Here is a 56,325-nt window from a genome sequence, read left to right on the forward strand (position 1 = left end):
CGTGAATTGGATGCGCGCGAAATCGCCATCGAAGCAGCGTGCCAATGCGCGTACCAGTAAGGTCTTGCCGAGGCCGGGTACGCCTTCGAGCAATACGTGGCCGCCGGCGATCAGGGCGGTGAGCACATCATCAATGACCTGATCCTGCCCAATAACGGCCTTGCGCAGTTCGACGCGCAAGGCCTGGGCCTGCTGGCTGGCGCGATGCAGGGTTTCGCTGGGCAAGGCGGTGGCGCTTGGAAGTTCGCTCATAGGGCATTCCTGAGGGTTTGCAGGCGTGCCACCTGCCGGCTGAAATCGGCGCTGGAAAGCCGCTTTTCCGGGAGTGGGCCGAGGGCCTGGCTGATGACATGAAAAGGTTGATGCGTCAGGTGTTCGAGCACCTGCCACTGTTGTGCATCATTGAGGTGTTCGAAGCCGGGATGGCGACGCCTGGCGGCGCGCAGGATATCCCGTTGCAAGGCCTGCACCAGCGTGCGTTGGCCATTGCGGCGCAGCAGGAAGTCGGCGCTGGCTTTCAGATGTTCCTGCAGTTGCCGACGAGCCTTGGGCGCGGGTGCCTGGATAGGTCCCTGGCGCATACCCGCGTGCCACAGGGCCAGGGCGATCAAGGCCGTCAGCGCTACCAGTGCTTGGGGGAAATAGCGCAGCAGCAGGCTGAACAGATCGTCCACATCACCGTTGGCCAACAGAGTCACGGCCGTGCCCTGTGTCAGGTACCACAGCAACCAGGCATTGTCGTGCTTACCGATATTTGCGGTTTTCCACAAGTCGCTGTCGGTGATCACGGTCACGCGACCCTGGCCGAGGTCGAGTTGCATCAGATGACTCGACTGGGCGCTGTTGGCGGAAAATTGCGCCAGATGCTTGGGGTCGGTGAGGTTGAAAGCGGTATCGAAACCGAAATAGGCCGGGGCGGTTTCATTATCGATATAGAGCCTGGTCAGGTCGGGTGTTTTCTCTTTGCGCGCTGGCGCGGGCTCTTCGGGCTCGTCGCTGAGCACTTGGCGTATCTGCAGGCGGTCGAGTAAGAGATCGCCACTTTTGCCGGTTTCTTCATCCCACAGGGCTTCTGCTACCACCAGCAGGTGGCCGCCGGAGCGGGTCCAGTCCAGCAACTGCTCAACCTGACGGGGAGACATATTGCTGCGCTCCGTCAGTAGCAGAAGACTATGGTGTTCAGACGGGAGGTCGGCCAGGCGATCAAGGCCAAAGGCATGGTCCACGGGCAGGCCCTGCTTACGCAGAAAGTGCTCGGCGGCCAGATAAGGGTTGGCTTGCGCTTCAGGGGAAGGCCCGCGGTCGATTACCTCGTCGTAGGGCGTGGCTTTGCTCCAGGCATAAAAACCAGCCGCTGCGAGTAAACACACCAGCAGTAGCCCTGCCCACATTAAAAGCCGGTTCATTGGGGCCCCCCCGAACTGAACAGGGCACGCCAATCGCTGCAGAGTTTTTGCTGGATCGTGGTGGGTGGAAGGCGGTGGCCGTAAGCGAGGTTCTGCCAGTGCCGGGTCAGTTCATCACTGAAGGCCAGCAATTGCGGCTGTTCCAGTTGGTGAACGCGTTCCAGCACTTGCCCTTCGGTGTCGGCACTTTTAAGGGGGAGATTGAAATCATGCAGTAAACGGCTCAATAGGCCGCGATAAAGCAGACCGAGAGCTTCCCTGGGCTGGGTGGCCCAAAGTTGCTCGGCGGTGCTGGCAATATCCGTGGGCAAGGTCTCGGCGCCCAGCGCCAGGCCGAACAGTTGCGTGGGGGCAGGCTTGACGACTTTGGGGCTGGCAGGCGCGCGCCGGCTGACAAAAGTGCGCAGCCAATCACGATAGCGCCACGCCACTAGGGCCAGGCCGCCAATCAGCAGGCTCCATAGCAGTACTTCCAAGGCCTGGGCAAAATGCTTGAAGGTATCGCTGTTAAGGTTGTCCAGAAGCGCCTGTAGCCACGCTGGAAGTTTGCTATCACCGCGGTCCTTGTTCTTTACGGTGGGTTTGTCATCGCCAAAGCGATAACGGGTGACGGTTTCCGGGTTCTTGAACGGGGGCTTGTCCAGCAGCGCCTTGACTGACTGGCTTGCACTCTGAGTGCTCAGCGGCTTCGATTCATCGGCCATGGCGGGCGGATTGATGGGCAGCAATGTCAGCCCGATCACCAGCAATAGCAGAGGGGCCGCTGTGCTCAGCCGTTGGCGCAGACGCCGGAATACCAGTTCCAGATCCCAAGCCTCCAGCACGGTGCGGCGGTTGAGATAGAGGCTGAAACCACAGGCCACATAGATCGGTTCCCAGAACACCAGTATCACGGCATAAAACGCGTTACTCAGATGCTCCAGCCACAGCCCTTCAGAGCTGGTGGCCAGTATCAGCCGCTGCCAATCCCAGCTCTGTTCGACGTTTTGCGGAATGAAGAGATAGAACAGGGCCATGCAACCGAACCAGAGCCCGATTTCCAGATGCACTCCAACGGTGGTCAGCCAGCGCGCGGCGCCGGCGTCACGCTGTTGCAAAACGCCCAGGCGCTTTTGACGCGCCTGGCCATCCAGACCTTCCAACTGGGTGACCGGCATGACGAAGCTGCGGCTGAGACTGAGGCGGCGCCAGGTCAGGCTGGCCAACAATTGCCCCTTGAGCAGACGCGGCCACTGGCGTACCGCCTGTTTAAGGCTGGGCGTGTCACCGAACAGCGCCTTTGACAGGATATAGAGCGGCAGGCGATCGAATGCCGGCTTGAACCACCAGAACAGGAATATGGCGGTGGAGGGGTATTTCCACAGCGCTGCGCTGAGCAGAATGAACACCGGCAAGGTCACCAGCGCCCAACTGGCCGTTAGTAATAAACGATGTTCCCTGGCCATCAGGACACCAAGGTCCATGGCTTCCCAGGCGGTACGCGGACGAATCGCCACGCTGACATCACTCAGGCGCATGTTGAGTCCGCCCTGCAAAGATCAGGTACGCCGCGACCAGCAGCCACAATACGGCGCCCACCAGGTATTTGACCCATGCCGCGATGACCGTGGTGGACGACCAGTAGGCTTCAATGAACGCGGCAATCAGCAGGAAGACCATGACACCACAGAGCAATTGCACGCTCTTATGTGCCGCGAGCCTCAAGGATTCGCCCCGCGTCAGTCGCCCCGGCGAGATCAGTGCCCAGCCCAGTTGCAAACCCGCTGCCCCGGCGAGGGCAATGGCTGTCAACTCGAATGCACCATGACCGACGACGAATGACCAGAAGGTCTGCCCGTAACCGATCTCGGTCAGGTGTCCGGACACCGCGCCGATGATCAGCCCGTTGAAGATCAGGAAGAACACGCTGCCCAGGCCAAACAGCAAGCCGGCGGCGAATGTCTGGAAGGCGATGCCAATGTTGTGCATCACGTAATAGCCGAACATCATCCAGTCCTCGCTCGATGCGCGCTCGGCGGCGCGGCCCAGGCGACTGGCATCGGGGTCGTACATGTCCTGCATCTCAGCCACCTGCTGGGGGCTGATGATGCTGTAGATCAGTTCGGGAAACAGGTAGACCAGCAGCGCTATGCCCAGCAGGCTGCCAAAGAACAGCACGCTGGCCACCGCTACAAAGCGCCACTGTTCGCGTACCAGCCGCGGAAAACCGGCCAGGACAAAACCCAGCACGCTGGCGCCCAGTTGGCTGCGATGACGATAAAGTTGCTGATGGCCGCGCAGGGCCAGTTGCTGCAGCGGGTCCACCAGATAGCTGCTGTAGCCGCGCTCCTGAGCCAGCGCCAAGTGCTGGCAAAGGCGCCGGTATTGATGAGGGAAGTCGGCAACATCGCTCGCTTTAGCCGTGCCTTGTTCCAACCGATTGAGTTGTTCGGCAAAAGCTTGCCATTGGGGCTGGTGACGGCTTTCGAACAGGCTCTGCTTCATGTTGGCCCCAGGAGGCCGCGGGCCACGCCGTTGAGTTGTTGGGCCGCGCGAGCTGGGGAAACCTGCAGGGACGGCGCGAGGATAGCGGCCAGTTCGTGTACCCGTTCAGCGGACAATTCACCCTGGCGTTCGGCAAAACCCAGAATGGCCCGTTGTTCATTCAGGTCCAGGGCAAAGGGCAGGCACAGGGCTGCCGCCTGAGGAATCTGAGGACGTGGTAGAGGGCGTTCGCGGTAGACCACCAGCGTGCCGGCGGCGAGGTCGCCGAGGCGTTTGAAATGGGGATGTTGCAGGCAGCTGATGGCGCCAAGAAAGTAGCCAAAAGGCAGCATGTCGACAAACCGCAGCAGGTTGCGGATCAGCGATGCCGACCAGCCGACGGGTGTACCGTCGTCCTGTACCACGCGCAATCCCATGACTTGCTTACCCGGCGAACAGCCTTGGTTGAGCACTTCGAACAGCACCATGTACCACCAACTGACCAGGAACAGCAGCAACGCGCCGAGGCCGAGACCTACATTGCCGAGCAACGCCAGCGGCACCATGAGCACGCCCATGATCACGCCGCGCGCCACCAGGTCGAAGGCAAAGGCCAAGACCCGGGGTACCAGGCCGGCCGGGCGCAACGGTAGGTCGATACCTTCCGGGGTTTCGATCTGGTAGCGCGTATCCAGTGGGGTTGATGGCATTGCGATCCTTGGCAGTGCAGAGCGGCTGGGAGAGACGGATGCTAGCAGTGTCGGCGATGGAAGCAACCATTCAAGATTTTGCTGGATGTTTATACAGTTAAATTGCTGCTGGCCGCGGATGTGGTTCCACGCCTAGACTTTGTCGATCTTCAGTACAGGAACAGCCCGTGACCTCCATTTTCTGGTACGACTATGAAACCACCGGCATCAATCCGCGCAGTGATCGACCTCTTCAGGTAGCCGGAATTCGTACGGACCTCGAACTCAACGAGATCGGCTCTGCGCTCAATATTTATTGTCAGCCCGCCGACGATATCCTGCCTCATCCCGCCGCCTGTGCGATCACCGGTATCACCCCGGCGATCCTGGCGCAAAAGGGCTTGGCCGAGGCCGACTTCATGACCCGTGTACACGCCGAGCTGGCCGCTCCTGGGACTTGCGGCGCAGGCTACAACACCTTGCGGTTCGATGATGAGATGACGCGCTACAGCTTGTATCGCAACTTTTTCGACCCTTACGCCCGCGAGTGGCAGGGCGGTAACAGCCGCTGGGACCTGATCGATGTGGTGCGCACCGCCTACGCTTTGCGCCCGGACGGTATCGAGTGGCCGCAGCAGGACGGGCGCGTGACGCTCAAGCTGGAACGCCTGACTGCAGCCAATGGAATCGATCATGGCCAGGCCCACGATGCGTTGTCCGATGTGCGCGCCACTATTGCTCTGGCACGGTTGGTCCGCGAGAAACAGCCCAAGCTCTATGATTGGCTCTTCCAATTGCGTAGCAAGCAACGGGTGATGGATCAGGTGCGCCTGTTGCAGCCGATGCTGCACATCTCCGGGCGGTTCTCCGCCGAGCGTCATTATTTGGGCGTGGTATTGCCTTTGGCCTGGCATCCGCGCAACCGCAATGCGTTGATCGTCTGCGACCTCGGGCTCGATCCGCAGGGGCTGCTGGACCTGGATGCAGAGACCTTGCGTCAACGCCTTTACACCCGCCGGGATGAGTTGCCCGAAGGTGAGCTGCCGGTGCCGCTCAAGCTGGTGCACATCAACCGCTGTCCAGTGGTTGCTCCGCTGAGCGTGCTGCGGGCCGAAGACCGTGAGCGCCTGCAACTGGACTTGGAGATCTGCCAGGCGCGGGCGCTGCGGCTATCTGACGCACAAGAAGTTTGGTGCGATAAGTTGGCGGCCATTTATGCGCAGGAAGAATTTTCTTCGACGACAGATCCGGAACAGCAGCTGTATGACGGTTTTATCGGTGATCGTGATCGGCGGTTATGTGAACAAGTCCGCCTGGCTGAGCCTGCTCAATTAGCGCGTCAGCAGTGGCCGTTCGATGATCAGCGGTTGCCTGAATTATTGTTCCGTTACCGTGCGCGTAACTTTCCCGACACCCTGAACAATGAGGAGCAACAGCGCTGGAAACTCTTCTGTCAGCAACGATTGTCCGACCCTCAATGGAGTGCGCCAATTACCTTGGATGCATTTAAGCAGGCCAGTCAGGAGTTGGCTGTAAATGCGACACCGTTTCAGCAGCAGGTGCTGGTGCAGTGGCAGGAATATGCTGATGCTTTAGCGACTCGTGTGAATCTGTAGTCGATTTCGCGCAATAGTGCGTGCAATAAAAAAACGCCAGCAAGCTGGCGTTTTTAATGTGTTGCTTATCTAGCATGGGCCCGGTGAGCTTAGCCCAGCAGGGTAGCCCAGCCTTCAACCACGTCACCGCCCCACTTGGCTTTCCACTCTTTCAGCGTTTTGTGGTTGCCACCTTTGGTTTCAATCACTTCGCCGTTGTGCGGGTTTTTGTATTGCTTGACCTTGCGCGCACGCTTGGTGCCGGTAGTTTTCACGGCGCCGCGAGGAGCTTTAACTTTCGAATCCGGATCCAGCAGCGCGATGATGTCACGCAGGGATTTGGAGTATTCGCCCATCAGGGTGCGCAGCTTGCTTTCGAATTCCATTTCACGTTTCAGGCTGCCATCTTTTTCCATTGCTGCCAATTGGGCTTGCAGCTCTTTGATGGCTTCTTCTTTAGCACGGTATTGGGTGATCAGAGACATATGGCTACCTTATGTAGAGCGCTGATTGACAGGGATAATGGCCCAATAATAGTCAGGCGGTTTGTCCAAGTAAACATTTAAGCATGCATTTATGTGAATTACTTTGAATGTTTGTAGTGATGCCCTGCAATCGACTTAATTACAAGGGCGCAATGCTACATATCAATCCCGCGAATTCTTGACGGCGCTCCAGATGTAGCCCTTGATTCATATAAGGGTGGTAAAACCATAGGGCATTAAGGGGCAAAGCCAGGCCGACCATCAGAATAAACGTTAACCAATACTGCAGTTTTTCTTCGCAATCGCTAGAATGGCGGCCTTTGCGAAGTTCTGGAGTTCCCCCCTAATGCGCACTTTTCGGCTGGTGATTGCTTGCCCGGACCGGGTCGGCATCGTTGCCAAAGTCAGTAACTTTCTGGCCTCCCATAACGGTTGGATCACCGAGGCGAGCCATCACTCGGATAACCTCAGCGGTTGGTTCTTCATGCGTCACGAAATCCGTGCCGACACGCTGCCCTTTGGTCTTGAAGCCTTCCGCGAGGCCTTTGCGCCGATCGCAGAAGAGTTTTCGATGACCTGGCAGATCACCGACACCGAGCAGAAGAAACGCGTGGTGCTGATGGCCAGCCGCGAATCCCACTGCCTGGCGGACCTGTTGCACCGCTGGCACAGCGACGAGCTGGACTGCGAGATCGCTTGTGTGATCTCCAACCATGACGACCTGCGCAGCATGGTCGAGTGGCATGGCATCCCTTATTACCATGTGCCGGTCAACCCGCAGGACAAGGAGCCGGCGTTCGCCGAAGTGTCGCGCTTGGTCAAGCATCATGACGCCGATGTCGTGGTACTGGCGCGTTACATGCAAATCCTGCCGCCGGAACTGTGCCGCGAATATGCCGGCAAAGTCATCAACATCCACCATAGCTTCCTGCCTTCGTTTGTCGGGGCCAAGCCTTACCATCAGGCGTCCCTGCGGGGGGTGAAGTTGATTGGCGCAACCTGCCACTACGTCACCGAAGAGTTGGACGCTGGTCCGATCATCGAGCAGGACGTGGTGCGCGTCAGCCATAGCGACAGCATTGAAGATATGGTGCGGTTTGGTCGCGATGTCGAGAAGATGGTTCTGGCCCGTGGCCTGCGCTACCACCTCGAAGACCGCGTATTGGTGCACGGCAACAAGACCGTTGTGTTCTGATTCAAGCGCGCGGATTGAATATCGAAGGGTCTGGGCGTTAAATCGTTCCAGGCCCTTTTTATTTATCCGCACGTCAGGACTGCACCATGACCGACCCACTCGATAAAGCCACCTCCAAAGCGCCTGCGACGTTGGGCGAGGGATGCTTGAGTCGGTACGATCCTGATGCGCTGGATGCCGAAGACGGTACCGAGTTTCCAGGGGCGGCTCAGTTGTGGGAACAGATGCAGGAGGCAGAGAAGCTGCCCGCTTCTGATCAGCAAGATTCTTGAGCACTCGTCCCGTCGCCATGGCGGGGCATTACGGCTGGGTTGCGAGCCAGTCCACTTTGGTCAATGGCGTACGCCCCGTCTGCAGTAGGTGTTGCAAGGTATCGAGCCAATAGCGACGAGCACCTTCGTAACGCAGGTCGACCGGATGCACGCCTAGGCGAATGACCGGTGCCGACCGCCAGCGCCGTTGCCTTTGATCGCTGAGATGTTTGGACAGGCTTCGGCGCCAAGCGCTGCGGGCGCTCCACACCAAACCTGGGGCGCCGACGCGGGTAAAGTCGGGCAGCCGATAAAGCTGTTGCGGGTCGCTGGTGTAGTTCAGCGGCAACTGCCGCAAGGCGTCCTTGGTACCCTGGCTCATCAGCCAGGCCGGAGCGACGAACCCATGCAGCGGCCAGTCGTTGCGTCGGAAGACCTCGATGCCGTCGCTTAACCGCTGCAGGGCCTGGGCCTCTGACAACTGGTAAAACTCTCCCTCATGGGTATAGATGCGGCGCATGAACCAATCTTTGGGCGTACGCGGTGGCGGCTGGTCGTCGCTATGGAAATAGCCGTGCAAGGCCAATTCATCGCCCTTGGCCACGCGGCGGTCCAACAGGCGGCGAAATTCGGCGTGGTCGGCCAAGGTGCCGCGATGATGGAAATCCGGAACCACCAACCAAGTGATGGGGATGTCGCCCAGAGCGTCCACCGCCTCCACAAAGGGGCGATAGTCGGACCAGGTTTGCGGGGCCACATCGTGCAATACCAGCACTACCGAACGCCTAACCATGGGCAAGCATCGGTTTGTGGCTATCGAGCACCGCGTAGTAATGGCCCAGCAGGCTCTCGACCACGGTGTCCCACGCATACTGCTGCTCCACATGGCGTCGAGCCTGTACGCCGAGACGCTGAGGATCGCGGCTGAACAACTCGCGCACCGCATCGGCCATCGCTCGTGGATTGTTGGGCGCGCAGAGCAAGCCGCAATGCTCGTCGACGATTTCAGTGAAGGCACCGGCGGCCACGGCGACCACTGGTATGGCGCAGGCCATGGCCTCAAGAATGACCAGGCCGAACGTTTCCTGATCGCCGCCATGCAGGAGGGCATCGGCACTGGCCATTAAACGCGCGACTTGCGATGCCGGCTGGAAGCCGTCAACCACGGTGACATTCTCCGGCACCTTAGCCGGCATGCCGGACCCCACCAGCAGCAGGTGATACCGATCTCCCAAGCGCTTCATGCACTTAAGCAGCACCGGCAGGTTCTTCTCCTTGGAACCGCGCCCGGCGAAGATCAGCAGTCGCGTATCCTCAGCGATTCCCAACTCAGCGCGTAAGCCGGGGTCGCGTACCTGCGGGGTGAACGTCTGCAGGTCCACACCCAGCGGCTGTACAAAGACGTTTCTGACGCCCAACCCCATGAGCTTGTCGGCCATAACCTGACTAGGCGCCAGTACTCGGTCAAAACTCCCATAGAGTTTGCTGATATAGGCTTCAACATTTGGCGTGAACCACGGCCCCATACGGTTGCTTACCAGCAACGGCAAGTCGGAGTGATAAAAGCCGATAACCGGAACATCAAGCTGGCGCCTGGCATCCAGAGCGGCCCAGGCCGTGAGATAGGGATCGCCGACCTCGATCAGATCGGGCTGTAAATCGTGCAGGACATTTCGCCATGGCGTCAGCCGCAGCGGGAATCGATAACCTTTGCCGAAGGGCAGGGCAGGTGCGGGTACCTTGAACACCCCATCCTGTTCGCTCAAGTGGGCGCCAGGGATCAACAGGCTGTGGCGAATGCCCGGCTTGAGCGTCAGGCGCCGGTGCTTGGCGTCCAGGTAAGTGCGTACGCCGCCACTGGCCGGGGCGTAGAACATGGTGATGTCGGCGATATGCACGATGAACATCCCTCCTATCCAGGCTCTCCTAACGTGGACATTAGGCAAGAATAGATGTTCGGTCGGGATGTCGGGTGCGGCGTTTTGCCTTGCTGCCGCCCTGGGAGGCGGTATGAGCCGCTGCCCAGGGCGAGAACTGTCAGATGCGGAAACTACCGACCAAATGCTTGAGCCGTGCGGCCTGTTGCTCCAAGTCGGCGCAGGCGCGCAAGGTCGATTGCAGGTTTTCCACGCCTTCCTGGTTGAGGGTGTTGATCTCGGTGATGTCCATATTGATCGACTCCACCACCGACGTCTGTTCCTCGGTAGCGGTGGCGACCGATTGGTTCATACCATCAATCTCGCCGATGCGCTGGGTCACGCTGTTGAGACGCTCGCCGGCCAGGTTGGCGATTTCCACGCTGTCATGGCTGTGGCGCTGGCTTTCGCTCATGGTGGTCACCGAATTCCGCGCGCCCACTTGCAACTCTTCGATCATGGTTTGCACCTGTTGCGCCGATTCCTGGGTGCGATGGGCCAGGTTGCGTACTTCATCGGCTACCACGGCGAACCCGCGCCCGGCCTCTCCGGCACGGGCGGCCTCAATCGCGGCGTTCAACGCCAGCAGGTTGGTTTGTTGAGAGATGCTGGTGATCACCTCAAGAATCTGACCAATATTCACGGTTTTGCTGTTAAGTGCTTCGATATTGCTGCTGGATGCGCTGATCATCGTAGAAAGGTCAGTCATGGCTTTGATGTTCCGTTCCACCACCTGCTGACCGTCTTCCGCCAACTGCCGCGCATCGCTGGCCTGGCTAGAGGCCTGCGCCGCATTGCGGGCGATTTCCTGGGCGGCTGCACCCAGCTGGTTGATGGCGGCCGCTACGCTATTGGTGCGGTTGGCCTGCTCGTCGGAGTTGACCATCGATGAGTTGGAGGCACTGACCACCCGTAGCGCCACTTCGTTGACATGTTCGGTGGCCGAGGACACTTCGCGAATCGATGTGTGAATCCGCTCCACGAAGCGGTTGAATGCATTACCCAGAGTGCCGAATTCATCGTGATTCTGGATGGTCAGACGTCGTGTCAGGTCACCCTCGCCGTCGGCGATATCCTGCATCGCGCGGGTCATCACATGCAGCGGTTGCAGCAGCACGCGGATCAGCATGCCAAGCAGAGCGATGATGATGGCCACCGCAATGAGGGTGGCGATCACCGCCGACGTGCGGAACTCGCTGAGCATGGCGAAGGATTTGTCTTTATCCACCGAGATACCCAAGTACCACTGCACTGACGGCAAGCCTTTGATCGGCGTGAAGGTCAAGATGTTGTCTTTGCCGTTGGCTTGGACTTCGCTGAAGTCGCGGCTGATCTTGGGTGTATTTTTCGGATACAGATCGGCCAGGGTTTTCATCACCAGGGTTTTGTCCGGGTGCACCAGCACTTTGCCGTCGGCGCTGACCAGGAAGGCATAGCCCATGCCGCCGAAGTCCAGTGCGCCAATGGTATCCACCAGGGTTTGCAGGCTCAGGTCGCCGCCGACCACGCCGATGCTTTGGCTGCCCTTGCTGCTGGGGGTGGCGATGGAAATGATCAATTGCCCGGTGGCCGCGTCGATATAAGGCTCAGTCAGGGTTGAACCGTTGCTGCTTTGCGCGCCTTTGTACCAGGGGCGCACACGTGGGTCGAAGCCATCTGGCATTTTGGTGTCGGGGCGGATGGTGAACGCGCCCTGGCTGTCGCCCACGTAGGTGGCCATGAAGGAGGACGTCAGGGCTTTCTGTTCCAGCAGGCTGGCGACGACACCCGGTTCCGGGTTGATCGCGATGTTCTGGGCGGCGTTTTCGACCAGGGCAATGCGCCCGGTCAGCCAGGTTTGGATGTTGCTGGCGGTGACATCGCCCATTTCATGCAGGTAATTGTTCAGATCGTCGCGAATGGCGTTGCGCTGCAAGTAGTCGTTGTACAGCGTGAATAATGCAAAAGCGGCGATGACGATAAGGGAGGCCGCAAGCAGGATTTTGTGGCTGAAACGCAGATTTTTATTCATGGCTTGTAGGGTCCGCTAAGGTCTTTATATCCAAAGCGCGTCCTCATGGGATGCGCGAAATGACAGTAGGAAAAAAGGTGTGCTATTTGTTGTCGCAGTTCCGTGGTCCCTGTGGGAACTATCTGACCTATTTTTCGACTTTATGGGTCTCACTCTGTCTGTATCGACCTTGCCGCATTAAAGATTAACCATGGGTGACGAAATGCCTGACTCCACGCAACTTCTTATCGGCGCTGACCTGTCCGGCGATCCTATTGCCCAGGCCATGCGCCTGGCTAACCGCCACGGGTTGATTGCCGGCGCTACCGGCACGGGCAAGACCGTCACATTGCAGCGCTTGGCCGAAGCCTTCAGTGATGCGGGGGTTGCGGTATTTGCCGCAGACATTAAGGGCGACCTGTGTGGCCTGGGCGCGGCGGCAAACCCTCAGGGCAAGGTGGCCGAGCGTATCGCCGGCATGCCCTTCCTTAATTACACCGCTAAGGCTTATCCGGTAACGCTGTGGGACATCCACGGTCAGTCCGGTCATCCTTTGCGCACCACTATCAGCGAAATGGGCCCGTTATTGCTCGGCAGCCTGCTGGAACTCACCGACAGCCAGCAATCGGCGTTATACGCGGCGTTCAAAGTGGCGGATCGCGAAGGCTTGCTGCTGCTGGATCTGAAAGATCTGAAGGCGCTGCTCAACCACCTGCGCTATCACCCCGAGCTGTTGGGCGAAGACGCGGCGCTGCTGACCACCGGCTCTAGCCAGGCCCTGTTGAGGCGTCTGGCGGTGCTGGAACAGCAGGGTGCCGAAGCATTATTTGGCGAGCCGGCGTTGCAGCTTGAAGACATCCTGCAACCCAATGCCGATGGGCGCGGCCGCATCCATCTATTGGATGCCAGCCGCCTGGTGCATGAGGCGCCCAAGGTGTACGCGACATTCCTGCTGTGGCTGTTAGCCGAGTTATTCGAGCAACTGCCGGAGCGCGGCGATGCGGACAAACCGCTGCTGGCGTTGTTCTTCGATGAAGCGCATTTGCTGTTCGCCGACACACCCAAGGCCTTGCAAGAGCGTTTGGAACAGGTGGTGCGGCTGATTCGCTCCAAAGGGGTAGGGGTGTACTTTGTCACACAATCCCCAGGCGACCTGCCCGACACCGTGCTCGCACAACTGGGCCTGCGGATTCAACATGGATTGCGGGCGTTCACCACCAAGGAGCAGAAGTCCCTGCGGGCGGTGGCGGAGGGCTTTCGACCCAACCCGGCGTTTGACGCTTTGTCGGTGTTGACCGAGTTAGGTACGGGTGAGGCATTAGTAGGCACCTTGCAGGAAAAAGGCACGCCGGAAGTCGTCCAGCGCGTCTTGGTGGCGCCGCCGCAATCGCGGATCGGCCCACTGAGCGAGGTAGAGCGCGCAGCGCTGGTCGCCGCGTCGCCCCTACAGGGTCGCTACGATAAACCGATTGATCGCGAGTCGGCCTATGAGGTGCTGATGGCGCGCAAAGAGCTGGGCCCGACCGAAGGCGCCGGCCAGGCCGCTGAAACGCCGAGTTTTACCGACAGGGCAGGGGCGTTTCTCGGCACGGCGGCAGGTAAGGCGCTCAAATCGGCTATGCAGCAGGCGGCCAATCAGATGGGGCGGCAGTTGGTGCGAGGGTTGCTCGGCTCGCTACTGGGGGGCAGCAAACGCAAATAGACGGTCAGGGTTTGGGCTTGGCGTGGGCAGCCAACCGCTCAAGGGCGCCGCGCAAACCCGGATCGCGGATCCCCTCGGCCGTGGCCTGAATGCTCTCGGCCGCGTTCACCGACAGGTCGTGCGAGTGCACGGCAGTACTTGGCTGGACAGTCGGCGGTTGTACTTTGAACTGGATGCGCGTCAGGTTGGCGAATTCATCGAACGCCATCAACTGACGCTGCAGGCGTTTTTGCTGATAGCGCAAGCGAGTGGCCCAATGGCCATCAGTCACGATCAGCAGCAGATTGCCTTCGCGCCAAGAGGCGACACGGCAGTGCTCGCGCGCAGCCGGTTGCAATTGGCTTTCCAGCAGACGTTGCAACAGGCCCAAGCGTTGGGCATGGCCGAAAATGGCTTTCAACGGTTTGGCTTCGCGAAGCAACACGCCGGGGGCGCGGGCGGCGACAGGGCGAAATGCCATGATTGGACACCTTAAGTAACAGAGCCGCCATCTTAGCAGAAAGCGTCGGCCGGCCCTCAGGCCCTGCGTCGACGACACTTAGCCAACGAAATCAATCGGTAACTTCTGCGCCCGATGGGTTGAAGTTCGCGTAAAAGCCCTTATTTTAAACAAGCCCTCTCACCGCCCCATGCCTGCATCGGGGAACAACGCCACTTTCCTCACCCACGATTCCGGGTAGAATGCGCGTTCGCATGCGGCCGTGAGGGCTGCTCGGGCCACTGACGGTGCGCCCTCCATCCCTATGTGTGGAAGAACCTGCCGATATGTTTGCGCCTTTGTTAAAGAAACTTTTTGGAAGCAAGAATGAGCGCGAAGTCAAACGCATGCTCAAGACGGTGCAGCTGGTCAATGCCTTCGAAGAGCAGATGGTTGCCCTTTCGGACGAGCAATTGCGCGCCAAGACCCAAGAGTTCAAGGCCCGCATAGCCAAAGGTGAAACCCTCGACAAACTGCTGCCCGAAGCCTTTGCGGTTGCCCGTGAAGCCGGAAAGCGCGTCATGGGCATGCGCCACTTCGACGTCCAGTTGATCGGTGGCATGACCTTGCACGAAGGCATGATTGCCGAAATGCGTACCGGTGAAGGCAAGACCCTGGTAGCGACCCTTGGCGTTTACCTCAACGCGCTGTCCGGCAAGGGCGTGCACGTTGTGACGGTGAACGACTACTTGGCTCGCCGGGACGCCAATTGGATGCGCCCGCTGTATGAATTCCTCGGCCTGACCGTCGGCGTTGTAACGCCGTTCCAGCCGCCGGAAGAAAAACGCGCCGCCTATGCCGCCGACATCACCTACGGCACCAACAACGAATTCGGTTTCGACTACCTGCGCGACAACATGGCGTTCAGCATGGAAGAAAAATTCCAGCGCGAACTCAATTTTGCCGTGATCGACGAAGTCGACTCCATCCTCATCGACGAAGCCCGTACGCCGCTGATCATCTCCGGCCAGGCCGAAGACAGCTCGCGCCTGTATACCGAAATCAACAAGCTGATTCCGCGTCTGACCCAGCACATCGAAGAAGTGGAAGGCGTGGTGACCAAAGAAGGTCACTTCACCATTGACGAAAAGACCCGCCAGGTCGAACTCAATGAAGCCGGTCACCAGTTCGTCGAGGACATGCTCACCCAGATCGGCCTGCTGGCCGAGGGCGAGAGCCTGTACTCGGCGCATAACCTGGGCCTGTTGACTCACGTCTACGCCGGTCTGCGTGCTCACAAGCTGTTCCACCGCAACGTCGAATACATCGTGCAGGACGGCCAGGTCGTACTGGTTGACGAACATACCGGCCGTACCATGCCGGGTCGCCGTTTGTCCGAAGGTTTGCACCAGGCCATCGAAGCCAAGGAAATGCTCAACATCCAGGCGGAAAGCCAGACGTTGGCGTCCACCACGTTCCAGAACTACTTCCGTCTGTACAACAAGCTGTCCGGCATGACCGGTACGGCCGACACCGAAGCGTTCGAATTCCACCAGATCTACGGTCTTTCGGTGGTGGTCATTCCACCGAACAAGCCATTGGCACGTAAAGACTTCAACGACCTGGTGTTCCTGACCGCCGAAGAGAAATACGCGGCGATCATCAACGACATCAAGGACGGCATGGCCAAGGGCCGTCCGATCCTGGTGGGTACCGCCACCATCGAGACTTCCGAGCATGTGTCCAACCTGCTCAATAAGGAAGGCATCGAACACAAGGTGCTCAACGCCAAGTTCCACGAAAAAGAAGCCGAAATCATCGCCCAGGCCGGTCGCCCAGGCGCACTGACCATCGCCACCAACATGGCCGGTCGTGGTACCGACATCCTGCTGGGCGGCAACTGGGAAGTGGAAGTAGCGTCCCTGGACAACCCAACCCCTGAGCAGATCGCCCAGATCAAAGCCGATTGGCAGAAGCGTCATCAGGCGGTACTGGAGTCCGGCGGTCTGCAAGTGATCGCTTCCGAGCGTCATGAATCGCGCCGTATCGACAACCAGCTGCGTGGCCGTGCCGGTCGCCAGGGTGACGCCGGTTCGAGCCGTTTCTATCTGTCCCTCGAAGACAGCCTGATGCGCATTTTCGCTTCGGATCGGGTGAAAAACTTCATGAAGGCCCTGGGCATGCAGTCCGGTGAAGCCATTGAGCACCGCATGGTGACCAATGCCATCGAGAAGGCACAGCGCAAGGTTGAAGGGCGCAACTTCGACATCCGTAAGCAACTGCTGGAGTTCGACGACGTCAACAACGAACAACGTAAAGTGATCTATCACATGCGTAACACGTTGCTGGCCGCCGACAACATTGGCGAAACCATCGCCGATTTCCGCCAGGACGTGCTCAACGCCACCGTCAGCGCGCACATTCCACCACAATCGCTGCCTGAACAGTGGGATGTGGCCGGTCTGGAAGCTGCATTGAAGAGCGACTTCGGTGTGGATCTGCCGGTCCAGCAGTGGCTCGACGAAGACGACCACCTGTACGAAGAAACCCTGCGCGAAAAACTGATGGCCGAGTTGCTCGCCGCGTACAACGAGAAAGAAGAGCAGGCAAGTGCCGAAGCACTGCGTACCTTCGAGAAGCAAATCGTATTGCGCGTGCTGGACGACCTGTGGAAAGACCACCTGTCGACCATGGATCACCTGCGTCACGGCATCCACCTGCGTGGCTACGCCCAGAAAAACCCGAAGCAGGAGTACAAGCGCGAGTCGTTTACCCTGTTCTCCGAGCTGCTGGATTCGATCAAGCGCGATTCGATTCGCGTGCTCTCCCACGTCCAGGTACGCCGCGAAGACCCAGCCGAGGAAGAAGCACGCCTGCGCCAGGAAGCGGAAGCCTTGGCCGCGCGCATGCAATTCCAGCACGACGAAGCGCCAGGCCTCGATCAGCCGGAAGCGTTGGGTGAAGAGGTCGAAGTGGCCTTGGCGCCAACGCCGGTTCGCAATGAGCAGAAGCTGGGCCGCAACGAGCTGTGCTGGTGCGGTTCGGGCAAGAAGTTCAAACACTGCCACGGCGAAATCAACTAAGATTTTTGCCTGACGCTGCAGCACCCCGCGCCGCGACCGGCCTTTGCCGTCGCGGCGTTTTGCCATTAATTCCCACCGTCGATAGCGACGGCACAGACATCACCTTATTTTAGGAGCGCATTCATGGCTGTTGGTCTTGGTCCTTTGCCCACATTGCACCCGGTTGCCGGTTTTGAACTCGGCATCGCTTCGGCCGGTATCAAGCGCCCGGGCCGCAAGGATGTGGTGGTGATGCGCTGCGCCGAAGGCTCGACGGTGGCAGGTGTGTTTACTCTCAATGCGTTTTGCGCCGCGCCGGTGATCCTGGCCAAGCAACGCGTTGCCGGGCCGATCCGTTACCTGTTGACCAACACCGGCAACGCCAACGCGGGTACCGGTGAGCCTGGCCTGGTGGCCGCCGCGCGCACCTGCGCCAAGCTGGCCCAACTGACCGGCGTGGACGCCAGCCAGGTGCTGCCGTACTCCACGGGTGTGATCGGCGAGCCTCTGCCTGTGGAAAAAATCGAAGGTGCCCTGCAAGCGGCGCTGGATGACCTGTCTGTGGATAACTGGGCCGCGGCCGCCACTGGCATCATGACCACCGACACCCTGCCAAAAGGCGCGAGCCGTCAGTTCGTGCACGACGGTGTGACCGTAACCGTGACCGGTATCAGCAAGGGCGCGGGCATGATCCGACCGAACATGGCGACCATGCTGGGCTACATCGCCACCGACGCCAAGGTTTCGCGCAGCGTGCTGCAGAATCTGATGCTGGACGGTGCCAACAAGTCGTTCAACCGCATCACCATCGATGGCGACACTTCGACCAACGACTGCTGCATGCTGATCGCCACCGGTAAGGCTGATCTGCCGGAAATCACCGAGGCCAGCGGCGCTTATTTCGCCGCCCTCAAGCAAGCAGTGTTCGAAGTGTGCATGGACGTGGCCCAGGCCATCGTGCGTGACGGCGAGGGCGCTACCAAGTTCGTTACCGTGCAGGTCAACGGAGGCGGCAACCATCAGGAATGCCTGGATGTCGGCTACACCGTGGCCCATTCGCCGCTGATCAAAACCGCGCTGTTCGCCTCGGACCCGAACTGGGGACGTATCCTGGCCGCTGTTGGCCGTGCCGGTGTGCCAGACCTGGACGTGAGCAAGATCGACGTATTCCTCGGCGACGTGTGCATCGCCAGCCGTGGTGCCCGTGCTGAAAGCTACACCGAAGCCCAGGGTTCGGCGGTGATGCAGCAGGAAGAAATCACCATCCGCATCGAGCTGGGTCGCGGCGATTGCAGCGAAACCATCTGGACCACCGACCTGTCCCACGAATACGTGAAAATCAACGCGGAATACCGCACCTGATAGCCGGAGGACACACACGGTGAAACGCGTGCATGTAGCAGCAGCAGTGATCCGCGGCGCCGACGGCAGAATCCTGCTGGCGCGACGTGCCGACACCCAACACCAGGGCGGCCTCTGGGAGTTTCCCGGAGGCAAGGTGGAGGCCGATGAATCTGTCGCCGCCGCATTGTCCCGCGAGTTGCAGGAAGAGTTGGGTATCCAGGTCACCACGGCGCGACCGCTGATCAACGTGCAACATGACTATCCGGACAAGCAGGTGTTACTGGATGTCTGGGAAGTCTCGGCCTTCACCGGCGAGCCCCATGGCGCCGAAGGGCAACCGTTGGAGTGGGTGGCCCCGCGGGATCTGCTCAACTATGAGTTCCCGGCGGCCAACGCGCCGATCGTTGCGGCCGCACGGTTGCCGGCTGAATACCTGATCACCCCCGGCGAGCTGGACGCCGCGCCCCTGTTGCGCGGTATCCAAAAAGCCATCGCCGGTGGGATCAAGCTGGTGCAACTGCGTGCGCCTAATGGCTACGACCCCAAATACCGTGACCTGGCGGTGGATGCGGTGGGGCTTTGCGCCGGCAAGGCGCAATTGATGCTCAAAGGGCCGTTCGAGTGGCTGGGGGATTTCCCTTCCGCCGGCTGGCACATGACCTCGGCCCAACTGCGCAAATATGCAAGCAAGGGCCGCCCTTTGCCGAAGGATCGCTGGTTGGCGGCTTCGTGCCACAACGCTGAAGAACTGGCGTTGGCTGAATTGATGGACGTGGATTTTGTCACCCTGTCGCCGGTTCAGCCGACCCAGACCCATCCCGATGCGCAGCCATTGGGTTGGGAGCAGGCGATGGAATTGATCCGTGGGTTCAACAAGCCGGTATATTTGCTGGGTGGGGTCGGGCCTGCGGAGCGGGAGCGGGCTTGGGAAGCCGGTGCCCAGGGTGTGGCGGGTATCAGGGCGTTCTGGCCGCAGGCTTGAGGTTGCTCCGGCGGGCCTTATCGGGGGCAAGCCCCCTCCCACATTGGAATGTTTTTACAGATCAAAGGTGGGAGGGGGCTTGCCCCCGATAGGCCCTCCCGGTCACCGAATCATGATCAATGGGGCTTCGCCGCAGCCTGCCACAAAACCTCCGCGACACCCTGGCGCTTGGCGATCACCCGCGCTGCCACAAACAGCAGATCCGACAAACGATTGATATACGCCAACCCCACGCCTTCCAGCGGCTCGATAGCATTCAGGTGCTGACACCGTCGCTCGGCACTGCGGGCCAGGCTTCGGCACATATGGGCCTGGGCAATCAGCGCGGAACCACCCGGCAAGATAAAGTTTTCCAGTGGCCCGACTTCTTCGTTCCAACGATCGATCGCTGCTTCCAGGCGATCCACTTCCGCCGCATTCAACGCTTTGTACACCGGCATCGCCAGCTCACCACCCAGGTCGAACAGCCGATGCTGGCAAGGCGCGAGCACTTCGATCACATCATTGAGCGCCGGATGCTGCCCGCTCTGCTCTTCAAGGCCGGCCAGCAGTAATCCCAACTGGCTGTTCAGCGTATCGACTTCGCCAATGGCTTCGACACGTGGGTGGTCCTTGGGAACGCGGCGGCCGTCGCCCAGGCCGGTTTCACCTGTGTCGCCGGTGCGGGTATAGATTTTCGACAGGCGAAAGCCCATGGTCATTGCTCCAGTGGGGTCAGTTCGTGGGCCGGCAGTTGGCTGCCGGCCAAGGGGAGGCGCAGGGTAATACAGGTGCCTTGGCCAAGGGTGGACTGCACTTCCATCTGGCCTTTGTGGTTGTTGGTGATGATGAAGTACGACACCGACAGCCCCAGCCCGGTGCCCTGGCCGATTTCCTTGGTGGTGAAAAAGGGCTCGAACGTGCGTTTGCGCACGTTTTCGCTCATGCCGATGCCGTTGTCTTCCACCTGGATCTCGGCCCAGGGCGGATTCAGGCGGGTGCGCAGGATGATGCGGCCCGGCTCGCGGTCATCCTCACGCAGGTGAATGGCTTGAGCTGCGTTTTTCAGCAGGTTGAGCAGCACCTGTTCCAGTTCGTTGGCAGTACCGGGTACCGGGCCCAGTTGCGGATCGAACTGACGGATGATCGCCTGGCCCTTGAAGTCAAAGCCGATGGTCAAGTCGAAGTCATTGCCGGCAATTTCCACGGCCTGATCGATCAGCGCCGGCAAATCGCAAGGGGCCATCTGTCGATTGCTGCGGCGGCTGAAACTGAGCATATGGGTCACGATCTTCGCCGCCCGCGCGCCCGCTTGCTGGATGCCATCGAGCAATTGCGGCACTTCGCGGCTTTGCAGGTAACGGTTGACCATGGCCAGTTCGACGCCGACCTGTTCGGCGTGTTCAAGGTTCTTGGGCAAGTCCGCGGACAGGCGGCGGCGGATGTTCTGCACGTTGTGCAGGATCGCCCCCAGCGGGTTATTGATCTCGTGGGCCATTCCGGCGGCAAGCCCGCCGACGGAGAGCATTTTTTCCGACTGCACCATCATTTCTTCAAGGGACAGGCGCTGGGTGATGTCATCGATACGGATCACGACGCCACGACCGGCACCGCCTGTCAGCGGGTAAAAGGTCAGAGCGTAATGTTTGGGCTCATCGTCCTTGACCCAGGTCACCCGTTCGATGCGCTCCACGGTGTGTTGCTCGACCGTGGCCTTGATCTGCGGCAGGAACGGTTTGAGCGGCTGAAAGGCCAGGTAGATCGGCTGGTTCAAGGCTTCATCCAGCCGCGTACCGGAAAGTGCGCTGGCTTCCTGGTTCCACTGGGTGACGTAGAGCTGTTCGTCCAGGGCAATCAGCGCCGAAGGCATCGAGTCGATGATGCTGTTGAGGTAATTCTGGAAACCGGTGAGTTTTTTCTCGATCTTGCTGCGTACCTGGACTTCCAATTCCAGTTTGCGATTGGTATGACGCGTCTCTTCCGCCAGGCCTTGGGCTTGATCGTAGGCGGCCTGGGAATCGTCGCGGGCACGCTTGAGTTGTTGCTCGCGGGCTTCGATGCGCGAAAGCATGGTATTGAAGGCTTCGGCCAGGCTGCCGATCTCATCGTGATTGCCACGCCGGGCGCGCAGGGAATAGTTCTCTTCCCGGGTCACTTGGCGCGACAGTTCTTCCAGTTCGTGGATCGGTTTTGTGATCAGGCGTTTGATCTGACGCGCGATGACCAGCCACAGCAGCACACTGAAAATCAGGATGCCAAGGCTGGCGGTCAGCGTACCGGTGTAAAACGCTACAGGCAGTTCGCTACTGGCGACCAGCAGCAGATGCCCGGATGGCTGCCCAGGGCGGGGCAGGGTGATCACTTGGTTAGTGCGAAACTCAGTCACGCGCCAGGCTTCGATATGCCTGTAATTGTCCGGCAGGTGCAGGCGATCACCGTGTTGCATCTGTGCCAGGCGGTTGCCTGCGCTGTCATATAAAGCGGCGGCGCGCAAAGGTGAGTAGCTGGTCAACTCATTGAGCAGGGCATTGGCCTTTTCGGGAGATTCGAGCGCTTCGGCGGCCAGCGCCGGGTTGGAGACCAGTCGCCCGATAGCCTGCAAGGCCTGGGGGGCCATGCTTTCCTGGGAGATCCAGTAGGCGGCGCTGATAAAGGTCAGGTTGGCCACCAGCAGGACGGTGGTCAGCAGCACCAGCAAGGCCGCCAGCAGTTTCTGCCCGACCGGTAGGTTTTCTAGACGCTGGCGCAGCGGCATCAGGGTTTTTCCAGGAGATAGACAGGCGGGCAGGGTAGCGCGTGGTTCAGTCGCGGGGCAATCCGCGCGCGCGCAGCTCGTCGACCAGACGCTCGTGCAACTGCTGCAAGTGAGGCAGCTTCAATTGATGACGGGCTGCCGCCTGGCAAGCATAGCCCAACAGATAGCTGATTTCGGTGCGTCGGGCATTGGCGACGTCCTGATACATGGACGAATAGTTGGCGGCAGTGGCGTGAATCACCCGCTCCACTTCATCCTGTAAATCCAGGGCTGCGGCAGGCTGGCCAGCGCATTCCAGCAGTTCGCTCAACTCCCCACACAAGGTTGCCACTTCACAGCGATGGTTTTGCAGGCCACCGTTACGGCATTGGTAAAGCACGGTCAGTGGGTTGATCGCGCAGTTGAGCGCCAGCTTGCGCCACAGGCGCGTCAGGATATCGGTGCTCCAGGCGTGGGGGATGCCGGCGATGTGCAGGTCATCCAGCCAGAGCGGGGGCGTCGGGTGGCGGGCGTCTCCCAGCCAGGTGTAACCATGGCCGGCGAATACCACGCGCCAGTCGCCGTCGCGGAAAGCACCCTCGGTGCTGGAGGCAAAGATGCAACGCGCCAGGGGCAACTGCGCGGCCACCGCGTCCTGACTGCCCAGGCCATTCTGCAGCAGAATTAACTCGGCATCCGGTACCAGGCGCGGTTGCAGCTGTGCGATTGCCGCTTGGGCGTCGTAGGCTTTGCACGCGACCAGAAGGCGACGGATCTGCGTCGGGCTGTCGGGCGTTTCGCCAATCACCGGGTAGGTATGTGCTTCACCATGCTCCACCAGGGTCAGCCCGTTGCCCGCCTGATAACTGGCCAGGCGCGTCTCGTCGCGCAGGATCAAGCGCACAGGCACGCTCGCGCGCGCCAGCCGTGTGGCCCAGAGTGTGCCCAGGCTGCCGGCGCCGAGAATATGCCAGGTGGTCGACATCAGTTTGTACTCCGCAAGGTCGCTCACAGTGAACGGGACGAAAGAACCGCTATAATGCCCCGGCATTTTAGCTCGGGCGCGCTCCATCTCTACTGAACCCGCCCCTTATATTGGAGAAATCACATGCCTTCGTTCGACGTGGTATCTGAACTGGACAAACACGAAGTCACCAACGCCGTCGAGAACGCCGTCAAGGAGCTGGACCGTCGCTATGACCTGAAGGGCAAGGGCAGCTTCGAATTCAAGGAAAAGGAACTGACCGTCAACCTGACCGCTGAAGCCGATTTCCAGCTGGAAGCGATGATCGAGATCCTCAAGCTGTCCCTGGTCAAACGCAAGATCGACGCGCAGTGCCTGGAAATCAAGGACGCCTACGCCTCTGGCAAGCTGATGAAGCAGGAAGTCATCCTCAAAGAAGGTATCGACAAGGAGCTGGCGAAGAAAATCGTCGCGCATATCAAGGACGCCAAGCTCAAGGTCCAGGCCGCCATCCAGGGCGAGCAGGTACGCGTCACCGGTAAGAAGCGTGACGACCTGCAAGAGGCCATCGCGGCCCTGCGCGCCAAGTCCTTCGACATGCCGCTGCAGTTCAATAACTTCCGCGACTGATGGCTGCCTGGGGAACCCAAGGGCGTTTTTGACGTCCCACCCCCCAATAATTGCGCCTACTCTTGAGCCCTACGGGGCTCAATTGCTTTAAGCGCCGACCGTCCATAAACAGGAGAACAGCAATGGACTTGAACGCTGAAGTAGATCGTCTGGTCAAGACTTCCCAGTCCTGGATTCCGATGATCATGGAATACGGCAGCCGGGTTTTGCTCGCCGTTATCACCCTGGCCATCGGCTGGTGGCTGATCAATAAATTGACCCATCGCGTGGGCCGTTTGCTGGCGGTACGCAACGCTGACCTGGCGTTGCAGCATTTCATCACCAGCCTGGCGAACATCGTGCTCAAGGTGATGCTGATTGTCAGCGTGGCCTCGATGATCGGTGTAGAAACCACCTCCTTCGTCGCCGCTATTGGTGCCGCCACCCTGGCCATTGGTCTGGCGTTGCAAGGCAGCCTGGCGAACTTTGCCGGTGGGGTGCTGATTCTGCTGTTCCGCCCGTTCCGCATCGGCGACTGGATCGAAGCCCAAGGTACCTCTGGCACCGTCGACAGCATTCAGATTTTCCACACGGTGCTGCGTACGGGCGACAACAAAACTGTCATCGTGCCGAATGGCATCCTGTCCAACGGGATCATCACCAACACCAACCGTCAACCGACCCGCAAGGTGGTGTTCGACGTCGGTGTGGACTATGAAGCCGACCTGCAGAAAGCCCGCGACGTTCTGCTGGAGCTGGCCAAGGACCCACGCGTACTGGAAGACCCAGCCGCTGTAGCCGTGGTTTCCACCTTGGGGGATAGCTCGATCACCGTTTCGCTGCGCTGCTGGACTAAAACGGCGGATTATTGGGATGTGATGTTTATGCTCAATGAATTCGCACGTGACCGTTTGAAAGCGGCGGGGATTGATATTCCATTTCCGCAGCGGGTTATTCGTGTAATGCAGGAAGCGGCGCCGAAGTAATAAAAAGAGCGAAAGTTTAACTTGGCCATTCGGTCAGGTTAAACGTCTCACCTTAATCTCGTTAGTTAGCTTGCTAGTTATTTTTCCGATGTAATAATTTTGCAAAAAAAAGCCGGCCTTCTGGAAACAGAAGGCCGGCTTTCTATTTTACGGCCGAGGCCTTAAGTCATCGTTGTAATTAAACCGACAATTACAAGATGTTCAGCGGGTATTGCGCGATCAGACGCAGTTCGTCGAGAGAGCCCGAGTAAACCTGATCAGACGAGCGATAGGTCGCTTGACGTACGCGCAGGCTCAGGTCTTTGGCTGGACCGCTCTGGATCACGTATTTGGCTTCGATATCGCGTTCCCACTCTTTACCATTGTTAGTGGTCGAGGTGTTGGCGCCAGTACCTTTCACATAACGAGTCATGAAACTCAGGCCTGGGATGCCAAAGGTCGCCATGTTCAGGTCATAGCGAGCCTGGTAGGACTTCTCGTCTTCAGCGTTGAAGTCGGAACGGGCGATGGAGTTGGCCAGGAAAATCGTGCCGCCGCCGTCTACGCCGTAACCGTACTGGCCGTCGCCGCTGACCTTCTGTGCTGCCAGGGTGAAGGTGTGAGCGCCAATGGTGTACGCGCCTTGCAGGCTGAACGCACGGTTGTCGAGCTTGGTGGTGCTGTCTTTGTCAGCACGTACCAGGCCGGCGCCGTCGCTCTTGGTGTCGTAGATGTTGAAGTCGACAGCCACGGACTGGTCGTCGCTGAGCGCGTGGGTCCAGTTCACGTTGGCGTAGATCTTCTTCCAATAGTCTTCCACTTTGGAGTAGTAGAGGCTGGTGGTGACCTCAGGGGTCCAAGAGTACACGCCGCCCAAGAAGTTGGCATCGCGCAGGCCGCGTTTCGAGCCTGGTTCAGAGCTGGCGATACTGTCGCGATAGGTTTGATCCTGCGCAACGATCGAGGTGAAATGACCGGCTTCCAGTTTCAGATCTTTGATTTCGTTGCTGGTGATGGAAACGCCCTGCGGCAGTTCCGGCAGCAGGCGGCTGTCATCGGAGGCGAATACTGGGGCGGTAGTGTATTGATCACCAACCTTCAGGACGGTGTTGGAAATACGGAATTTCACGGCAGCGCCGGCTTTGGAGTAGTCATCTTGCGAACGACCGTCGGACCCTTCTGGGAAAAGGCCGGTACCTGCACGACCTTTGCCGCTATCGAGCTTGACGCCCAGCAGGCCGATGACATCAACACCAACACCGATGGTGCCTTGGGTGTAGCCTGAGCTGAACAGACCATGGAAGCCCAGACCCGTTTCTTCGATACGGCTTTGCTCAGCATCGTGGTTACGGCGGTCACGGCTGAAGTACAAAGCACGCGTCAGAATGCTTGCTGTACTGTCTTCGATAAAACCCTTGGAATCGTCCTGGGCGGACGCCATTGCGAACTGCGAGGTACCGGCTGAAACAGCCAGTGCGATCATGCTCCACTTCATCACGCGCATCGTGATTTGCTCCTTTGGTTTTCGGAAGAGTACTGCCGTCCCACCTGTATTTTTATCTGGGCGGCTCTTTCTTTTTTGTGTCGGCGCAAAGTTATATCACGCAGACCCTATTGACGATACTTACCCATCTTTCCTTTCAGCTTCTTTACGAGGCTGTCGTAAATTGCTAGCTCCATGTCGCAAATTCACAGCCCAAAATGTATCTGGACTGACAACTTCAATACTGTTTCAAAACTCCCTTAGAAGTTCGAATGCATCCTTGACCCGTACTGACTCGCTGTTGTTTTTTATCGCGAAACACCGGTTTCCGAACCCGTGTCGTTGCCGACGATGTGGGTGTGAATGCAACAAGCGTGCTCAAAGCGGTAACCCAATGTCATTTTTTCGTGAAAAAAGTTCCGCAGCTGTAAAAACCGCATAAACACAGGCTTTTTACGCCGTTTGGTTAGGGCTTGACCTCTCTGTGGAATGCCTGTTGCCAGGTGTAAAAAATCCGTTCATGTGTGAAGCGTTACCGGTTCACCCCGATAAGTGGGTAATCGGCGGATCCCTTTGAGGCACGGGTGAGTCATTTTGGTGCGTCTCGGCAGGGCCCGTTCTAGCGTAGCTCAAATATTTACCTGCATCGAAAGGGTGCAGGTTTTTTGGCCGGTTGCCTCGAGGGCTTATCTTCAATCGTTGTGAAGCGGCCGGCATTCGAAGGTATGCTGGGGCCTGATTCTGACTTGCCGAATGGAGTGCCCGCGGTGTTCGCCCTAGATCAACGCCTGCAACAAGACACACTGGTCATCGGGGACTTCCCGTTATGCCGCCTGCTGCTGTCCAATGACTCGAACTACCCCTGGTTTATCCTGGTCCCACGCATCAACGGTATCAGCGAGGTGTTTCACCTGGATGTCGCAGATCAACAAAAGCTCTGGGAAGAGACGACCGGTCTGGCGCAGTTGCTCAACGATGGTCTGGGCGCGGATAAAATGAATATCGGCGCGCTGGGTAACGTCGTCAGCCAGTTGCATGTGCATGTGATCGTGCGCAAACGCGACGACACCGCCTGGCCTGCTCCGGTATGGGGCAAGCATCCGGCTCGTCCTTATACGGAAGAACAGGTGGTGGCCTTGCGTGCGCGTCTGCGCGAGCTGCTGCCTGCCGATTTCAATTTTGCCCAGGACTGAATCATGGACTTGCAAGACCGTGTTACCGACCTGGAAAGCCGCCTGGCCTTTCAGGATGACACCATCGAGACCCTTAACGACATCCTGGTCACCCAGCAACGCGCGGTCGAGCGTCTGCAGCTGCAGATAGCCGCGCTGCTCAAGCGTCAGGAAGAGATGGGCGGCCAGTTCGAAACGTCCGAAGAGGAAGCGCCACCGCCTCACTATTAAAGAGGGGCCATGAAAAAACCGCGACTCAGCCAGGCTGGATCGCGGTTTTTTTTGTTGCCAGGGCTGGAGTCAGCGGCGCGGCAGTGCAGCGATCACGTCTTCGGCTTGCAAGCCTTTGTCGCGATTCATTACGGAGAACTCCACGCGCTGGCCTTCCACCAGGACGCGATGGCCTTCGCCGCGAATGGCCCGGAAGTGGACGAAGATGTCGTCGCCCGAATCGCGGGAAATAAAGCCGAAGCCTTTGGAGGTGTTGAACCACTTGACGGTACCGGTATCCCGATTGGTCATGTCGTAGGTTTGCGACGCGGCCGCCGGAGATGCACGGTAGAAGCTGATGGCCAGATGAAGAGCGATGGCGACCACAGCAATGACCAGGCTGAGCAGGATGGCCGGGTGGCCGCCCACTTCAGGCATGGGTGCCAGGAGGGTGAGGGTTTGTACGACAACGGTCAGAACCAACAGCGCGCTGACCAGGTTTTGCAGTTGATGACGAGTGCCCTTGTTCCAGTAAGGGACCACGGGTGCCAACGTCAGGTTAAGAAGGCCGAACAGTGCCAGGTACAGCGCGTCGTGTTGTTGCAGGTACGGCAGGCTCTCTGGTTGCAGGCTCGGTATAAAGGACAGCAGCAAAGCTGCAACGCCCGTTAGCAGGTGGACGATTTTCAACATTTTGATTAACTCACGTTAAGACGGATCACTAGGAAGAGCTGACTGGCACGGTTCGCTTCTGAACAATGGGAGGCGTTGGGCACGTGCGCGGGTATCAGCCTATGCCGGCCATCGCAGACATTAACGATGGCGACACGCTGCCTATTTAACAGCAAAGGCCGTGCCTTCTCAAATCAAGCATTTCGGGGTGTTGCAAGGGGCGGGGCATTTCCTTGGCAAACGCTTGTCCTAGACAGGTGTGCTTGTTTTGGAATGGCTTTTTAGGATATTTCCTACCTTGATTGGCGAATTACCACTCAAGGGCGATTTGTCGCACCTCGCTCGCTGCGCGTCACCTGTGCGCTTGCTAGAGTGGTGTTGCACCTGATCAATGAATGCTTGTCAATTGAAGGGGATAAACATGGCAATCGATATCGGTATCAGTGAAGAAGATCGTAAATCCATCGTCGATGGGCTTTCGCGTCTGCTTTCCGATACCTATGTACTGTACTTGAAGACCCACAACTTCCACTGGAACGTTACGGGCCCCATGTTTCGAACGCTGCACCTGATGTTTGAGGAACAGTACAACGAGCTGGCGCTGGCGGTGGACTCCATTGCCGAGCGTATCCGCGCATTGGGCTTCCCGGCGCCGGGCGCTTATTCGATCTACGCTCGTCTTTCTTCGATCAAGGAGGAGGAGGGCGTGCCGAGCGCCGAAGAGATGATCCAGCAACTGGTGGCGGGCCAGGAGGCCGTTACGCGTACTGCCCGCGGCATCTTTCCGTTGCTCGACAAAGTCAGCGATGAGCCGACTGCGGATCTGTTGACGCAACGTATGCAGGTCCACGAAAAGACCGCGTGGATGTTGCGTTCCCTGCTCGAAGCCAAGTAAGTCGAGTCTGAGCGGCGCCGTCCTGGCGTCGCTCGCTCGTTTCTGCACGCTTCCTGGCGTTGTCCTACAGGTATCAACTCCCTGTCTTCTGGCTGAGCCCGCGCTTCCTGCTGTTTGATAAGCCCACTGTCCAATGGGAGCGACCCATGGGCTGCTGTTTGGCAATGGAGTGTCAGGTGTATGTCACGCGCAGTGAGTAATGGAGTCATGGAATCCTGTGGCTTTCATCAGATAAAGATCGATCCCTTTGCCAAAGGGTTCGATATGGGGTTGGCAAGGCCATTGTCCCGATCAGTCAGGCTCAACGGGTTTTCGACGTGCCTGCGGCTTGAGCAGATCTATTGGAATATCCTTACGGAAATCGCCAGGATCAACGCCTGTTCAGTCAGTGCGTTACTGTCTTACGTCGATCGGGAAGTGCACTTGCGTTATGGAGGTGTGAAAAACTTCAGTGGTCTGGTCAGGGTGGTGTGCGTGGTTCACCTGTTAAAAGGCCGTACGGCTGCGCCCGACCCGGAGTAAACAAAGGTGCCCGGGGTCGGCTCGCTGTGTTGGCGGGCTGGCTCCCGGGCAGAAAGCCGGCTGCGCTGGCTCGATTTACCAGATATAATCCCGCGCTTTGCTGCGCAGGCCGGGGCTTTACCCTTCGGGCAGGCGTGGCGCAGTAACGATCTGTTCGCCGAGACATCGCCATGCCCATGTACGACTATCAATGTGCTTCCTGTGGTCATCAGTTGGAAGCCATCCAGAAGATCAGCGCCGCGCCGTTGGTCGATTGCCCGGCCTGCCAGGCTCCTGAACTCAAGAAGATGTTGTCCATGCCGGGCTTTCGCCTCAGTGGCAGCGGCTGGTACGAGACCGATTTCAAGACCGGCGCCAAGAAGAATCTGGCGGGCGGCGACAAAGCAGACTGAGTTGAACTCTACGCGCAGGCTCCTGCATTATCCGTCACCTGGCTTATATGAACGGTGACGAGGCAGGCCTCCACCGAATTTCGAATTACGAGAAGTGAAACCACGACCATGATGCGCAGCCACTATTGCGGCCAACTGAACGAGACCCTGGAAGGTCAGGAAATTACCCTTTGCGGATGGGTTCACCGTCGCCGCGACCACGGCGGGGTGATCTTCCTCGATATCCGTGATCGTGACGGTCTGGCCCAAGTGGTGTTCGACCCGGACCGCGCCGAGAGCTTTGCCGCCGCCGACCGCGTGCGCAGTGAGTACGTGGTGAAGATCACCGGCAAGGTGCGTCTGCGTCCGGCAGGTGCCGTGAACAAGAACATGGCCTCCGGCGGTATCGAGGTGTTGGGCTACGAACTGGAAGTGTTGAACGAGTCGGAAACCCCGCCGTTCCCACTCAACGAATACTCCGACGTCGGCGAAGAAACCCGCCTGCGCTACCGCTTCCTGGACCTGCGTCGTCCGGAAATGGCCGAGAAGCTGCGTCTGCGCTCGCGCATGACCACCAGCATCCGTCGCTTCCTCGACGAGAACGGCTTCCTCGACGTTGAAACGCCGATCCTGACCCGGGCCACCCCGGAAGGCGCGCGTGACTACCTGGTGCCTAGCCGCACCCACGCCGGTAGCTTCTTTGCCCTGCCGCAATCGCCGCAGTTGTTCAAACAGTTGCTGATGGTGGCCGGCTTCGACCGTTACTACCAGATCGCCAAGTGCTTCCGCGACGAAGACCTGCGCGCCGACCGTCAGCCGGAATTCACCCAGATCGACATCGAGACCAGTTTCCTCGATGAAAAAGAGATCATGGGCCTGACCGAGCAGATGATCCGCAACCTGTTCAAAGAAGTATTGGGCCTGGAATTCGGCGAATTCCCGCACATGACCTTCGAAGAAGCCATGCGTCGCTACGGTTCCGACAAACCAGACCTGCGTAACCCGCTGGAACTGGTGGACGTGGCCGATCAGCTGAAAGAAGTCGACTTCAAGGTGTTCAGCGGCCCGGCCAACGACCCTAAATGCCGCATCGCTGCCCTGCGCGTGCCTGGCGGCGCGAGCATGCCGCGCAAGCAGATCGACGACTACACCAAGTTCGTCGGCATCTACGGTGCCAAGGGCCTGGCGTACATCAAGGTCAACGAGCGCGCCAACGGCGTTGATGGCCTGCAATCGCCCATCGTGAAGAACATCCCGGAAGCCAACCTGAACGTGATCCTCGATCGCGTGGGTGCGGTCGATGGCGACATCGTGTTCTTCGGTGCCGACAAGGCCAAGATCGTCAGCGAAGCGCTGGGCGCGCTGCGGATCAAGCTGGGCCACGACCTGAACCTGCTGACCTGCGAATGGGCGCCGATGTGGGTCGTTGACTTCCCGATGTTCGAAGAGAACGACGACGGCAGCTTCAGCGCCTTGCACCACCCGTTCACCGCGCCGAAATGCTCCCCGGCCGAGTTGGAGGCCAACCCGGCGGGCGCACTGTCGCGCGCTTACGACATGGTGCTCAACGGCACTGAGCTGGGTGGCGGTTCGATCCGTATCCACCGTAAAGAGATGCAGCAAGCGGTCTTCCGTCTGCTGGGCATTGATGAGGCGGAGCAGGAAGAGAAATTCGGCTTCCTGCTCGACGCCTTGAAGTACGGGGCCCCGCCCCACGGTGGCCTGGCCTTCGGTCTGGACCGTCTGGTGATGCTGATGACCGGTGCCCAGTCGATCCGTGAAGTGATCGCCTTCCCGAAAACCCAGAGTGCCGCGGACGTCATGACCCAGGCACCGGGCGTAGTGGATGCCAAGGCATTGCGCGAGCTGCATATCCGCCTGCGCGAGACGCCGAAGGCTGAGTAAAGCTGCTGCGTGAAAGCGCACTGAGGTTTACGCGGTCTAAAAAGGCGCATCTTCGGATGCGCCTTTGCGTTACAAGGGTTGTGTTTTTAAAGAGAAAGGTCCGGCCTGGGGCGGGATTGATCAGGTTTCTAGAGAATTCGGAGTTGTGTTATGGCTGGCCATTCCAAGTGGGCGAACATCAAGCACCGCAAAGAGCGTCAGGATGCCAAGAAAGGCAAGATCTTCACCAAGTGGATTCGCGAATTGACCGTCGCTGCCCGTCAGGGCGGCGGTGATCCGGGCTCCAACCCGCGTCTGCGCCTGGCGTTGGATAAGGCGCTGGGCGCCAATATGAGCCGCGACATTATTGATCGCGCCGTGGCCCGTGGTGCCGGTGCTGCCGATACCGACGACATGGTCGAGCTGACCTACGAAGGCTACGGCCCGGGCGGCGTGGCGGTGATGGTCGAGTGCATGACCGATAACCGTAACCGCACCGCGGCTGCCGTGCGCCATGCGTTCAGCAAGTGCGGTGGCAACCTCGGTACTGACGGGTCGGTGGCGTACCTGTTTGAGCGCAAGGGGCAGATCACCTTCGCGCCGGGCACCGATGAAGACGCGCTGATGGAAGCGGCGATGGAGGCGGATGCCGACGACGTGGTCACCAACGACGACGGTTCCATTGATGTTTTCACCTCGTTTGCCAGTTTCTACGCTGTGCGCAATGCGTTGGAAGCTGCCGGCTTCAAAGGCACCGACGCAGAAATCGTGATGCTGCCGACGACCAGTGCCGAATTGGACCTGGAAGGCGCGCAGAAAGTGTTGAAGCTGCTGGATATGCTTGAAGACTTGGACGATGTACAAAACGTCTATTCGAATGCCGATATTCCAGAGTCAGTGGCCGAACAGCTAGGCTGAAGCACGATGTGGATTGATGGTGGGAGGGGGCTTGTCCCCGATAGCGGTGTATCAGTCGCTGTATGTGGCGACTGATACTCTGCAATCGGGGGCAAGCCCCCTCACACATTGAATCTTCCCTGTATCAAAAAATGTGTTTAACCCAACCCGCAGGCGTTATGACTTTAATCCTAGGTATCGACCCCGGTTCGCGCATCACCGGTTTTGGCGTGGTGCAGCAGACTCCGCGTGGCTGCGTCTACGTTGCGTCGGGTTGTATTCGTACCGGTTCGGGGGAGTTGGCCGAGCGCTTGCAGATCGTCTATCGCGGCGTGCGTGAAGTGATCCAGACCTACGGGCCGGTGACCATGGGTATTGAAAAAGTGTTTATGGCCAAGAACGCCGACTCGGCGCTCAAACTCGGCCAGGCCCGTGGTGCGGCCATTGTTGCTGGCGCGGAGGAGGGCATGGAGATCGCCGAATACACCGCGACCCAAGTCAAGCAGGCTGTGGTCGGTACTGGTGGTGCCAATAAAGAGCAGGTGCAGATGATGGTCATGCACATGCTCAAACTCACGGCTAAACCGCAAATCGACGCCTCCGACGCCCTGGCCATTGCCATCTGCCATGCGCACACCCGTTCCAGCCTGCTGCCTCATGGCCTGGGTACGGCACGCAGTCGTGGCGGTCGCCTGCGTCTCTGATAGCATCAGCGCAATCGTGATTTCCGGTCAGGCTTTGATCTGACCCTAAGTGTTAAGGATCTGTACCGTGATTGGACGTTTGCGCGGCACCCTGGCTGAAAAACAGCCGCCGCACCTTATTTTGGATGTCAACGGGCTGGGCTATGAGCTGGAAGTGCCCATGACCACTCTGTATCGCCTGCCGTCGGTCGGCGAGCCGCTCACGCTGCATACCCATCTGGTGGTGCGCGAAGACGCGCAATTGCTCTATGGTTTCATTGGCAAGCGCGACCGTGACTTCTTCCGCGAACTGATCCGCCTCAATGGCGTGGGACCGAAACTGGCGCTGGCCTTGATGTCGAGCCTGGAGGTGGATGAACTGGTGCGTGCCGTCTCGGCGCAGGACACCTCGGCCCTGACCAAGGTGCCAGGCGTCGGCAAAAAGACCGCCGAGCGCTTGCTGGTGGAACTCAAGGACCGCTTCAAAGCCTGGGAAGTGGTGCCGAGCATGTTTGCCTTGGTGCCGAACCAGCCTGATATGCCGGCGTCCCAGGTTGCCAGCGCCGAAAGCGATGCAGTCAGCGCGTTGATTTCCTTGGGCTACAAACCCCAGGAAGCGAGCAAAGCGGTATCGGCCATCAAGGATAAGAACCTGAGCAGTGAAGACATGATCCGCCGCGCCCTGAAGGGAATGATTTAAGTGATTGAAGCTGATCGTCTGATCGCGGCCACCGGCCCGCGCGACCGTGAAGAAATCCAGGACCGGGCCATCCGCCCCCTGAGCCTGGCTGAATACATCGGCCAGCCCACCGTGCGCGAGCAGATGGAGCTGTTCATCCAGGCGGCGCGCGGGCGCAGTGAGTCCCTGGACCACACGTTGATCTTCGGTCCGCCGGGGCTGGGCAAGACCACCCTGGCCAACATCATTGCCCAGGAAATGGGGGTGTCGATTAAGTCCACCTCAGGTCCGGTGCTGGAACGTCCCGGTGATCTGGCAGCGTTGTTGACCAACCTAGAGCCGCACGATGTGCTGTTTATCGACGAAATCCACCGGCTTTCGCCGATTGTCGAGGAAGTACTTTACCCGGCAATGGAGGATTTCCAACTCGACATCATGATTGGCGAAGGCCCGGCGGCTCGCTCGATCAAGCTCGATTTGCCGCCGTTCACTCTGGTGGGCGCCACCACGCGAGCGGGGATGCTGACCAATCCGCTGCGAGACCGTTTTGGGATTGTTCAACGTCTGGAGTTCTATAGCACGGCGGATCTGGCCACGATCGTCAGTCGTTCGGCGAGCATCCTTGGCTTGCCGCTGGACCCTGAAGGCTCGTTTGAAATCGCGCGGCGTGCCCGGGGCACACCGCGTATCGCCAACCGTTTGCTGCGTCGTGTGCGTGACTTCGCCGAAGTGCGCGCCAAGGGGCACATTACCAAGGCGGTGGCTGACCTGGCGCTCAACCTGCTGGATGTGGACGAACATGGCTTCGATCATCAGGATCGGCGTCTACTCTTGACCATGATCGAGAAGTTCGACGGTGGCCCGGTAGGCGTGGACAGCCTGGCTGCCGCCATCAGCGAAGAGCGCCATACCATCGAGGATGTGCTTGAACCGTACCTGATTCAGCAGGGCTATATCATGCGCACGCCAAGGGGGCGGGTGGTGACGCGTCATGCTTATCTGCATTTTGGATTAAACATTCCGTCACGATTGGGCGAAATGCCCGTAGTAGACGAATTCCTCGATGCAGTGGACGATTAAAAGCGCTCGGCTCGACGATTTATTCAAGGTTTGTGCTGTCCCAGTGACTGGCGTCGTCATTCTGTCAGTGAAAATGTTTCAGAGAATGAAAAAACAGTTGCCTGGCCGGATTGGCAACCTCAGGAGTAAGCACTAGAGTATGCGCGCGCAAAACGGGGATCAGTCGTTCGCACATCGCTGTCGCGTTTATTACGAGGACACCGATGCCGGCGGCATCGTTTATTACGTCAATTACCTTAAGTTCATGGAGCGGGCTCGAACCGAGCGGCTACGGGAGCTGGGCTTTGCCCAATCCCAGCTGGCAGGGGAGGACCTGTTATTCGTCGTGCATTCCAGCGAGGCGCGTTATCACGCCCCGGCGCGACTGGATGATGAACTGCTGGTTAGCGCTGAAGTCATCGAATTGAACCGTGCCAGCCTGCGCTTCAAACAGCAGGTCAGGCGGGCAACGGATGCAACGCTGCTCTGTGAGGGGCAGTTTTTGGTGGCGTGTGTACGCACCAACAGTTTGAAACCTCGGGCCATTCCCGAAACTCTACGTGTGGCCTTTGCCGCCGTGAGCGGCGCGGGTAAACAATCAAAGCAGGAGATTTAGCGTGGAACCTACCGTCGTCGACCATTCCTCCATGTGGAGCCTGGTCAGCAATGCCAGTGTTGTGGTTCAACTGGTCATGCTGACCCTGGTAGCCGCATCGGTTACCTCTTGGGTCATGATTTTTCAGCGCAGCAACCTGCTGCGTGCCGGTCGACGTGCCCTGGAGAGCTTTGAAGAGCGCTTCTGGTCGGGTATCGACCTGTCCAAGCTCTATCGCCAGGCCGGCAGCAATCCAGACCCGGATTCGGGTGTGGAGCAGATCTTCCGTGCCGGCTTCAAGGAATTCTCCCGTCTGCGCCAGCAGCCTGGTGTAGACCCGGAAGCGGTGATGGAAGGCGTGGCCCGCGCCATGCGCGTCGCCATTTCCCGCGAAGAAGAGAAGCTTGAGCAGAGCCTGCCTTTTCTTGCCACCGTTGGCTCCGTCAGCCCGTATATCGGCCTGTTCGGTACGGTGTGGGGGATCATGAACTCCTTCCGTGGTCTGGCCCAGGCTCAGCAAGCGACTCTGGCCACCGTGGCTCCCGGTATCGCCGAAGCACTGATCGCCACTGCGATCGGTCTGTTTGCCGCCATCCCTGCGGTGATCGCCTATAACCGCTTTGCCGCACGCGGCGAGAACCTGATTGGCCGTTACTACACCTTCGCCGATGAATTCCAGGCGATCCTGCACCGTAAAGTGCACACCAGCGAAGAATAAGCAGGTACCTCCCGATGGCTTTAATCACTCGAGCTCGAACCAAGCGCAAGCCGGTCGCCGAGATGAACGTAGTGCCTTACATCGACGTGATGCTGGTGCTGCTGGTGATCTTCATGGTGACCGCGCCGATGCTCAACCAGGGTGTGAAGGTTGATCTGCCCAAGGTTTCCAGCGAAGCCTTGCCGCAAGACAACAACACTCAGGTGCTGACCATTTCGATCAAGTCCGACAAGACCTATTACTGGAACCTTGGCAGCGAAGTCGACACTCAGAAGCAACAGGACAAGGCCTTGACGTTGCCGGCGATGACCGATGCGGTGACCAAGATCATTCGCGCCGGTAACGAAGGTGGCAAGCACACCCAAGTATTTATCCGCGGTGACAAAGCAGTCGACTATGGCTCCGTCATGGGTGCCATGGGCGGGCTGCAGAAGGCCGGCGTCGGTAATGTTGGCTTGATTACCGAGGCGCCCTGATGCACCAACAGCGAGAGCCGTCCGCCTCGGAAAGCTACTTCTGGCCTAGCGTTTGGGCGATTGCCCTGCATGTGCTGGTGTTTGGCATGTTGTTCGTCAGCTTTGCCATGACCCCGGACCTGCCGCCAGCCAAGCCGATCGTGCAGGCGACCCTGTATCAGCTGAAATCGAAAAGTCAGGCCACTACCCAGACCAATCAGAAGATTGCGGGTGAGGCTCAGAAGTCGGCTGCGCGCCAGACTGAAGTCGAGCAGATGGAACAGAAGAAGGTCGAGCAGGAAGCGGTGAAGGCTGCTGCGGAACAAAAGAAAGAAGAGGCGGCTCAAAAGGCCGAGGAATCGAAAAAGGCTGACGAAGCCAAGAAGGCCGACGAGGCGAAAAAGGCTGATGAAGCCAAGAAAGCCGAGAAAGCTGCCGAAGCTAAAAAGGCTGAAGAGAAACAATTGGCTGATATAGCCAAGAAGAAATCTGAAGAAGAAGCCAAAAAAGCTGCCGAAGAAGAGGCCAAGAAAAAGGCCGCTGAGGAAGCTAAGAAGAAGATAGTCGAGGACGCGAAGAAGAAAGCCGCCGAAGACGCCAAGAAAAAAGCTGAAGCAGACGAGGCGAAGAAGAAAGTCGCCGACGACGCGAAGAAGAAAGCTGCCGCTGATGCCCAGAAGAAGAAGGCTCAGGAAGCAGCGCGCAAATCCGCCGAAGAGAAAAAGGCCCAGGCCTTGGCAGATTTGCTTTCCGACACGCCGCAGCGTCAGCAAGCCTTGGCCGATGAGCGTGGCGATGAAGTCGCGGGCAGTTTCGACGACCTGATTCGGGCGCGGGCGGCGGAAGGCTGGACACGTCCACCTTCGGCACGCAAAGGCATGACAGTAGTGCTGCAGATCGGCATGTTGCCGGACGGTACGGTGACTTCGGTCAGCGTAGCCAAGTCCAGTGGTGACGGTTCGTTCGACAGTTCGGCGGTTGCCGCGGTCAAGAACATTGGCCGGTTGACCGAGATGCAGGGAATGAAACCAAGCGACTTCGCTCCCTATCGTTCATTCAAGATGACATTCACACCTGAGGATCTAGCCTTGTGAGAAACCTTCTTCGAGGAATGCTTGTCGTTATTTGCTGTATGGCAGGGATAGCGACGGCGGATGAAAAGAACATCCTGGTTACCAGCGGTAGCGATCGGGCCACTCCGATCGCGGTAGTGCCGTTCGGTTGGCAAGGCGGCAGTGTATTGCCGGACGACATGGCACAGATCGTCAGTGACGACCTGCGCAACTCCGGTTATTACGCGCCAATTCCAAAAGGCAACATGATCAGCCAGCCAAACCAGGCCAGCGAAGTCGTGTTCCGTGACTGGAAAGCCGTTGGCGCCCAGTACCTGATGGTCGGCAACATTGTGCCGGCTGGCGGCCGCTTGCAAATCACCTACGCGTTGTTCAACGTGGCCACCGAGCAGCAGGTCCTGACCGGCAGCGTGTCGGGCACCACCGAACAATTGCGTGACATGGCCCACTACATTTCGGACCAGTCGTTTGAAAAGCTCACCGGCATCAAAGGTGCTTTCTCTACGCGTCTGCTCTATGTAACGGCTGAACGCTTCTCGGTAGATAACACTCGCTACACTCTGCAACGTTCGGACTACGACGGTGCGCGGGCAGTGACCTTGCTGCAATCGCGCGAGCCGATCCTGTCGCCGCGCTTTGCACCGGACGGCAAGCGTATTGCCTATGTGTCCTTCGAACAGAAGCGCCCACGTATCTTTGTGCAGCATATCGATACCGGTCGCCGTGAGCAGATCACCAACTTCGAAGGCCTTAACGGCGCGCCTGCCTGGTCACCGGATGGCTCGCGCCTGGCGTTTGTGCTGTCTAAAGATGGCAATCCGGATATCTACGTGATGAACATGGCTTCGCGTCAGATCACCCGTGTTACCAGCGGCCCGGGCATCAATACCGAACCGTTCTGGGGCAAGGATGGCTCGACCATCTACTTCACTTCCGACCGTGGCGGTAAGCCACAAATCTACAAGTCCAGTATTGGCGGTGGCGGTGCGGAACGAGTGACCTTTATCGGTAACTACAACGCCAACCCTAAACTTTCGGCTGATGAAAAGACGTTGGTGATGATTCACCGTCAGGATGGTTTCACTAATTTCCGGGTTGCGGCCCAGGATTTGCAGCGCGGAACCGTAAAAATCCTTACAGATACCAACCTTGATGAGTCAGCTACTGTTGCGCCCAACGGCACCATGGTAATCTACGCCACCCGCCAGCAGGGCCGGGGAGTCTTGATGCTCGTGTCCATTAATGGACGCGTAAGGCTCCCGCTTCCTACCGCACAAGGCGAAGTCAGAGAACCATCCTGGTCCCCTTACCTGAACTGACGCGGCGCTACAAAAAGATTTGCTTAACACACTGGGGTTCATTAGGAGTTTCACGATGGAAATGCTGAAGTTTGGTAAGTTTGCTGCTCTGGCTCTGGCTCTGTCCGTAGCCGTTGGTTGCTCGTCCAAAGGCGGCGACAATGCCGGTGAAGGCGCAGCTGTTGATCCAAACGCTGGTTATGGCGCTAACACTGGTGCAGTTGACGGCTCCCTGAGCGAAGAAGCTGCTCTGCGCGCGATCACTACTTTCTACTTCGAATACGACAGTTCGGACCTGAAGCCAGAAGCCATGCGCGCTCTGGACGTTCACGCGAAGGACCTGAAAGCTAACGGCGCTCGCGTTGTTCTGGAAGGTAACACCGACGAACGTGGTACTCGTGAGTACAACATGGCACTGGGCGAGCGTCGTGCTAAAGCCGTTCAACGCTACCTGGTCCTGCAAGGCGTTTCGCCAGCTCAGCTGGAACTGGTTTCCTACGGTAAAGAGCGTCCAGTTGCTACTGGCCACGACGAGCAGTCCTGGGCTCAAAACCGTCGCGTCGAACTGCGTAAGTAATTCGTCATGCGAACGTGCCGTCGTGCTCTAACTGTATTGGCTCTCAGCTTCGCACCGCTTGCGGTGTGGGCTGCGGTTCCTGTGGAAGATAGCAACTCTGGCTATAACAATAGCGGGAGCAGTTATCCGCCAGCGGGTTATGGCACGAACGGCGCCTATGCTGGGGGGGCGGCTACGTCCGCGCCCTCGGCACAGGGCGAACTGTTCAATCAGCTGCAACGCATGCAGGATCAACTTGCGCAGCAACAAGGCGCGATTGAAGTTCTGCAGAATCAAGTGAACCAGCTCAAGCAAGAAGGCCTGGAGCGATACCAGGATCTTGATCGACGTATAGGAGCCGGCGTTACACCTGCCGCCACTCCTGATAATTCTTCTGCCGGTGGCGCGCCAAGCGCTGCTGCCGGTGGTGCAGCAGCCGGGGCGGCCGCTAGCCAAGCCCCCGCCGCCAGCAGCGAACCGGGTGACCCAGCGAAGGAAAAGCTCTATTACGATGCTGCCTTCGACCTGATCAAAGCCAAGGACTTCGATAAAGCCAGCCAGGCTTTTACCGCATTTCTGCGCAAATACCCCAACAGCCAATATGCGGGCAACGCTCAATACTGGCTTGGCGAAGTCAACCTCGCCAAGGGTGATTTGCAAGGTGCCGGCCAGGCATTTGCCAAGGTCAGTCAGCTGTACCCCAAGCACGCCAAGGTGCCGGACTCGCTGTATAAGCTGGCTGACGTAGAGCGCCGCCTGGGTCATACCGACAAGGTCAAAGGCATTCTGCAGCAAGTAGTGGCCCAGTATCCGGGGACGTCCGCTGCCCAGTTGGCTCAACGCGACCTGCAACGCTTGTAAGCGAAGCTGCCCGTTTAGAAGAAACCCGCGCCTGGCGCGGGTTTTTTCGTTAGAATCCACGCCCTTTTATGAAACACGCTTCTTGGGGTCTACGCGTTGGCGGGGTTCCTAGAAGTGCCTGACGGAGGCGGACAGCCTGTTTAGCTGTTACGCCCGTGGCGATTATGCAAGACACATTACGTATTACCGAAGTTTTTTACTCGTTACAGGGTGAAACGCGAACCGCAGGCCTGCCTACTGTATTTGTACGGCTGACAGGTTGCCCTTTGCGTTGCCAATACTGTGACAGCGCTTACGCCTTCAGTGGCGGCACCGTGCGTACCCTCGACGATATCCTGGAGCAGGTGGCAGGTTTCAAGCCCCGTTACGTCTGCGTGACGGGCGGTGAGCCCCTGGCACAGCCCAATGCCCTCCCGTTGCTCAAGCAGCTGTGTGACGCAGGTTATGAAGTGTCTCTGGAAACCAGCGGCGCCTTGGACATCTCTGCGGTAGACCCTCGCGTGAGCCGCGTGGTCGACCTCAAGACCCCGGATTCAAAAGAGGCGCATCGCAACCGCTACGAAAATATGGATCTGCTGAGCGTCAACGATCAGGTCAAGTTCGTGATTTGTTCTCGTGATGATTACGACTGGGCAGTATCAAAGCTGATTCAGTATGGTCTTGAGCGGCGCGCAGGTGAGGTGCTGTTTTCCCCAAGCCACCATGACCTGAATGCCCGCGACCTGGCCGACTGGATAGTGGCAGACAATCTGCCGGTGCGCTTGCAGCTGCAGCTCCATAAATACCTGTGGAACGACGAGCCGGGTCGTTGAAATTCAGCTTCTCGGACTCGGCCTTGGTGGGTTGTATGGGGCTTGCAAATAGCCTGAATCACGGCGATAAGGTGTTTTTTCTGATTTATTTTAAATAAGGTGTTGAATAGTCCTTAGAAATCAGTATTATACGCGCCACCACACAGCGGGTCGTTAGCTCAGTTGGTAGAGCAGTTGGCTTTTAACCAATTGGTCGTAGGTTCGAATCCCACACGACCCACCATTTTTAGCGGTTTAGAAAATCCGGAAGGCCCACGTAAGTGAGGATTTCCGGGTTTTTTTTTGCCTGCGATTTGGGGGGCGGACGGAGTCGGAAGGGTTTGAAAGACGCCTCGGGCAGTACTACAGCGATGATCCCGGAGGTTCCCATTTTTTACCCGACAGGCACCCCCGCGAATACCAGATTAGGCTTTTGAATCCATTCGATATTCTGTAGCCTTGCCCAGCTTCTGTTTCACCCGTGCTTGATGAACACAATCACTTCGTCCGGCGGTGCCCGAAGGGCTCCAGAGCCGGTGGTACACTCGACTTTCGCGCTTCTGCGCCTGCAGGTCTTGCGAACATGACGCACATTTCCGAACGCTTACTGGTTCAAGCCCATCTCGACGGCAAGCAGCCTAAGGCTCTCAGCGCCGAGGAAGAGGCGAGCCTGCGTACCGCCATCGCCGCTGAGCTCAAAGCTCAAGACGCGGTGCTGGTAGCCCACTTTTATTGCGATCCGGTGATTCAGGCCCTGGCCGAAGAGACCGGTGGCTGTGTCTCCGACTCCCTGGAAATGGCTCGCTTCGGCGCCGCGCACCCGGCCAAGACCGTGCTGGTTGCCGGCGTGCGTTTCATGGGGGAGACGGCCAAGATCCTTACACCTGAAAAACGCATTCTCATGCCTACGCTTGAAGCGACCTGCTCTTTGGACCTGGGCTGCCCGGTAGATGAGTTTTCGGCGTTTTGCGATCAGCATCCCGAGCGTACCGTGGTGGTGTACGCCAATACCTCGGCTGCGGTAAAAGCGCGGGCTGATTGGGTGGTGACGTCCAGCTGTGCGCTGGAAATTGTCGAGAGTCTGATGGACAACGGCGAAACCATCATCTGGGGCCCGGATAAACACCTGGGCACCTACATCCAGCGCCAGACCGGCGCCGACATGCTGCTGTGGGACGGTGCCTGCATCGTCCATGAAGAGTTCAAGTCCAAGCAGCTGGAAGATATGAAGGCGCTGTACCCGGATGCAGCCATCCTAGTGCACCCGGAGTCTCCCACGTCGGTGATCGAGCTGGCCGATGCGGTGGGCTCCACCAGCCAACTGATTGCCGCCGCGCAGCGTTTGCCGAACAAGACTTTCATCGTGGCGACCGACCGCGGGATCTTCTACAAGATGCAGCAGCTATGCCCGGACAAGGTCTTCGTAGAAGCGCCTACGGCCGGCAACGGTGCGGCATGTCGCAGTTGCGCACACTGCCCGTGGATGGCCATGAATACGCTGGAGCGCACGCTGCAGTGCCTGCGTGAGGGCAGCAACGAGATCTTCGTCGAACCCTCAGTGATTCCACAGGCTGTGAGACCGCTTAAGCGCATGCTGGATTTTACTCAGGCTGCGCGCCTGAAGCTGGCCGGTAACGCATAGTCGAGTGCGGTAAAAAACGTGGGAGGGTATGGCCCTCCCACATTTTGATCTGTACCAGGCACGGGGTTATTTTTTCTGCTTCGGAATCCGCACCAACTGCGTATCCGAGTAGATGTCATGCCAGCTGCGTTTCTGCTTGTCGAACAGCGACCAGAGAAACCCTAGCCCCACGCACAGCCACGACGCAATTGACACCACAAAGCGCAGCAGCGCTTGCCACAGGCTGATCCGCGAGCCGTCGGCGTTCTGCACGCGTACGCCCCACACCTGCATGCCCAAGGTCTGGCCGGAATGGGTCCAGAACTTGGCGAAGAACCCAAACAGTACAAACAACAGAATCGTCGACAGCAGTGGGTCGCCATCCAAGGCGCCCGATTCGGTCAACGTGCGCATCCTGGCTTCGCCCATGAACGCGATCCAGATCAGTTTGTAAATAAACGCGGTGACGATCATCAGGGCGGTGCACAACAGGAAGTCATAGAACATCGCTGCCAAACGACGACCCAGGCCAACGGCGGGAAATTCGCCTTGGGGGCTCAGCAGGGGTTTGGACATGGCAGGGCTCTCGGAAGGAAAAAGCCATTTTACGGAATTGCGCCCATAAAAAAGCCCCTGATGTCATATCAGGGGCTTTTTGTCGCAGAGGAATCAGCCTTCTGCTTGAACTTCGTCAGCCTGCATGCCTTTTTGGCCTTGCACCGCAACGAAGGTCACTTTCTGGCCTTCTTTCAGGCTCTTGAAGCCGTTGCCCTGAATAGCGCGGAAATGCACGAACAGATCCGGACCGCTTTCTGGAGTGATAAAACCAAACCCTTTCTCGTCGTTAAACCACTTGACGGTACCGCTCTGACGTTCAGCCATTTTCTTATTTCCTTGACGCTAAAAAATTAATGACAGCCCCTTTCACGCGAAAGAGTACTGGGCTGGGTTGCAGGAAAGTAAGAGACGTCGAACGGGTTGTAGCAAAACTACTTCAGCTACTGCCCAGGTCCAGGTTCCAAGCGACCCATGCAAACACAGTGGGCAAACTCTACGCCAACTAATACGATAAAAACAAGCCCTGCCGGACGCCCCGCATTGCGCGGGCTGATGACACTTCGTTGAATATAATGGAACCGACTTATTCGATAGTCCTAATCACTTGATATAGGCAGCCGCCAGTCATATTAACTATCGTAAATGCACTGTTTTATGGCGGTCGCGTTACAGTTTAGTGCACCTTGGCGCGACCGCGTTACTTATAGGAACAGTCAATCAGCCACGGTAGTAACGCTGTGGCACAAATGGCATTTTACTTACACGAAGTGGCACCTTTTTCCCACGCACCAACGCAGAGACTTCTGTATCCAGAGCGGTAAAGGCGCTGTCGAGGTAACTCATGGCCAGTGGGCCGCCCAGGCTTGGGCCGAAGCCGCCGCTGCAGACGCTGCCAATCACGCTGCCGTATGCGTCGACGATCTCAGCGCCTTCACGTACTGGCGTGCGTTCCTGGGGCAGCAAGCCCACGCGCTTGCGGCTCACGCCAGTCTGTTGCTGGGTGAAGATCCGGTCCGCCCCCGGGAACCCCCCGGCGCGGGCACCGTCGGCGCGGCGTGCCTTGGAGATGGCCCATAGCAGGCTGGCCTCGATAGGCGTGGTGTCGGTGTTCATGTCATGACCGTACAGGCACAGGCCGGCTTCCAGACGCAGGGAGTCGCGGGCGCCCAGGCCGATGGGTTGTACTTCGGTTTCGGCCAGCAGGCTGCGGGCCAGGCTTTCAGCGCTGGCCGCAGGCACGGAAATCTCAAAGCCGTCCTCGCCGGTGTAGCCGGAGCGGCTGACGTAGCAATCCACACCCAGCAGGCGCACGGCGGCGAACTGCATGAAGGTCATCTTGGTCACTTCCGGCGCCAGTCGCGCCAGCACCTTCACCGCTGCAGGGCCTTGCAGCGCCAACAGGGCGCGCGCTTCGAACAGCGGCTCGATGGTGCACTGATCACCGATGTGTTGGCGCAGGTGGGCCAGGTCTTGATCCTTGCAGGCCGCATTGACCACCAGGAACAGCTCATCGTTGCCCAGATTGGCCACCATCAGATCATCGAGGATGCCGCCCTGATCGTTGGTGAACATCGCGTAGCGCTGCATGCCCACCGGCAGGTCGATGATGTCGACCGGCACCAAGGTTTCCAGGGCCTTGGCGGCATTGGCGCCACTCAAACGGATCTGACCCATATGGGACACATCGAACAACCCGGCCTGATCACGGGTGTGCTGATGCTCCTTCATGACACCGAGCGGGTATTGCACCGGCATGTCGTACCCGGCGAAGGGCACCATGCGTGCGCCCAGCTCGATATGCAGGGCATGCAGCGGGGTTTTCAATAGGGTTTCGGTGGACATGTTCAGCTCCTGAAAAAACGTGCTGGCGCGCCTTTAGGCGTCAGCACTCGATAATGTTGACCGCCAAACCGCCACGGGCGGTTTCCTTGTATTTGCTTTTCATATCGGCGCCGGTCTGGCGCATGGTGCGGATGACCTTATCGAGGGACACGAAGTGCTGCCCATCACCACGCAAGGCCATGCGCACAGCGTTGATCGCCTTCACCGAGCCCATTGCGTTGCGCTCGATGCAAGGCACTTGCACCAGGCCGCCAATGGGGTCGCAGGTCAGGCCGAGGTTGTGCTCCATGCCGATCTCGGCGGCGTTTTCCACTTGCGAAACGCTGCCGCCCAACACCTCACACAGTGCGCCGGCGGCCATGGAGCAAGCCACGCCGACCTCACCTTGACAGCCCACCTCGGCGCCGGAGATCGACGCATTTTCCTTGTAAAGAATGCCGATGGCGGCGGCGGTGAGCAGAAAACGCACCACGCCGTCTTCGTTCGCTCCTGGGATAAAGCGCATGTAGTAATGCAGCACCGCCGGAATGATCCCGGCCGCACCGTTGGTGGGCGCTGTGACCACGCGCCCGCCGTTGGCGTTTTCTTCGTTGACCGCCAGGGCGTACAGGTTGACCCAATCAAGCACCGACAACGGATCGCGCAACGCCGATTCCGGGTTTTTGCACAGTTGACGATGCAGGGCCGCGGCGCGGCGCTTGACCTTCAAACCACCGGGCAAAATGCCTTCGTTGCGACAGCCAGCGTCGACACAGTCTTGCATGACCTGCCAGATTTTCAGCAGGCCGGCCCGGGTTTCCGCCTCTGGACGCCATGCGCTTTCGTTGGTCAGCATCACTTGGCTGATGGACAATCCGTACGTCGCACAATGCCCAAGCAGGTCCTTGGCGCTCTTGAATGGAAAGGTCAGGGGCGTGGCGTCTTCGACAATCCGGTCAGCGCCGGCGGCACCTTCATCCACCACGAAGCCACCGCCGACTGAGTAGTACTCGCGGCTGCGGATCTGCAGGCCGGCGGCGTCGAAGGCGCGGAAGATCATGCCATTGGGATGATAAGCGAGGGGCTTGCGGATCATCGCCAGGTGTTCTTTCTCGTTGAACGCAATGCTGTGTTCGCCAAGCAGGTTCAAGCGACCGTCGCTGCGCATCTGCGCCAGGCGCGTGGCCACGGTTTCGGTGTTCACGGTGTCCGGGTGTTCGCCTTCCAGGCCCAGCAGCACGGCTTTGTCGCTGCCGTGGCCTTTGCCGGTGGCGCCGAGGGAGCCATAGAGTTCCACCTTGACGTGAGTGGTGGCGCTCAACAGCGCGTCACGCTTGAGCCCCTCGACGAATCGAGCGGCGGCGCGCATCGGGCCGACGGTATGGGAACTGGAGGGGCCGATGCCAATCTTGAACAGGTCGAACACGCTTAAAGACATGAGTGGTTCTCCGGTTTCTTGTTATAGGAGCAGCGGCAAGCTCCAAGCCACAAGCGGTAAGAAAGAGCCTCTCGGCTTTTAACTTGCAGCTTGTAGCTTGCCGCTTCCAACTGCTTTAGGCATAAAGCTCTATCGACGGGCACGCACACACCAGGTTGCGATCGCCAAACACGTTGTCGACCCGGCCCACCGGCGGCCAGTACTTGCCTTCGATCAACGACGCGACCGGGTACACCGCCTGTTCACGGCTGTACGGATGGCTCCACTCACCCACCAGTTCGGCGGCGGTGTGCGGGGCGTTTTTCAGTGGGTTGTCGTCTTTATCCAGGGTGCCGTTTTCCACCGCGCGGATTTCTTCGCGGATGGCAATCATCGCGTCGCAGAAGCGGTCCAGTTCTTCCTTGGATTCGCTCTCGGTCGGTTCGATCATCAGGGTGCCCGCCACCGGGAACGACATGGTCGGGGCATGGAAGCCGAAGTCGATCAGACGCTTGGCCACGTCATCCACGCTGATACCGCTGCTGTCCTTGAGCGGGCGCAGGTCCAGGATGCACTCGTGTGCCACCAGGCCGTTGCTGCCGGTGTACAGCACGGGGTAGTGCTCTTCGAGGCGACGGGAAACGTAGTTGGCGTTCAGGATCGCCAGCTGCGAAGCGCGCTTGAGGCCCGCGCCGCCCATCATGCTGATGTACATCCAAGTGATCGGCAGGATGCTCGCGCTGCCGAATGGCGCCGCGCACACCGCGCCTTCCTTGCGCTCCATGGCCGCATGGCCCGGCAGGAAAGGCGTGAGGTGCGATTTGACGCCAATCGGGCCAACGCCTGGGCCGCCACCGCCATGGGGGATGCAGAAGGTCTTGTGCAGGTTCAGGTGGGACACGTCGCCGCCGAACTTGCCCGGTGCGCACAGGCCTACCATAGCGTTCATGTTGGCGCCGTCGATGTACACCTGGCCGCCGTTGTCGTGGATGATCCCGCAGATTTCGCGGATGCCTTCTTCGAACACGCCGTGGGTGGACGGGTAGGTGATCATCAGCGCGGCCAGGTGCTCGCGGTGCTCGATCGCTTTGGCGCGCAGGTCTTCGATGTCCACGTTGCCACGGGCGTCGCAGGCGGTGACGACCACGCGCATGCCGGCCATGTTGGCGGTGGCTGGGTTGGTGCCGTGGGCGGACGAGGGGATCAGGCAGATATCGCGACGGGCTTCGCCACGGCTCTGGTGATAAGCACGGATCGCCAGCAGCCCGGCGTATTCGCCTTGGGAACCAGCGTTCGGTTGCAAGGAGATGGCGTCATAACCGGTGGCCGCGCAGAGCATGGCTTCCAGGTCGGCGGTCAGTTGCTGGTAACCGGCGCTTTGTTCGGTTGGGGCGAACGGGTGCAGGGCGCCGAACTCGGCCCAGGTCACCGGGATCATTTCGCTGGCGGCGTTGAGCTTCATGGTGCACGAGCCCAACGGAATCATGGTGCGGTCCAGCGCCAGGTCCTTGTCGGCCAGTTTGCGCAGGTAGCGCATCAGCTCGGTTTCGGAGTGGTAACGGTTGAACACTGGGTGGCTGAGGATCGGCGATTGACGCAGCAGCGCCGCCGGCAGGCAGCTGTCGGCTTGGGCGTCGAAAGCGGGCAGGGCCTTGCCGTCGGCGAAGATCGCCCACAGGGCCTGGATATCGGCCTGGGTAGTGGTTTCATCGACCGACAGACCAACCCGCTCAGCGTCGACCACGCGCAGGTTGATGCGCTGGGCGCGGGCCTTGTCGTGCAGGGCAGCGGTGGCGGCGCCGGTGTTGAGGGTCAGGGTATCGAAGAACTGCGTTTGCTCGACCTTCAGGCCCAGCGCGCTCAGGCCTTTGGCGAGGATGGCGGTCAACTGATGAATGCGTTGGGCGATCTGCGTCAGGCCTTTGGGGCCGTGATACACCGCGTACATGCTGGCGATGTTGGCCAGCAGCACTTGGGCGGTGCAGATGTTGGACGTGGCTTTCTCGCGGCGGATGTGCTGCTCGCGGGTCTGCATGGCCAAACGCAGGGCCGGCTTGCCGAAACGGTCAACGGACACGCCCACCAGACGGCCTGGCATATCGCGCTTGAACGCATCTTTGGTGGAGAAATAGGCCGCATGCGGGCCACCGAAGCCTAGCGGCACGCCGAAGCGTTGTGCGCTGCCGATGGCCACGTCGGCGCCGAATTCACCCGGTGGGGTCAACAGGGTCAGGGCCAGCAGGTCGGCGGCCACGGCCACCAGGGCGTTGGCGGCATGGAAGCGCTCGGTGAGTTCGCGGTAGTCGAACACATCGCCATTGCTGGCCGGGTATTGCAGCAGGGCGCCGAAGAATGGGCTGAAGTCACTCAGTTCGCGCTCATCGCCCACCACCACATCGATGCCCAATGGCTCGGCACGGGTGCGCAACACGTCGAGGGTCTGCGGGTGGCTGTGGATCGAGGCGAAGAAGGCATTGCTGCCTTTGTTCTTGCTCAGGCGTTTGCAGAAAGTCATGGCTTCGGCGGCGGCGGTGGCTTCGTCGAGCAGGGAGGCGTTGGCGATCGGCAGGCCGGTGAGGTCGCTGATCAGGGTCTGGAAGTTCAACAGCGCTTCCAGGCGGCCCTGGGAAATCTCCGGCTGGTAAGGGGTGTAGGCGGTATACCAGGCCGGGTTTTCCAGGAGGTTGCGCAGGATCGGCGCCGGTGTGTGGCAGTTGTAGTAGCCCTGGCCGATGTAGGTCTTGAACAGTTGGTTCTGGCTGGCGATGGCTTTGATTCGCGCCAGCGCCTCGGCTTCGCTCAGGCCGTCTTCCAGGCCGAGCACGCTGGTGCCCTTGATGCTTTCCGGGATCACGCTGGCGCTCAGGGCTTCCAGGGAGTCAAAGCCCAGGCTGGCGAGCATGTGTTGCTCGTCTGCCTGGCGCGGGCCGATATGGCGGGCGATGAATTCGTTGGCGGTGGTGAGATTAACGGTCATGGCGTGCTCCTCAGGCTTCGGCGTTGGCTTTGATCAGGCGGTCGTACGCGTCCTGATCCAACAGCGTAGTCACTGCATGTGCATCGGCCGGTTTAAAGCGGAAGAACCAGCCATCGCCCATCGGGTCTTCGTTGACCAGCTCCGGGCTTTCGCTGAGCTTGTCGTTCACTTCGAGCACTTCACCGTCCAACGGCATGTACACGCCGCTGGCGGCTTTGACCGATTCCACGGTGGAGGCTTCGTCGCCCTTGGTGTAGGCCTGCAGCTCTGGCAGTTGCACGTAAACCACATCACCCAGTGCATTCTGTGCGAAAGCGGTGATGCCCACGGTGACGCTGCCGTCGGCTTCGGCGCGCAGCCATTCGTGATCTTCAGTAAAACGCAACTCGCTCATGCAAACTCCTCAGGGCCAGAATTCGTCTGGTGGACGGAATGGGAACAGTGGCAGTTGCTTAGCAAAATCGCGGCCAATGTTATTTAAGTCATATGAATCAATGGGTTATAGAAAATTGACGATATGAGGTGTGCGTGAGGTGTAGCGATTTCGCTACAGTCGAGCGGCTGAAAAAAAGCCTATGTGGATCAAAGCCTTGCATGGCGCGTAAAAAGCAGGGTTGTAGCGATATCGTTACGCTGTAGCGCTTTCAGTACAGTGGATGTCGTTCTCAGACCAAACCGTTGCGGTGCATTCAATGTGGGAGGGGGCTTGCCCCCGATGACTACCGATCAGCCAACTAACCTGTGACTGACCCGCCGCCATCGGGGGCAAGCCCCCTCCCACATTGTCTGTGTTCCATAGTCAGATCCCATGGACCTGTTCAGGGCTTGTTGGGAATACCGTACTTACGCAATCGATGGGCGATGGCCGTGTGCGAGGTGTGCAGACGGCTGGCCAGTTGGCGAGTCGAGGGGTAGCTGGTGTAGAGCTTTTCCAACAGGTCGCGCTCGAAGTCTTCCACGGCCTGTTCCAGGCTGTCGATTTCCACGTCGCTCTGGCGCGCCACCGAGGTGCCGGCGATGTCCAGGTCGCCGATGTCCACCAGGCTGCTTTCGCAAATGGCTGCGGCACGAAAGATCACGTTCTGCAATTGGCGTACGTTGCCCGGCCAGCGGTTGCCCAGCAGCGCCGGGTAGGTGCCTGGCGCCAGGCGGCACACTGGGCGCTGGATCTGCGCGCAGGCCTGCTGCATAAAGTAGCGCGCCAGCAGCAGGATGTCCTGGCCGCGCGCGCGCAGGGGCGGCACTTCCACGTTGAGCACATTGAGGCGGTAAAACAGGTCTTCACGGAAGGTGCCTTCGCTGACCATTTTTTCCAAGTCGCGGTGGGTGGCGCTGAGGATGCGCACGTTGACCTTCACCTCACGGTCACCCCCGACCCGGCGGAAGCTGCCGTCATTGAGAAAACGCAGCAGTTTGGCCTGCAGGTACGGCGACATTTCGCCGATCTCATCCAGGAACACCGTGCCCTGGTTGGCCAGTTCCATCAGACCCGGTTTGCCGCCGCGTTGGGCGCCGGTAAAGGCACCCGGTGCGTAACCGAACAGCTCGCTCTCGGCGAGGTTTTCCGGCAGCGCCGCGCAGTTCAAGGCCAGGAACGGTGCACTGGCGCGTGCGCTGATGGCGTGGCAGGCGCGGGCCACCAGCTCTTTGCCGGTGCCGGTTTCACCCTGGATCAGCAACGGAGCATCCAGCGCCGCCACCCTTTGCGCGCGGGCCTTGAGGGTGCGGATCACCGGGGACTCGCCCAGCAGCGCATCGAAGCCCTCTGCATGGTCGTGGTGCAGGGCCGACAGCTGTTCGCCGATACGGTTGGGCTGGTAGAGGGTGAGCAGAGCGCCGGCATCGGTGATCGGCGTGGCGTCGAGCAACCAGGTCTGGCCGTTCACGCTGATCTCGCGCAGCGGCAGGCGAAAGCCCTGTTCCAGCAGGGTTTCCAGCAAGGCCGGGTCATTGAATAGCGCGCTGATGCTTTCGCCGGCCGGTTCGCGGCCGTACAGCGTGATCAATGCCGGATTGGCCAGCAGGATCTTGCCCGCACTGTCCACGGCCAGCACTGGGTCGGTCATGGCGGCCAGCAGGGCATCCAATTGCAGGTGACGGCGTTGGCCAGGGAGGATGTCCACCACGGTCACCGCCTGCACGCCGTGCACGCTGAACAGGGCGTCGCGCAGTTCTTCCAGCACTTCGGCGCTCAACGTCGGTGCATCGATATAGACGTTGGGCGGCACCATCTCCACCGCATCCAGATTCAGATTGCGCCCACCCAGCAGGGCCAGGACTTCCTGGGTGATGCCGACGCGGTCGATGAAGCTGACGTGGATACGCATGGGATGGCGTTGGGTTCTGGGGTGCGGAGGGTGCCAAGTATGCCTTGCAGGCGATAGAGATCAAACTGTGAAAGGGGGCTTGCCCCCGATCACGACGTGTCAGCCAAGGTATCGGTGGCTGATTCGCCGCTATCGGGGGCAAGCCCCCTCCCACAGTTTTAACGGTAGTGTGTCCGTGCGACCGGATTATGCCAGGTGTTCGGGTTTGACCGGGTCGCCCGATTTCACATCCAGCTGGTGCCGCACATCCTCGAACATCAGGTCGTACTGTTTGTGCATCGAGCCGTTCAATACCGCTACCTTGGGCATGCCGTATTTCTGCGCAATATTCATCGCATGACGGGCAAAGTCGAATGCCTGGTCCTTGGGCAGGAAGAACGTCTCCTTGAGTTCATTGCCCTGTACCGAGCCATGAATCGTGAACTGCATGCCCTTGCCTTCCTTCGGGTCCTGCTCAACCTGATAGTCGATACAGAGGTTGTAGCTGTAGTCGTCCTTGTTCAGCGCATGTCGCTCGATATGCAAGTGACCGGATTCAAAGGTGGCCATAGGCGAATCTCCTCTACTTCACAGATAGGTGATGCCAGGTGTTGCCGTGCTGATGCGTGTGCCGGCGGTGCCCTGGACGATCGCTTCGATGTCCGAGAGTGAACCGATCACGGCGGTTTTGCCAGTGCGGCGGGCGAACTCGCAGGCGGCCTGAACCTTGGGCCCCATGGAACCGGCGGCGAAGCCGAGTTTTTCCATGTCGTCGGGATGGGCCTGGCCGATGGCCTTTTGCGTGGGTTTGCCATAGTCGATGAAGGCGGCGTTGACGTCGGTGGCAATCACCAACAAGTCGGCGTCCAGTTGCGAGGCCAGCAGCGACGAGCACAGGTCTTTGTCGATCACGGCTTCGATGCCCTTGAGTTTGCCGTCTTCGCCATACATCGTTGGGATGCCGCCGCCGCCGGCGCAGATCACGATGGCGCTTTTTTCCAGCAGCCACTTGATCGGGCGAATTTCAAAGATGCGTTTGGGCCGTGGGCTGGCGACTACGCGGCGGTATCTATCGCCGTCCGGTGCAATCGCCCAGCCTTTTTCAGCGGCGAGTTTTTCCGCTTCGTCCTTGGAGTACACCGGGCCGATGGGCTTGGTGGGGTGCTTGAACGCTGGGTCGTTGGCGTCCACTTCCACTTGGGTGAGCAAGGTGGCGAACGGCACTTCAAAGTCCAGCAGGTTGCCTAGTTCCTGTTCGATGATGTAGCCGATCATGCCTTCGGTCTCGGCGCCCAGCACGTCCAGCGGGTAGGGCGAGACGCTGGTGTAGGCCGCCGCCTGCAATGACAACAGGCCGACCTGCGGACCATTGCCGTGGGCGATTACCAGTTCGTTGCCAGGGTGGATCTTGGCGATCTGTTCGGTGGCGATGCGGATGTTGGCGCGTTGGTTGTCCGCGGTCATGGGTTCACCACGGCGGAGCAGGGCGTTGCCGCCCAGGGCTACGACGATGCGCATAAAGAATGTCCTTCTAGAGTTCGATGATGCGAACACAGGACCAAATGTGGGAGGGGGCAAGCCCCTCCACACTTAACCCGTGTAGCCTTTAGATATCCGCCAGCGCCGATACCAGAATCGCCTTGATGGTGTGCATGCGGTTTTCCGCCTGCTCAAAGGCAATGTTGGCCGGCGACTCGAACACCTCTTCGGTCACCTCCACACCATTGGCCAGGTTCGGGTAGCGCGCGGCGATATCTTTGCCGACCTTGGTTTCGCTGTTGTGGAACGCCGGCAGGCAGTGCATGAATTTCACCCGAGGGTTGCCCGAGGCTTTCATCATCTGGGCGTTGACCTGGTACGGCAGCAGTTGCTCGATGCGCTCATCCCAAGCTTCCACCGGTTCGCCCATCGACACCCAGATATCGGTGTGGATGAAGTCCACGCCTTTCACGGCTTCTTTGGGGTCTTCGGTGATGGTAATGCGAGCGCCACTTTCTTCAGCGAAAGCCTGGCACTGCTTGATGAAATCTTCGTGCGGCCACAAGGCCTTCGGTGCGCCGATGCGCACATCCATGCCGAGCTTGGCGCCGATCATCAGCAACGAGTTGCCCATGTTGTAACGCGCGTCGCCCAGGTAGGCATAGCTGATGTCATGCAGCGGTTTGTCGCTGTGTTCGCGCATGGTCAGGGTGTCGGCGATCATCTGGGTAGGGTGGAACTCGGCGGTAAGGCCGTTGAATACCGGCACGCCAGCGAACTTGGCCAGCTCTTCGACGATTTCCTGTTCGAAGCCACGGTATTCAATGGCGTCGAACATGCGGCCGAGCACGCGCGCGGTGTCTTTCATGCTTTCTTTGTGGCCGATCTGCGACGAGACCGGGTCGATGTAGGTGACGTGGGCGCCCTGGTCATGGGCCGCCACTTCGAACGCGCAGCGGGTACGGGTGGAGGTTTTTTCGAAAATCAGCGCAATGTTCTTGCCTTGCAGGTGCGGACGCTCGGTGCCGGTGTACTTGGCGCGTTTAAGGTCGCGGGACAGGTCCAGCAAGTAATGCAGCTCACGGGTGGTGTGGTGCATCAGCGACAGCAGACTGCGGTTGCGCATATTGAAAGCCATGATGGATCTCCTTCTGTTTAGGTTATCCCCATGGCCGACGCCTTATGAGCGGCGGCCATGGCTTGAAAATTAGTAGTCGATTGGGTCGCGGATGATCGGGCAGGTCATGCAGTGGCCGCCGCCACGGCCGCGGCCCAGTTCACCGGCGCTGATGGTGATGACTTCCACGCCGGCCTTGCGCAGCAGGGTGTTGGTGTAGGTGTTGCGGTCGTAGCCGATCACCACGCCCGGCTCCACGGCCACCACGTTGTTGCCGTCGTCCCACTGCTCGCGCTCGGCGGCGAAGCTGTTACCGCCGGTCTCGACCACGCGCAGGGCCTTGAGGTTGAGCGCCGCGGCCACGGTGTCGACGAAGTTGGTTGTTTCCCGTTGGATATCGATGCCGTGGGGCTTGCTCTCGTCGGGGCGCAGGGTGAACGGCACGATCTGGTTGACCACTTCGGGGAAAATGGTGACCAGGTCGCGGTCGCAGAAGCTGAACACAGTGTCCAGGTGCATTGCGGCGCGGGACTTCGGCAGGCCGGCCACGATCACCCGTTCCACCGCTTTGTTTTTGAACAGGTTGCGCGCCAGTTGGCCGATGGCCTGGTGGGACGAACGCTCGCCCATGCCGATCAACACCACGCCGTTGCCGATTGGCATCACGTCACCGCCTTCCAACGTGGCGGCGCCGTGTTCCTGGTCGGGGTCGCCGTACCAGATCTGGAAGTCGGCGTTGGTGAACTCGGGATGGAATTTGTAGATGGCGCTGGTCAGCAAGGTTTCCTGGCGTCGCGCCGGCCAGTACATTGGGTTGAGCGTCACGCCGCCGTAGATCCAGCAAGTGGTGTCGCGGGTGAACTGGGTGTTGGGCAGCGGCGGCAGAATGAAGCTGGAATGGCCGAGGAAGTCGCGGAACATCTCGATGGTTCGGCCGCCGAAACTGCTTGGCAGGTCATCGGCGGACACGCCGCCGATCAGGAATTCGGCGATCTTGCGCGGCTCCAGGCTGCGCAGCCAGGAATTGACCTCTTCGACCAGGCCCAGGCCGACCGTGTTGGCGGTGATTTTGCGCGACAGGATCCAGTCCAGCGCTTCGGGCATCGCGACGATATCGGTCAGCAGGTTGTGCATTTCCAGCACATCAATGTCCCGCTCGCGCATCTTGGTGACGAAATCGAAGTGGTCGCGCTTGGCCTGGGCCACCCACAGCACGTCATCGAACAGCAGTTCATCGCAGTTGTTGGGGGTCAGCCGCTGGTGGGCCAAACCTGGGGAGCACACCATGACTTTGCGCAGTTTGCCGGCTTCGGAGTGGACGCCGTACTTCACTTTTTCCGTGGTCATTTCAGATCCTCCAATGAACAACAATTACAAGGTCAGGAAGCCGTCGTAGAGTCCATAGG

55 protein-coding genes, 1 tRNA gene and 1 pseudogene (2 of these 57 only partly in view) are annotated in these 56,325 nt (G+C 59.2%); 29 read left to right on the forward strand and 28 right to left on the reverse strand.

The window, feature by feature from the left end:
* The 5 genes in view from ABX75_RS11630 to ABX75_RS11650 are tightly spaced (each overlapping or abutting the next) and all read right to left on the reverse strand, a layout consistent with a single transcriptional unit that may run on beyond the window.
* Positions 1 to 252, reverse strand: partial view of a MoxR family ATPase gene (locus ABX75_RS11630; RefSeq protein ID WP_047881978.1) — the 5' end (the start) only. The gene continues 744 nt to the left of window position 1, outside the view; the window shows 252 of its 996 coding nt (coding positions 1–252); the start codon lies at positions 250 to 252; its stop codon lies beyond the left edge, outside the window.
* Positions 249 to 1,406 (reverse strand): DUF4350 domain-containing protein, encoded by a 1,158-nt coding sequence (locus ABX75_RS11635; RefSeq protein ID WP_047881979.1) that lies wholly within the window; start codon positions 1,404 to 1,406, stop codon positions 249 to 251. The genes ABX75_RS11630 and ABX75_RS11635 overlap by 4 nt, the downstream gene beginning before the upstream one ends.
* Complete coding sequence (locus ABX75_RS11640) at positions 1,403 to 2,923, reverse strand: DUF4129 domain-containing protein (RefSeq protein ID WP_047881980.1); 1,521 nt, start codon at positions 2,921 to 2,923, stop codon at positions 1,403 to 1,405. Before ABX75_RS11640 ends, ABX75_RS11635 begins: the two co-directional genes overlap by 4 nt.
* Complete coding sequence (locus ABX75_RS11645) at positions 2,910 to 3,890, reverse strand: stage II sporulation protein M (RefSeq protein WP_034100222.1); 981 nt, start codon at positions 3,888 to 3,890, stop codon at positions 2,910 to 2,912. Before ABX75_RS11645 ends, ABX75_RS11640 begins: the two co-directional genes overlap by 14 nt.
* Entirely contained in the window at positions 3,887 to 4,579 is a 693-nt protein-coding gene (locus ABX75_RS11650; RefSeq protein WP_047881981.1) for an RDD family protein, read from the reverse strand. Before ABX75_RS11650 ends, ABX75_RS11645 begins: the two co-directional genes overlap by 4 nt.
* Before the next feature lie 167 nt (positions 4,580 to 4,746).
* Here ABX75_RS11650 and sbcB point away from each other — a divergent pair, with 167 nt between their 5' ends.
* On the forward strand, positions 4,747 to 6,174 hold the full coding sequence (gene sbcB / locus ABX75_RS11655) for an exodeoxyribonuclease I (RefSeq protein WP_047881982.1): 1,428 nt from the start codon (positions 4,747 to 4,749) through the stop codon (positions 6,172 to 6,174).
* 89 nt (positions 6,175 to 6,263) lie between these two features.
* Here the strand turns inward: sbcB and mvaT are convergent, their stop codons facing one another.
* Positions 6,264 to 6,638: a histone-like nucleoid-structuring protein MvaT gene (gene mvaT / locus ABX75_RS11660; RefSeq protein WP_034100216.1), complete on the reverse strand. Its 375-nt coding sequence runs from the start codon at positions 6,636 to 6,638 to the stop codon at positions 6,264 to 6,266.
* Positions 6,639 to 6,984: 346 nt separating this feature from the next.
* On the opposite strand from mvaT, the gene purU reads away from it, so the two are divergent.
* On the forward strand, positions 6,985 to 7,833 hold the full coding sequence (purU, locus tag ABX75_RS11665; protein ID WP_034100214.1) for a formyltetrahydrofolate deformylase: 849 nt from the start codon (positions 6,985 to 6,987) through the stop codon (positions 7,831 to 7,833).
* 86 nt (positions 7,834 to 7,919) lie between these two features.
* A complete protein-coding gene (locus ABX75_RS11670) occupies positions 7,920 to 8,105 on the forward strand; it encodes a hypothetical protein (protein ID WP_034100212.1) in 186 nt (61 codons plus the stop codon).
* Positions 8,106 to 8,133: 28 nt separating this feature from the next.
* Here ABX75_RS11670 and ABX75_RS11675 read toward each other — a convergent pair whose 3' ends face one another.
* From ABX75_RS11675 to ABX75_RS29980, 4 genes and pseudogenes are all read right to left on the reverse strand, one after another.
* Entirely contained in the window at positions 8,134 to 8,877 is a 744-nt protein-coding gene (locus ABX75_RS11675) for a DUF2334 domain-containing protein (RefSeq protein ID WP_047881983.1), read from the reverse strand.
* Positions 8,870 to 9,991 carry a glycosyltransferase family 1 protein gene (locus tag ABX75_RS11680; RefSeq protein WP_034100208.1) on the reverse strand — a complete coding sequence of 374 codons (1,122 nt, stop codon included), beginning with the start codon at positions 9,989 to 9,991 and terminating at the stop codon, positions 8,870 to 8,872. The genes ABX75_RS11675 and ABX75_RS11680 overlap by 8 nt, the downstream gene beginning before the upstream one ends.
* A 130-nt stretch (positions 9,992 to 10,121) precedes the next feature.
* Positions 10,122 to 10,886, reverse strand: coding sequence for a methyl-accepting chemotaxis protein (locus ABX75_RS29975; protein WP_371263989.1), 765 nt, complete (start codon positions 10,884 to 10,886; stop codon positions 10,122 to 10,124).
* Between the two features lie 93 nt (positions 10,887 to 10,979).
* Positions 10,980 to 12,011 (reverse strand): annotated as a pseudogene (locus ABX75_RS29980) (cache domain-containing protein); the annotation flags it as partial.
* 202 nt (positions 12,012 to 12,213) lie between these two features.
* Between ABX75_RS29980 and ABX75_RS11690 the strand changes: the two are divergent.
* Complete coding sequence (locus ABX75_RS11690; protein WP_047882010.1) at positions 12,214 to 13,692, forward strand: helicase HerA-like domain-containing protein; 1,479 nt, start codon at positions 12,214 to 12,216, stop codon at positions 13,690 to 13,692.
* A gap of 4 nt (positions 13,693 to 13,696) precedes the next feature.
* Here the strand turns inward: ABX75_RS11690 and ABX75_RS11695 are convergent, their stop codons facing one another.
* A complete protein-coding gene (locus tag ABX75_RS11695) occupies positions 13,697 to 14,152 on the reverse strand; it encodes a DUF721 domain-containing protein (RefSeq protein ID WP_034100204.1) in 456 nt (151 codons plus the stop codon).
* 305 nt (positions 14,153 to 14,457) lie between these two features.
* Here ABX75_RS11695 and secA point away from each other — a divergent pair, with 305 nt between their 5' ends.
* From secA to ABX75_RS11710, 3 genes are all read left to right on the forward strand, one after another.
* Positions 14,458 to 17,193, forward strand: a complete 2,736-nt coding sequence (gene secA / locus ABX75_RS11700; protein WP_034100202.1) for a preprotein translocase subunit SecA — start codon at positions 14,458 to 14,460, stop codon at positions 17,191 to 17,193.
* 123 nt (positions 17,194 to 17,316) lie between these two features.
* Entirely contained in the window at positions 17,317 to 18,534 is a 1,218-nt protein-coding gene (gene argJ, locus ABX75_RS11705) for a bifunctional glutamate N-acetyltransferase/amino-acid acetyltransferase ArgJ (RefSeq protein ID WP_034100200.1), read from the forward strand.
* 19 nt (positions 18,535 to 18,553) lie between these two features.
* Positions 18,554 to 19,498, forward strand: a complete 945-nt coding sequence (locus ABX75_RS11710; protein ID WP_034100198.1) for a Nudix family hydrolase — start codon at positions 18,554 to 18,556, stop codon at positions 19,496 to 19,498.
* Positions 19,499 to 19,614: 116 nt separating this feature from the next.
* On the opposite strand, the gene ABX75_RS11715 is transcribed toward ABX75_RS11710, so the two are convergent.
* Genes ABX75_RS11715 through ABX75_RS11725 form a run of 3 tightly spaced genes read right to left on the reverse strand, consistent with a single transcriptional unit; the run spans position 19,615 to position 23,196 of the window.
* Positions 19,615 to 20,193 (reverse strand): cob(I)yrinic acid a,c-diamide adenosyltransferase, encoded by a 579-nt coding sequence (locus tag ABX75_RS11715; protein WP_034100196.1) that lies wholly within the window; start codon positions 20,191 to 20,193, stop codon positions 19,615 to 19,617.
* A gap of 2 nt (positions 20,194 to 20,195) precedes the next feature.
* On the reverse strand, positions 20,196 to 22,232 hold the full coding sequence (locus ABX75_RS11720) for a PAS domain-containing sensor histidine kinase (RefSeq protein ID WP_034114978.1): 2,037 nt from the start codon (positions 22,230 to 22,232) through the stop codon (positions 20,196 to 20,198).
* A gap of 46 nt (positions 22,233 to 22,278) precedes the next feature.
* The gene (locus tag ABX75_RS11725) at positions 22,279 to 23,196 is read right to left on the reverse strand and encodes a putative 2-dehydropantoate 2-reductase (RefSeq protein ID WP_047882011.1); all 918 of its coding nucleotides are present in this window, start codon (positions 23,194 to 23,196) and stop codon (positions 22,279 to 22,281) included.
* Positions 23,197 to 23,319: 123 nt separating this feature from the next.
* Here ABX75_RS11725 and ABX75_RS11730 point away from each other — a divergent pair, with 123 nt between their 5' ends.
* Together ABX75_RS11730 and ABX75_RS11735 are read left to right on the forward strand one after the other, a co-directional pair.
* On the forward strand, positions 23,320 to 23,805 hold the full coding sequence (locus ABX75_RS11730; RefSeq protein WP_034100192.1) for a YajQ family cyclic di-GMP-binding protein: 486 nt from the start codon (positions 23,320 to 23,322) through the stop codon (positions 23,803 to 23,805).
* Between the two features lie 122 nt (positions 23,806 to 23,927).
* The gene (locus ABX75_RS11735) at positions 23,928 to 24,770 is read left to right on the forward strand and encodes a mechanosensitive ion channel family protein (RefSeq protein ID WP_034100190.1); all 843 of its coding nucleotides are present in this window, start codon (positions 23,928 to 23,930) and stop codon (positions 24,768 to 24,770) included.
* 190 nt (positions 24,771 to 24,960) lie between these two features.
* Here the strand turns inward: ABX75_RS11735 and ABX75_RS11740 are convergent, their stop codons facing one another.
* Complete coding sequence (locus tag ABX75_RS11740) at positions 24,961 to 26,253, reverse strand: OprD family porin (protein ID WP_034100188.1); 1,293 nt, start codon at positions 26,251 to 26,253, stop codon at positions 24,961 to 24,963.
* Positions 26,254 to 26,999: 746 nt separating this feature from the next.
* On the opposite strand from ABX75_RS11740, the gene ABX75_RS11745 reads away from it, so the two are divergent.
* Both ABX75_RS11745 and ABX75_RS11750 read left to right on the forward strand, forming a co-directional pair.
* Positions 27,000 to 27,425 (forward strand): HIT domain-containing protein, encoded by a 426-nt coding sequence (locus ABX75_RS11745; RefSeq protein ID WP_047881985.1) that lies wholly within the window; start codon positions 27,000 to 27,002, stop codon positions 27,423 to 27,425.
* Positions 27,426 to 27,428: 3 nt separating this feature from the next.
* Positions 27,429 to 27,635, forward strand: a complete 207-nt coding sequence (locus ABX75_RS11750; protein WP_034100184.1) for a SlyX family protein — start codon at positions 27,429 to 27,431, stop codon at positions 27,633 to 27,635.
* Between the two features lie 69 nt (positions 27,636 to 27,704).
* Here ABX75_RS11750 and ABX75_RS29855 read toward each other — a convergent pair whose 3' ends face one another.
* A complete protein-coding gene (locus ABX75_RS29855; RefSeq protein WP_034100182.1) occupies positions 27,705 to 28,307 on the reverse strand; it encodes a cold-shock protein in 603 nt (200 codons plus the stop codon).
* 400 nt (positions 28,308 to 28,707) lie between these two features.
* Between ABX75_RS29855 and ABX75_RS11760 the strand changes: the two genes are divergently transcribed.
* The 18 genes from ABX75_RS11760 to nadA all read left to right on the forward strand — a co-directional run bounded on the left by ABX75_RS11760 (position 28,708) and on the right by nadA (position 43,265).
* Positions 28,708 to 29,181, forward strand: a complete 474-nt coding sequence (locus ABX75_RS11760; protein WP_034100180.1) for a Dps family protein — start codon at positions 28,708 to 28,710, stop codon at positions 29,179 to 29,181.
* A 180-nt stretch (positions 29,182 to 29,361) separates the two neighbouring features.
* On the forward strand, positions 29,362 to 29,703 hold the full coding sequence (locus ABX75_RS11765) for a ribbon-helix-helix domain-containing protein (RefSeq protein WP_034100178.1): 342 nt from the start codon (positions 29,362 to 29,364) through the stop codon (positions 29,701 to 29,703).
* Positions 29,704 to 29,873: 170 nt separating this feature from the next.
* Positions 29,874 to 30,095, forward strand: coding sequence for an FmdB family zinc ribbon protein (locus ABX75_RS11770; protein ID WP_003193872.1), 222 nt, complete (start codon positions 29,874 to 29,876; stop codon positions 30,093 to 30,095).
* A gap of 108 nt (positions 30,096 to 30,203) precedes the next feature.
* A complete protein-coding gene (aspS, locus tag ABX75_RS11775; protein WP_034100175.1) occupies positions 30,204 to 31,979 on the forward strand; it encodes an aspartate--tRNA ligase in 1,776 nt (591 codons plus the stop codon).
* A 150-nt stretch (positions 31,980 to 32,129) separates the two neighbouring features.
* Positions 32,130 to 32,876 carry a YebC/PmpR family DNA-binding transcriptional regulator gene (locus ABX75_RS11780; RefSeq protein WP_034100173.1) on the forward strand — a complete coding sequence of 249 codons (747 nt, stop codon included), beginning with the start codon at positions 32,130 to 32,132 and terminating at the stop codon, positions 32,874 to 32,876.
* A 158-nt stretch (positions 32,877 to 33,034) separates the two neighbouring features.
* On the forward strand, positions 33,035 to 33,559 hold the full coding sequence (gene ruvC, locus ABX75_RS11785; protein WP_034100171.1) for a crossover junction endodeoxyribonuclease RuvC: 525 nt from the start codon (positions 33,035 to 33,037) through the stop codon (positions 33,557 to 33,559).
* Positions 33,560 to 33,626: 67 nt separating this feature from the next.
* Positions 33,627 to 34,238: a Holliday junction branch migration protein RuvA gene (gene ruvA, locus ABX75_RS11790; protein ID WP_034100169.1), complete on the forward strand. Its 612-nt coding sequence runs from the start codon at positions 33,627 to 33,629 to the stop codon at positions 34,236 to 34,238.
* Entirely contained in the window at positions 34,239 to 35,297 is a 1,059-nt protein-coding gene (gene ruvB / locus ABX75_RS11795) for a Holliday junction branch migration DNA helicase RuvB (RefSeq protein ID WP_034100167.1), read from the forward strand. It begins immediately after the preceding gene.
* Positions 35,298 to 35,436: 139 nt separating this feature from the next.
* Complete coding sequence (ybgC, locus tag ABX75_RS11800; RefSeq protein WP_034100165.1) at positions 35,437 to 35,892, forward strand: tol-pal system-associated acyl-CoA thioesterase; 456 nt, start codon at positions 35,437 to 35,439, stop codon at positions 35,890 to 35,892.
* 1 nt (position 35,893) lies between these two features.
* A complete protein-coding gene (gene tolQ / locus ABX75_RS11805) occupies positions 35,894 to 36,589 on the forward strand; it encodes a protein TolQ (RefSeq protein ID WP_010208111.1) in 696 nt (231 codons plus the stop codon).
* Positions 36,590 to 36,612: 23 nt separating this feature from the next.
* The gene (gene tolR / locus ABX75_RS11810) at positions 36,613 to 37,065 is read left to right on the forward strand and encodes a protein TolR (RefSeq protein ID WP_162276712.1); all 453 of its coding nucleotides are present in this window, start codon (positions 36,613 to 36,615) and stop codon (positions 37,063 to 37,065) included.
* Positions 37,065 to 38,138, forward strand: a complete 1,074-nt coding sequence (gene tolA / locus ABX75_RS11815) for a cell envelope integrity protein TolA (RefSeq protein ID WP_034100160.1) — start codon at positions 37,065 to 37,067, stop codon at positions 38,136 to 38,138. Before tolR ends, tolA begins: the two co-directional genes overlap by 1 nt.
* Positions 38,139 to 38,155: 17 nt before the next feature.
* Positions 38,156 to 39,436: a Tol-Pal system beta propeller repeat protein TolB gene (gene tolB, locus ABX75_RS11820; RefSeq protein ID WP_034100158.1), complete on the forward strand. Its 1,281-nt coding sequence runs from the start codon at positions 38,156 to 38,158 to the stop codon at positions 39,434 to 39,436.
* 55 nt (positions 39,437 to 39,491) lie between these two features.
* Positions 39,492 to 39,992, forward strand: a complete 501-nt coding sequence (gene pal, locus ABX75_RS11825) for a peptidoglycan-associated lipoprotein Pal (RefSeq protein WP_034100156.1) — start codon at positions 39,492 to 39,494, stop codon at positions 39,990 to 39,992.
* A gap of 6 nt (positions 39,993 to 39,998) precedes the next feature.
* Positions 39,999 to 40,832 (forward strand): tol-pal system protein YbgF, encoded by an 834-nt coding sequence (ybgF, locus tag ABX75_RS11830; protein WP_034100154.1) that lies wholly within the window; start codon positions 39,999 to 40,001, stop codon positions 40,830 to 40,832.
* Between the two features lie 164 nt (positions 40,833 to 40,996).
* A complete protein-coding gene (gene queE, locus ABX75_RS11835; RefSeq protein ID WP_034100607.1) occupies positions 40,997 to 41,644 on the forward strand; it encodes a 7-carboxy-7-deazaguanine synthase QueE in 648 nt (215 codons plus the stop codon).
* Between the two features lie 147 nt (positions 41,645 to 41,791).
* A tRNA-Lys gene (locus ABX75_RS11840) sits at positions 41,792 to 41,867 on the forward strand.
* A gap of 339 nt (positions 41,868 to 42,206) precedes the next feature.
* On the forward strand, positions 42,207 to 43,265 hold the full coding sequence (nadA, locus tag ABX75_RS11845) for a quinolinate synthase NadA (protein WP_047881987.1): 1,059 nt from the start codon (positions 42,207 to 42,209) through the stop codon (positions 43,263 to 43,265).
* A gap of 66 nt (positions 43,266 to 43,331) precedes the next feature.
* Here the strand turns inward: nadA and ABX75_RS11850 are convergent, their stop codons facing one another.
* The 12 genes from ABX75_RS11850 to arcD form a co-directional block, all read right to left on the reverse strand.
* Complete coding sequence (locus ABX75_RS11850; RefSeq protein WP_034114976.1) at positions 43,332 to 43,820, reverse strand: RDD family protein; 489 nt, start codon at positions 43,818 to 43,820, stop codon at positions 43,332 to 43,334.
* A 93-nt stretch (positions 43,821 to 43,913) separates the two neighbouring features.
* Positions 43,914 to 44,126 (reverse strand): cold-shock protein, encoded by a 213-nt coding sequence (locus ABX75_RS11855; RefSeq protein WP_003365337.1) that lies wholly within the window; start codon positions 44,124 to 44,126, stop codon positions 43,914 to 43,916.
* Positions 44,127 to 44,519: 393 nt separating this feature from the next.
* Positions 44,520 to 45,644, reverse strand: coding sequence for a glycine cleavage system aminomethyltransferase GcvT (gene gcvT, locus ABX75_RS11860; RefSeq protein WP_047881988.1), 1,125 nt, complete (start codon positions 45,642 to 45,644; stop codon positions 44,520 to 44,522).
* Between the two features lie 40 nt (positions 45,645 to 45,684).
* Positions 45,685 to 47,061: an L-serine ammonia-lyase gene (locus ABX75_RS11865; RefSeq protein WP_034100144.1), complete on the reverse strand. Its 1,377-nt coding sequence runs from the start codon at positions 47,059 to 47,061 to the stop codon at positions 45,685 to 45,687.
* Between the two features lie 115 nt (positions 47,062 to 47,176).
* A complete protein-coding gene (gene gcvP, locus ABX75_RS11870) occupies positions 47,177 to 50,017 on the reverse strand; it encodes an aminomethyl-transferring glycine dehydrogenase (RefSeq protein ID WP_047881989.1) in 2,841 nt (946 codons plus the stop codon).
* Positions 50,018 to 50,027: 10 nt separating this feature from the next.
* Positions 50,028 to 50,411, reverse strand: coding sequence for a glycine cleavage system protein GcvH (gene gcvH, locus ABX75_RS11875; RefSeq protein WP_034100140.1), 384 nt, complete (start codon positions 50,409 to 50,411; stop codon positions 50,028 to 50,030).
* 424 nt (positions 50,412 to 50,835) lie between these two features.
* Positions 50,836 to 52,344: a sigma-54-dependent transcriptional regulator gene (locus tag ABX75_RS11880; protein ID WP_034100138.1), complete on the reverse strand. Its 1,509-nt coding sequence runs from the start codon at positions 52,342 to 52,344 to the stop codon at positions 50,836 to 50,838.
* A 186-nt stretch (positions 52,345 to 52,530) separates the two neighbouring features.
* Complete coding sequence (locus ABX75_RS11885) at positions 52,531 to 52,893, reverse strand: DUF5064 family protein (protein WP_034100136.1); 363 nt, start codon at positions 52,891 to 52,893, stop codon at positions 52,531 to 52,533.
* Between the two features lie 18 nt (positions 52,894 to 52,911).
* On the reverse strand, positions 52,912 to 53,841 hold the full coding sequence (gene arcC / locus ABX75_RS11890) for a carbamate kinase (protein ID WP_047881990.1): 930 nt from the start codon (positions 53,839 to 53,841) through the stop codon (positions 52,912 to 52,914).
* Between the two features lie 88 nt (positions 53,842 to 53,929).
* Positions 53,930 to 54,940, reverse strand: a complete 1,011-nt coding sequence (locus tag ABX75_RS11895; RefSeq protein ID WP_034100131.1) for an ornithine carbamoyltransferase — start codon at positions 54,938 to 54,940, stop codon at positions 53,930 to 53,932.
* Between the two features lie 69 nt (positions 54,941 to 55,009).
* Positions 55,010 to 56,266, reverse strand: a complete 1,257-nt coding sequence (gene arcA, locus ABX75_RS11900; RefSeq protein WP_034100129.1) for an arginine deiminase — start codon at positions 56,264 to 56,266, stop codon at positions 55,010 to 55,012.
* A 24-nt stretch (positions 56,267 to 56,290) separates the two neighbouring features.
* Positions 56,291 to 56,325, reverse strand: partial view of an arginine-ornithine antiporter gene (gene arcD, locus ABX75_RS11905; protein WP_034100127.1) — the 3' end only. 1,393 nt of this gene lie beyond the right edge of the window; only the last 35 of its 1,428 coding nucleotides appear in the window; its start codon lies off the right edge, out of view; its stop codon occupies positions 56,291 to 56,293.

Source organism: Pseudomonas sp. ARP3 (assembly GCF_001029595.1).
GTDB lineage: Bacteria > Pseudomonadota > Gammaproteobacteria > Pseudomonadales > Pseudomonadaceae > Aquipseudomonas > Aquipseudomonas rhodesiae.

Coding starts and splice junctions, on each gene's coding strand:
- ABX75_RS11635 (WP_047881979.1), bottom strand. CDS start 1,406: ATGAACCGGCTTTTAATGTGGGCAGGGCTACTGCTGGTGTGTTTACTC.
- ABX75_RS11640 (WP_047881980.1), bottom strand. CDS start 2,923: ATGCGCCTGAGTGATGTCAGCGTGGCGATTCGTCCGCGTACCGCCTGG.
- ABX75_RS11645 (WP_034100222.1), bottom strand. CDS start 3,890: ATGAAGCAGAGCCTGTTCGAAAGCCGTCACCAGCCCCAATGGCAAGCT.
- ABX75_RS11650 (WP_047881981.1), bottom strand. CDS start 4,579: ATGCCATCAACCCCACTGGATACGCGCTACCAGATCGAAACCCCGGAA.
- mvaT (WP_034100216.1), bottom strand. CDS start 6,638: ATGTCTCTGATCACCCAATACCGTGCTAAAGAAGAAGCCATCAAAGAG.
- purU (WP_034100214.1), top strand. CDS start 6,985: ATGCGCACTTTTCGGCTGGTGATTGCTTGCCCGGACCGGGTCGGCATC.
- ABX75_RS11670 (WP_034100212.1), top strand. CDS start 7,920: ATGACCGACCCACTCGATAAAGCCACCTCCAAAGCGCCTGCGACGTTG.
- ABX75_RS11675 (WP_047881983.1), bottom strand. CDS start 8,877: ATGGTTAGGCGTTCGGTAGTGCTGGTATTGCACGATGTGGCCCCGCAA.
- ABX75_RS11680 (WP_034100208.1), bottom strand. CDS start 9,991: ATGTTCATCGTGCATATCGCCGACATCACCATGTTCTACGCCCCGGCC.
- ABX75_RS29975 (WP_371263989.1), bottom strand. CDS start 10,886: ATGGTCAACTCCGACGAGCAGGCCAACCGCACCAATAGCGTAGCGGCC.
- ABX75_RS11690 (WP_047882010.1), top strand. CDS start 12,214: ATGCCTGACTCCACGCAACTTCTTATCGGCGCTGACCTGTCCGGCGAT.
- ABX75_RS11695 (WP_034100204.1), bottom strand. CDS start 14,152: ATGGCATTTCGCCCTGTCGCCGCCCGCGCCCCCGGCGTGTTGCTTCGC.
- secA (WP_034100202.1), top strand. CDS start 14,458: ATGTTTGCGCCTTTGTTAAAGAAACTTTTTGGAAGCAAGAATGAGCGC.
- argJ (WP_034100200.1), top strand. CDS start 17,317: ATGGCTGTTGGTCTTGGTCCTTTGCCCACATTGCACCCGGTTGCCGGT.
- ABX75_RS11715 (WP_034100196.1), bottom strand. CDS start 20,193: ATGGGCTTTCGCCTGTCGAAAATCTATACCCGCACCGGCGACACAGGT.
- ABX75_RS11720 (WP_034114978.1), bottom strand. CDS start 22,232: ATGCCGCTGCGCCAGCGTCTAGAAAACCTACCGGTCGGGCAGAAACTG.
- ABX75_RS11725 (WP_047882011.1), bottom strand. CDS start 23,196: ATGTCGACCACCTGGCATATTCTCGGCGCCGGCAGCCTGGGCACACTC.
- ABX75_RS11730 (WP_034100192.1), top strand. CDS start 23,320: ATGCCTTCGTTCGACGTGGTATCTGAACTGGACAAACACGAAGTCACC.
- ABX75_RS11735 (WP_034100190.1), top strand. CDS start 23,928: ATGGACTTGAACGCTGAAGTAGATCGTCTGGTCAAGACTTCCCAGTCC.
- ABX75_RS11740 (WP_034100188.1), bottom strand. CDS start 26,253: ATGCGCGTGATGAAGTGGAGCATGATCGCACTGGCTGTTTCAGCCGGT.
- ABX75_RS11750 (WP_034100184.1), top strand. CDS start 27,429: ATGGACTTGCAAGACCGTGTTACCGACCTGGAAAGCCGCCTGGCCTTT.
- ABX75_RS29855 (WP_034100182.1), bottom strand. CDS start 28,307: ATGTTGAAAATCGTCCACCTGCTAACGGGCGTTGCAGCTTTGCTGCTG.
- ABX75_RS11760 (WP_034100180.1), top strand. CDS start 28,708: ATGGCAATCGATATCGGTATCAGTGAAGAAGATCGTAAATCCATCGTC.
- ABX75_RS11765 (WP_034100178.1), top strand. CDS start 29,362: ATGTCACGCGCAGTGAGTAATGGAGTCATGGAATCCTGTGGCTTTCAT.
- ABX75_RS11770 (WP_003193872.1), top strand. CDS start 29,874: ATGCCCATGTACGACTATCAATGTGCTTCCTGTGGTCATCAGTTGGAA.
- aspS (WP_034100175.1), top strand. CDS start 30,204: ATGATGCGCAGCCACTATTGCGGCCAACTGAACGAGACCCTGGAAGGT.
- ABX75_RS11780 (WP_034100173.1), top strand. CDS start 32,130: ATGGCTGGCCATTCCAAGTGGGCGAACATCAAGCACCGCAAAGAGCGT.
- ruvC (WP_034100171.1), top strand. CDS start 33,035: ATGACTTTAATCCTAGGTATCGACCCCGGTTCGCGCATCACCGGTTTT.
- ybgC (WP_034100165.1), top strand. CDS start 35,437: ATGCGCGCGCAAAACGGGGATCAGTCGTTCGCACATCGCTGTCGCGTT.
- tolA (WP_034100160.1), top strand. CDS start 37,065: ATGCACCAACAGCGAGAGCCGTCCGCCTCGGAAAGCTACTTCTGGCCT.
- tolB (WP_034100158.1), top strand. CDS start 38,156: ATGCTTGTCGTTATTTGCTGTATGGCAGGGATAGCGACGGCGGATGAA.
- pal (WP_034100156.1), top strand. CDS start 39,492: ATGGAAATGCTGAAGTTTGGTAAGTTTGCTGCTCTGGCTCTGGCTCTG.
- ybgF (WP_034100154.1), top strand. CDS start 39,999: ATGCGAACGTGCCGTCGTGCTCTAACTGTATTGGCTCTCAGCTTCGCA.
- queE (WP_034100607.1), top strand. CDS start 40,997: ATGCAAGACACATTACGTATTACCGAAGTTTTTTACTCGTTACAGGGT.
- nadA (WP_047881987.1), top strand. CDS start 42,207: ATGACGCACATTTCCGAACGCTTACTGGTTCAAGCCCATCTCGACGGC.
- ABX75_RS11850 (WP_034114976.1), bottom strand. CDS start 43,820: ATGTCCAAACCCCTGCTGAGCCCCCAAGGCGAATTTCCCGCCGTTGGC.
- ABX75_RS11855 (WP_003365337.1), bottom strand. CDS start 44,126: ATGGCTGAACGTCAGAGCGGTACCGTCAAGTGGTTTAACGACGAGAAA.
- gcvT (WP_047881988.1), bottom strand. CDS start 45,644: ATGTCCACCGAAACCCTATTGAAAACCCCGCTGCATGCCCTGCATATC.
- ABX75_RS11865 (WP_034100144.1), bottom strand. CDS start 47,061: ATGTCTTTAAGCGTGTTCGACCTGTTCAAGATTGGCATCGGCCCCTCC.
- gcvP (WP_047881989.1), bottom strand. CDS start 50,017: ATGACCGTTAATCTCACCACCGCCAACGAATTCATCGCCCGCCATATC.
- gcvH (WP_034100140.1), bottom strand. CDS start 50,411: ATGAGCGAGTTGCGTTTTACTGAAGATCACGAATGGCTGCGCGCCGAA.
- ABX75_RS11880 (WP_034100138.1), bottom strand. CDS start 52,344: ATGCGTATCCACGTCAGCTTCATCGACCGCGTCGGCATCACCCAGGAA.
- ABX75_RS11885 (WP_034100136.1), bottom strand. CDS start 52,893: ATGGCCACCTTTGAATCCGGTCACTTGCATATCGAGCGACATGCGCTG.
- arcC (WP_047881990.1), bottom strand. CDS start 53,841: ATGCGCATCGTCGTAGCCCTGGGCGGCAACGCCCTGCTCCGCCGTGGT.
- ABX75_RS11895 (WP_034100131.1), bottom strand. CDS start 54,940: ATGGCTTTCAATATGCGCAACCGCAGTCTGCTGTCGCTGATGCACCAC.
- arcA (WP_034100129.1), bottom strand. CDS start 56,266: ATGACCACGGAAAAAGTGAAGTACGGCGTCCACTCCGAAGCCGGCAAA.